The 55,030-nt window shown below is 45.2% G+C and carries 65 protein-coding genes and 1 riboswitch; of the genes, 58 read left to right on the top strand and 7 right to left on the bottom strand.

The window, feature by feature from the left end; translation table 11 throughout:
* The first annotated feature begins 220 nt into the window (after positions 1-220).
* The 38 genes from B5G11_RS14290 to ftsH all read left to right on the top strand — a co-directional run bounded on the left by B5G11_RS14290 (position 221) and on the right by ftsH (position 25,873).
* Positions 221-1,075 carry an Rpn family recombination-promoting nuclease/putative transposase gene (locus tag B5G11_RS14290; RefSeq protein WP_087254960.1) on the top strand — a complete coding sequence of 285 codons (855 nt, stop codon included), beginning with the start codon at positions 221-223 and terminating at the stop codon, positions 1,073-1,075.
* A gap of 324 nt (positions 1,076-1,399) precedes the next feature.
* On the top strand, positions 1,400-2,377 hold the full coding sequence (locus B5G11_RS14285) for a hypothetical protein (RefSeq protein ID WP_204229632.1): 978 nt from the start codon (positions 1,400-1,402) through the stop codon (positions 2,375-2,377).
* A 657-nt stretch (positions 2,378-3,034) separates the two neighbouring features.
* Complete coding sequence (gene rpsJ, locus B5G11_RS14280; protein ID WP_024731851.1) at positions 3,035-3,352, top strand: 30S ribosomal protein S10; 318 nt, start codon at positions 3,035-3,037, stop codon at positions 3,350-3,352.
* A gap of 74 nt (positions 3,353-3,426) precedes the next feature.
* Positions 3,427-4,107 (top strand): 50S ribosomal protein L3, encoded by a 681-nt coding sequence (rplC, locus tag B5G11_RS14275; protein ID WP_087168684.1) that lies wholly within the window; start codon positions 3,427-3,429, stop codon positions 4,105-4,107.
* Positions 4,108-4,136: 29 nt separating this feature from the next.
* The gene (rplD, locus tag B5G11_RS14270) at positions 4,137-4,757 is read left to right on the top strand and encodes a 50S ribosomal protein L4 (protein WP_087254956.1); all 621 of its coding nucleotides are present in this window, start codon (positions 4,137-4,139) and stop codon (positions 4,755-4,757) included.
* Complete coding sequence (rplW, locus tag B5G11_RS14265; protein ID WP_087168682.1) at positions 4,757-5,056, top strand: 50S ribosomal protein L23; 300 nt, start codon at positions 4,757-4,759, stop codon at positions 5,054-5,056. Before rplD ends, rplW begins: the two co-directional genes overlap by 1 nt.
* A gap of 67 nt (positions 5,057-5,123) precedes the next feature.
* Complete coding sequence (gene rplB, locus B5G11_RS14260; RefSeq protein WP_087168681.1) at positions 5,124-5,966, top strand: 50S ribosomal protein L2; 843 nt, start codon at positions 5,124-5,126, stop codon at positions 5,964-5,966.
* A gap of 25 nt (positions 5,967-5,991) precedes the next feature.
* Positions 5,992-6,273: a 30S ribosomal protein S19 gene (rpsS, locus tag B5G11_RS14255; RefSeq protein WP_024731856.1), complete on the top strand. Its 282-nt coding sequence runs from the start codon at positions 5,992-5,994 to the stop codon at positions 6,271-6,273.
* A gap of 30 nt (positions 6,274-6,303) precedes the next feature.
* Positions 6,304-6,690 (top strand): 50S ribosomal protein L22, encoded by a 387-nt coding sequence (rplV, locus tag B5G11_RS14250; RefSeq protein WP_048620766.1) that lies wholly within the window; start codon positions 6,304-6,306, stop codon positions 6,688-6,690.
* Between the two features lie 11 nt (positions 6,691-6,701).
* On the top strand, positions 6,702-7,358 hold the full coding sequence (gene rpsC / locus B5G11_RS14245) for a 30S ribosomal protein S3 (protein WP_087168680.1): 657 nt from the start codon (positions 6,702-6,704) through the stop codon (positions 7,356-7,358).
* Positions 7,358-7,795, top strand: coding sequence for a 50S ribosomal protein L16 (gene rplP, locus B5G11_RS14240; protein ID WP_087168679.1), 438 nt, complete (start codon positions 7,358-7,360; stop codon positions 7,793-7,795). Before rpsC ends, rplP begins: the two co-directional genes overlap by 1 nt.
* On the top strand, positions 7,785-7,991 hold the full coding sequence (rpmC, locus tag B5G11_RS14235; RefSeq protein ID WP_087168678.1) for a 50S ribosomal protein L29: 207 nt from the start codon (positions 7,785-7,787) through the stop codon (positions 7,989-7,991). Before rplP ends, rpmC begins: the two co-directional genes overlap by 11 nt.
* Positions 7,992-8,004: 13 nt before the next feature.
* Positions 8,005-8,259 (top strand): 30S ribosomal protein S17, encoded by a 255-nt coding sequence (gene rpsQ, locus B5G11_RS14230; RefSeq protein WP_087168721.1) that lies wholly within the window; start codon positions 8,005-8,007, stop codon positions 8,257-8,259.
* 36 nt (positions 8,260-8,295) lie between these two features.
* Positions 8,296-8,664, top strand: a complete 369-nt coding sequence (gene rplN / locus B5G11_RS14225; RefSeq protein ID WP_087168677.1) for a 50S ribosomal protein L14 — start codon at positions 8,296-8,298, stop codon at positions 8,662-8,664.
* 14 nt (positions 8,665-8,678) lie between these two features.
* The gene (gene rplX / locus B5G11_RS14220; protein WP_087168676.1) at positions 8,679-8,990 is read left to right on the top strand and encodes a 50S ribosomal protein L24; all 312 of its coding nucleotides are present in this window, start codon (positions 8,679-8,681) and stop codon (positions 8,988-8,990) included.
* Between the two features lie 23 nt (positions 8,991-9,013).
* A complete protein-coding gene (rplE, locus tag B5G11_RS14215; RefSeq protein ID WP_087168675.1) occupies positions 9,014-9,553 on the top strand; it encodes a 50S ribosomal protein L5 in 540 nt (179 codons plus the stop codon).
* A 15-nt stretch (positions 9,554-9,568) separates the two neighbouring features.
* Positions 9,569-9,754, top strand: coding sequence for a type Z 30S ribosomal protein S14 (locus tag B5G11_RS14210; RefSeq protein WP_024731865.1), 186 nt, complete (start codon positions 9,569-9,571; stop codon positions 9,752-9,754).
* Positions 9,755-9,897: 143 nt separating this feature from the next.
* Positions 9,898-10,299 carry a 30S ribosomal protein S8 gene (gene rpsH, locus B5G11_RS14205; RefSeq protein WP_087168674.1) on the top strand — a complete coding sequence of 134 codons (402 nt, stop codon included), beginning with the start codon at positions 9,898-9,900 and terminating at the stop codon, positions 10,297-10,299.
* Between the two features lie 207 nt (positions 10,300-10,506).
* Complete coding sequence (rplF, locus tag B5G11_RS14200; RefSeq protein WP_087168673.1) at positions 10,507-11,049, top strand: 50S ribosomal protein L6; 543 nt, start codon at positions 10,507-10,509, stop codon at positions 11,047-11,049.
* A gap of 17 nt (positions 11,050-11,066) precedes the next feature.
* A complete protein-coding gene (rplR, locus tag B5G11_RS14195) occupies positions 11,067-11,435 on the top strand; it encodes a 50S ribosomal protein L18 (RefSeq protein WP_087168672.1) in 369 nt (122 codons plus the stop codon).
* Positions 11,436-11,456: 21 nt separating this feature from the next.
* A complete protein-coding gene (gene rpsE / locus B5G11_RS14190) occupies positions 11,457-11,966 on the top strand; it encodes a 30S ribosomal protein S5 (protein WP_087168671.1) in 510 nt (169 codons plus the stop codon).
* Positions 11,967-11,980: 14 nt separating this feature from the next.
* Positions 11,981-12,163, top strand: coding sequence for a 50S ribosomal protein L30 (rpmD, locus tag B5G11_RS14185; protein WP_024731870.1), 183 nt, complete (start codon positions 11,981-11,983; stop codon positions 12,161-12,163).
* Between the two features lie 22 nt (positions 12,164-12,185).
* Complete coding sequence (gene rplO / locus B5G11_RS14180) at positions 12,186-12,626, top strand: 50S ribosomal protein L15 (RefSeq protein ID WP_087168670.1); 441 nt, start codon at positions 12,186-12,188, stop codon at positions 12,624-12,626.
* Positions 12,627-13,943, top strand: a complete 1,317-nt coding sequence (gene secY / locus B5G11_RS14175; protein ID WP_087254954.1) for a preprotein translocase subunit SecY — start codon at positions 12,627-12,629, stop codon at positions 13,941-13,943.
* Between the two features lie 70 nt (positions 13,944-14,013).
* The gene (locus tag B5G11_RS14170; RefSeq protein ID WP_087168668.1) at positions 14,014-14,658 is read left to right on the top strand and encodes an adenylate kinase; all 645 of its coding nucleotides are present in this window, start codon (positions 14,014-14,016) and stop codon (positions 14,656-14,658) included.
* Positions 14,659-14,660: 2 nt separating this feature from the next.
* Positions 14,661-15,437, top strand: coding sequence for a type I methionyl aminopeptidase (map, locus tag B5G11_RS14165; protein ID WP_087254951.1), 777 nt, complete (start codon positions 14,661-14,663; stop codon positions 15,435-15,437).
* Positions 15,438-15,686 (top strand): KOW domain-containing RNA-binding protein, encoded by a 249-nt coding sequence (locus B5G11_RS14160; protein WP_087168666.1) that lies wholly within the window; start codon positions 15,438-15,440, stop codon positions 15,684-15,686.
* A gap of 25 nt (positions 15,687-15,711) precedes the next feature.
* Positions 15,712-15,930 carry a translation initiation factor IF-1 gene (gene infA / locus B5G11_RS14155; RefSeq protein WP_004607275.1) on the top strand — a complete coding sequence of 73 codons (219 nt, stop codon included), beginning with the start codon at positions 15,712-15,714 and terminating at the stop codon, positions 15,928-15,930.
* A 115-nt stretch (positions 15,931-16,045) separates the two neighbouring features.
* Entirely contained in the window at positions 16,046-16,159 is a 114-nt protein-coding gene (rpmJ, locus tag B5G11_RS14150) for a 50S ribosomal protein L36 (protein WP_003022746.1), read from the top strand.
* A gap of 274 nt (positions 16,160-16,433) precedes the next feature.
* Complete coding sequence (rpsM, locus tag B5G11_RS14145; RefSeq protein WP_087168665.1) at positions 16,434-16,802, top strand: 30S ribosomal protein S13; 369 nt, start codon at positions 16,434-16,436, stop codon at positions 16,800-16,802.
* Between the two features lie 32 nt (positions 16,803-16,834).
* Positions 16,835-17,230, top strand: coding sequence for a 30S ribosomal protein S11 (rpsK, locus tag B5G11_RS14140; protein ID WP_024731877.1), 396 nt, complete (start codon positions 16,835-16,837; stop codon positions 17,228-17,230).
* Positions 17,231-17,246: 16 nt separating this feature from the next.
* Positions 17,247-17,840 carry a 30S ribosomal protein S4 gene (rpsD, locus tag B5G11_RS14135; protein ID WP_087168664.1) on the top strand — a complete coding sequence of 198 codons (594 nt, stop codon included), beginning with the start codon at positions 17,247-17,249 and terminating at the stop codon, positions 17,838-17,840.
* A 39-nt stretch (positions 17,841-17,879) separates the two neighbouring features.
* Positions 17,880-18,839 carry a DNA-directed RNA polymerase subunit alpha gene (locus tag B5G11_RS14130; RefSeq protein WP_087168663.1) on the top strand — a complete coding sequence of 320 codons (960 nt, stop codon included), beginning with the start codon at positions 17,880-17,882 and terminating at the stop codon, positions 18,837-18,839.
* A gap of 105 nt (positions 18,840-18,944) precedes the next feature.
* On the top strand, positions 18,945-19,472 hold the full coding sequence (locus B5G11_RS14125; protein WP_087168662.1) for a bL17 family ribosomal protein: 528 nt from the start codon (positions 18,945-18,947) through the stop codon (positions 19,470-19,472).
* A 250-nt stretch (positions 19,473-19,722) separates the two neighbouring features.
* Positions 19,723-22,335, top strand: coding sequence for a bifunctional acetaldehyde-CoA/alcohol dehydrogenase (gene adhE, locus B5G11_RS14120; RefSeq protein ID WP_087254948.1), 2,613 nt, complete (start codon positions 19,723-19,725; stop codon positions 22,333-22,335).
* A 192-nt stretch (positions 22,336-22,527) separates the two neighbouring features.
* Positions 22,528-23,280, top strand: a complete 753-nt coding sequence (locus B5G11_RS14115; RefSeq protein ID WP_087168660.1) for an aminoglycoside phosphotransferase family protein — start codon at positions 22,528-22,530, stop codon at positions 23,278-23,280.
* Positions 23,281-23,411: 131 nt separating this feature from the next.
* Positions 23,412-23,921 (top strand): GNAT family N-acetyltransferase, encoded by a 510-nt coding sequence (locus B5G11_RS14110; RefSeq protein ID WP_158099298.1) that lies wholly within the window; start codon positions 23,412-23,414, stop codon positions 23,919-23,921.
* A gap of 107 nt (positions 23,922-24,028) precedes the next feature.
* Positions 24,029-25,873, top strand: a complete 1,845-nt coding sequence (gene ftsH, locus B5G11_RS14105) for an ATP-dependent zinc metalloprotease FtsH (protein WP_087254942.1) — start codon at positions 24,029-24,031, stop codon at positions 25,871-25,873.
* 125 nt (positions 25,874-25,998) lie between these two features.
* Here ftsH and B5G11_RS14100 read toward each other — a convergent pair whose 3' ends face one another.
* A complete protein-coding gene (locus tag B5G11_RS14100) occupies positions 25,999-27,255 on the bottom strand; it encodes a cell wall hydrolase (protein WP_242959071.1) in 1,257 nt (418 codons plus the stop codon).
* 128 nt (positions 27,256-27,383) lie between these two features.
* Here B5G11_RS14100 and B5G11_RS14095 point away from each other — a divergent pair, with 128 nt between their 5' ends.
* The 9 genes from B5G11_RS14095 (at position 27,384) to B5G11_RS14055 (ending at position 37,251) form a co-directional block, all read left to right on the top strand.
* Positions 27,384-27,965, top strand: a complete 582-nt coding sequence (locus B5G11_RS14095) for a hypothetical protein (RefSeq protein ID WP_087168656.1) — start codon at positions 27,384-27,386, stop codon at positions 27,963-27,965.
* On the top strand, positions 27,952-28,782 hold the full coding sequence (locus B5G11_RS14090; RefSeq protein WP_087254937.1) for a Cof-type HAD-IIB family hydrolase: 831 nt from the start codon (positions 27,952-27,954) through the stop codon (positions 28,780-28,782). Before B5G11_RS14095 ends, B5G11_RS14090 begins: the two co-directional genes overlap by 14 nt.
* Before the next feature lie 14 nt (positions 28,783-28,796).
* Positions 28,797-29,609: an undecaprenyl-diphosphate phosphatase gene (locus B5G11_RS14085; protein WP_087254934.1), complete on the top strand. Its 813-nt coding sequence runs from the start codon at positions 28,797-28,799 to the stop codon at positions 29,607-29,609.
* A 98-nt stretch (positions 29,610-29,707) separates the two neighbouring features.
* The gene (locus tag B5G11_RS14080) at positions 29,708-30,541 is read left to right on the top strand and encodes an AraC family transcriptional regulator (RefSeq protein ID WP_087168653.1); all 834 of its coding nucleotides are present in this window, start codon (positions 29,708-29,710) and stop codon (positions 30,539-30,541) included.
* 78 nt (positions 30,542-30,619) lie between these two features.
* Positions 30,620-32,113: an L-fucose/L-arabinose isomerase family protein gene (locus tag B5G11_RS14075; RefSeq protein WP_242959070.1), complete on the top strand. Its 1,494-nt coding sequence runs from the start codon at positions 30,620-30,622 to the stop codon at positions 32,111-32,113.
* An 85-nt stretch (positions 32,114-32,198) separates the two neighbouring features.
* The gene (xylB, locus tag B5G11_RS14070; RefSeq protein ID WP_087254931.1) at positions 32,199-33,671 is read left to right on the top strand and encodes a xylulokinase; all 1,473 of its coding nucleotides are present in this window, start codon (positions 32,199-32,201) and stop codon (positions 33,669-33,671) included.
* A gap of 106 nt (positions 33,672-33,777) precedes the next feature.
* A complete protein-coding gene (locus B5G11_RS14065) occupies positions 33,778-34,194 on the top strand; it encodes a DUF3783 domain-containing protein (protein ID WP_207753134.1) in 417 nt (138 codons plus the stop codon).
* Positions 34,191-35,996, top strand: a complete 1,806-nt coding sequence (gene mutY, locus B5G11_RS14060; RefSeq protein WP_087254928.1) for an A/G-specific adenine glycosylase — start codon at positions 34,191-34,193, stop codon at positions 35,994-35,996. Before B5G11_RS14065 ends, mutY begins: the two co-directional genes overlap by 4 nt.
* 103 nt (positions 35,997-36,099) lie before the next feature.
* Positions 36,100-37,251 (top strand): double-cubane-cluster-containing anaerobic reductase, encoded by a 1,152-nt coding sequence (locus tag B5G11_RS14055; RefSeq protein ID WP_087168649.1) that lies wholly within the window; start codon positions 36,100-36,102, stop codon positions 37,249-37,251.
* Between the two features lie 96 nt (positions 37,252-37,347).
* Here the strand turns inward: B5G11_RS14055 and B5G11_RS14050 are convergent, their stop codons facing one another.
* The 6 genes from B5G11_RS14050 to B5G11_RS14025 all read right to left on the bottom strand — a co-directional run bounded on the left by B5G11_RS14050 (position 37,348) and on the right by B5G11_RS14025 (position 45,068).
* The gene (locus B5G11_RS14050; RefSeq protein WP_087254925.1) at positions 37,348-38,046 is read right to left on the bottom strand and encodes a phosphatase PAP2 family protein; all 699 of its coding nucleotides are present in this window, start codon (positions 38,044-38,046) and stop codon (positions 37,348-37,350) included.
* A gap of 46 nt (positions 38,047-38,092) precedes the next feature.
* A complete protein-coding gene (locus B5G11_RS14045) occupies positions 38,093-39,430 on the bottom strand; it encodes a DUF5067 domain-containing protein (RefSeq protein WP_087254922.1) in 1,338 nt (445 codons plus the stop codon).
* A gap of 120 nt (positions 39,431-39,550) precedes the next feature.
* A complete protein-coding gene (locus B5G11_RS14040) occupies positions 39,551-40,468 on the bottom strand; it encodes a diacylglycerol kinase family protein (RefSeq protein WP_087254919.1) in 918 nt (305 codons plus the stop codon).
* A gap of 92 nt (positions 40,469-40,560) precedes the next feature.
* Entirely contained in the window at positions 40,561-42,300 is a 1,740-nt protein-coding gene (locus tag B5G11_RS14035; protein WP_087254916.1) for a [FeFe] hydrogenase, group A, read from the bottom strand.
* Positions 42,294-44,126, bottom strand: coding sequence for an NAD(P)-binding protein (locus tag B5G11_RS14030; protein ID WP_087254914.1), 1,833 nt, complete (start codon positions 44,124-44,126; stop codon positions 42,294-42,296). Before B5G11_RS14030 ends, B5G11_RS14035 begins: the two co-directional genes overlap by 7 nt.
* 333 nt (positions 44,127-44,459) lie before the next feature.
* On the bottom strand, positions 44,460-45,068 hold the full coding sequence (locus B5G11_RS14025) for a TetR/AcrR family transcriptional regulator (RefSeq protein ID WP_087168643.1): 609 nt from the start codon (positions 45,066-45,068) through the stop codon (positions 44,460-44,462).
* A gap of 149 nt (positions 45,069-45,217) precedes the next feature.
* On the opposite strand from B5G11_RS14025, the gene B5G11_RS14020 reads away from it, so the two are divergent.
* The 11 genes from B5G11_RS14020 (at position 45,218) to ispD (ending at position 54,861) form a co-directional block, all read left to right on the top strand.
* On the top strand, positions 45,218-47,377 hold the full coding sequence (locus tag B5G11_RS14020; RefSeq protein ID WP_087254912.1) for a Tex family protein: 2,160 nt from the start codon (positions 45,218-45,220) through the stop codon (positions 47,375-47,377).
* A gap of 83 nt (positions 47,378-47,460) precedes the next feature.
* A riboswitch (FMN riboswitch) is annotated at positions 47,461-47,580 on the top strand.
* Between the two features lie 162 nt (positions 47,581-47,742).
* A complete protein-coding gene (locus B5G11_RS14015; RefSeq protein WP_087254909.1) occupies positions 47,743-48,378 on the top strand; it encodes an ECF transporter S component in 636 nt (211 codons plus the stop codon).
* Positions 48,379-48,529: 151 nt separating this feature from the next.
* Positions 48,530-49,078, top strand: a complete 549-nt coding sequence (locus B5G11_RS14010) for a YcxB family protein (RefSeq protein ID WP_158099297.1) — start codon at positions 48,530-48,532, stop codon at positions 49,076-49,078.
* A 12-nt stretch (positions 49,079-49,090) separates the two neighbouring features.
* Positions 49,091-49,522 (top strand): tRNA (adenosine(37)-N6)-threonylcarbamoyltransferase complex ATPase subunit type 1 TsaE, encoded by a 432-nt coding sequence (gene tsaE, locus B5G11_RS14005; protein WP_087168639.1) that lies wholly within the window; start codon positions 49,091-49,093, stop codon positions 49,520-49,522.
* Between the two features lie 2 nt (positions 49,523-49,524).
* Positions 49,525-50,610, top strand: a complete 1,086-nt coding sequence (gene trpS / locus B5G11_RS14000) for a tryptophan--tRNA ligase (RefSeq protein ID WP_087254903.1) — start codon at positions 49,525-49,527, stop codon at positions 50,608-50,610.
* A 13-nt stretch (positions 50,611-50,623) separates the two neighbouring features.
* Entirely contained in the window at positions 50,624-51,343 is a 720-nt protein-coding gene (gene tsaB / locus B5G11_RS13995; RefSeq protein ID WP_087254900.1) for a tRNA (adenosine(37)-N6)-threonylcarbamoyltransferase complex dimerization subunit type 1 TsaB, read from the top strand.
* Positions 51,330-51,803 (top strand): ribosomal protein S18-alanine N-acetyltransferase, encoded by a 474-nt coding sequence (rimI, locus tag B5G11_RS13990; RefSeq protein ID WP_158099296.1) that lies wholly within the window; start codon positions 51,330-51,332, stop codon positions 51,801-51,803. Before tsaB ends, rimI begins: the two co-directional genes overlap by 14 nt.
* Before the next feature lie 56 nt (positions 51,804-51,859).
* Positions 51,860-52,084 (top strand): hypothetical protein, encoded by a 225-nt coding sequence (locus tag B5G11_RS13985; RefSeq protein ID WP_343215518.1) that lies wholly within the window; start codon positions 51,860-51,862, stop codon positions 52,082-52,084.
* Between the two features lie 103 nt (positions 52,085-52,187).
* Positions 52,188-53,099: a ribonuclease Z gene (locus B5G11_RS13980; RefSeq protein ID WP_087168634.1), complete on the top strand. Its 912-nt coding sequence runs from the start codon at positions 52,188-52,190 to the stop codon at positions 53,097-53,099.
* 13 nt (positions 53,100-53,112) lie between these two features.
* Positions 53,113-54,141 carry a tRNA (adenosine(37)-N6)-threonylcarbamoyltransferase complex transferase subunit TsaD gene (gene tsaD / locus B5G11_RS13975; RefSeq protein ID WP_087254894.1) on the top strand — a complete coding sequence of 343 codons (1,029 nt, stop codon included), beginning with the start codon at positions 53,113-53,115 and terminating at the stop codon, positions 54,139-54,141.
* A 15-nt stretch (positions 54,142-54,156) separates the two neighbouring features.
* The gene (ispD, locus tag B5G11_RS13970) at positions 54,157-54,861 is read left to right on the top strand and encodes a 2-C-methyl-D-erythritol 4-phosphate cytidylyltransferase (RefSeq protein WP_087168632.1); all 705 of its coding nucleotides are present in this window, start codon (positions 54,157-54,159) and stop codon (positions 54,859-54,861) included.
* The last annotated feature ends 169 nt before the right edge of the window (positions 54,862-55,030 follow it).

The raw sequence follows: 55,030 nt of genomic DNA, 5'->3' as shown, positions 1-55,030 counted from the left end.
AGCGACTGTCAACCAAGACCAGTGTAAGACAAACTGCAACAGGAATGGAAGTAGAAATAAGCGTAAGACTAAAATCCACTTTAGCCCATTTAAAGTGGAAATAAACTTTTCAGTTCAGTAATTTATTCTTTACCGCTGAGCAGGGAGATTGCGGGTGGAATTCTTCCTGCTTTCGTCGTATAATAAAGGCATAGGATTCCTCTGCGCATGGAGGATTCATATGAAAAAAAGAAAAACACTACAGGAACTGACAATCAAGGATAACTTTCTCTTTGGCGCCGTTATGGTAAACGAAGAAAATTGTAAGGAATTTCTGGAAATGGTGCTGGAAATTGAGATCGACCAGGTTAAGGTCAGTAAGGAAAAGAGCATCGTTTACCATCCGGAATATAAGGGCGTCCGCCTGGATGTTTATGCCAGAGATGAGGAGCATACACACTACAATATTGAGATGCAGGCAGAGAAAAAGCCGGCTTTAGGAAAAAGGAGCCGCTATTATCAGAGCCAGATGGATATGGAACTTCTGATGAGCGGGGAGGACTACACGGAACTTCCCAATACCTATGTGATCTTTTTGTGCGATTTCGATCCTTTTGGAGCGGGAAAATACCGCTATACCTTTCAGTCGGTCTGTCAGGAAACAGAGGAAGCATCGTTGGAAGACGGACGGAAGATTTTATTTCTGAATACCCGCGGGAAGAATGACGCAGAAGTTCCGGGCAAACTGGTAACATTTCTGAGATTTGTCAGAGCAGGACTAAAGGAGAGCCAACAGGATTTTGGAGATCCCTATGTCCAGAAGCTTCAGGAGTTTATTTCGTATGTGAAGCAGAGCCGGGAAATGGAGGAAAGATTCATGGTGCTGGAAGAAATGCTGAGAGATGAAAGAAGCCGGGGAAGAGTCGAAGGTAAAGCTGAATTTGTCTTAAAGGTGCTTTCGGCGTACGGAAAAGTCCCGGAATCACTCAATGAAAGAATTACTAAGGAAACTAATTCGGGAATGCTGGATCAATGGTTCCAAATAGCTCTGGAATGCGGTTCCGTTGAGGAATTTGAGCAGAAAATCAAAGAGTAAGATGCATCGGTCTATTTAAATTATTATAAAAGCTGATTATAGGATACAGATATGACAGAAACGGATGTTTTGTTGTATCTGTATTACTGTCTATGGTACACATCAATCGCTGTCATTTCGACAGAATTTCAATGAAAAGCAGAGGAATTCTATTATCAAATGTGTTTTTTCTTTTTGGCTTGATCTTAGAAGCGGATAACTACTGTTCTTTAAGAGGAGAAGAATGGGATATGAAAAACCCGAAACGGGATCAGACAGAGCAGTTTCGGGTTTACTTTTTTGATAGTAGTTTTATGAAAAAAACTGGGCGTAATAAATCAAATCGTGAATGATACATGCCACACAGATGAAAAGGACAATTCCTTTAAAGTATGGGCGGGATTTTACTGTTTTAATAATATAGATCAAAAGAAGAAACAGATCGTTCTGTTTGATGAAAGACAGGAGGCGGAGCATATGAAAACAGTCAATACTGTTCCGGAGATTCTTTCTACATTTCCGGATTCTCATTTTGACAAGCAAAGATGGCGGGACTATGCAGGAGCAATCCATCCGGAACTTCCTAAACTCTGTGAAGAAGATACGGCAAAGTATGAGTTTGAAAAGGATGTCCTCCCGGTAATTGAGACAGTACTGGGGGAACCAGAGCGGATCCGGAATCTTGGCAGCAGGTTTGAGCATGTTGTGGCGGAGCTTCAGGAGCGCCTTCCGGTCCTGTTTGACAAGGAATGTGAAGTGACGGTTGTTTTATATCTGGGACTTTGCAATGCGGCGGGATGGGTGACGTTCCTTGGAGGGAAGAAAGTCGTTCTGCTGGGCGTGGAAAAGGTTCTGGAACTGAACTGGGACAGCGAGGAGAAGCTGAAGGCACTTTTGTACCATGAGATCGGACATATCTGGCATGAGATATACGGGAACCTGGAGTTCCCGGCGCATACACAGAGCAGGCAGTCGATGCTCCAGCTCTGGCAGGAGGGAATTGCCATGGTATGCGAGCAGATCTTAAGCAAAGATGAGAGGTATTACCATCAGGATGAGAATGAATGGCTTGCATGGTGTCAGGAGCAGGAGCTGATGATCAAGGAGGAATACGGGAGACGCCTGGAGCAGGAGGAAAGTACGCAGGATTTCTTTGGAGACTGGTGCGATTTCTGCGGCTATTCGGATGTAGGCTATTATCTGGGATGCCGGTTCGTGAGATGGATGATGAAAGAGAATGATCTCCGGGAGATCGCAGCGATGGGGGCAGCGGAACTGTTGGAAAAGTACACCCGGTTTGCGGGGAAAGAGTTACCTGCATAATATAGAAGAAAATGAAAAGGCGGATACGTGATCGCATCCGCCCTTTCATTTTGGTATGTCATTGAGAGGTTTTCCTGATTACATTGTAGTTTCTACATATACAAAACTGGGGAATCTCTTAAATAGAGGATGTATATAAGAATTGGAGACGTCGCTGATACTTTGGGGGAATATCAGGGACACTACAATGTAATCGTTTAGTACTTTAATGTACTAACACGCTATCACTATACCATGAACAAAAGGAAACTGTCAAGAGTTTAACGGAAAAAAGTAAAAAAAAGTATTGTTGCTGTTCGCGCCGAACCGCCGCCCGCATGCGCGCTCGTCGCACAGACGCGCTTCAGTTCCGGGCTGCGTGTATCAAAAAAAATACAAAAAAATGTAAAAAGGGCTTGCAAATTTATATTGTTTCATATATACTGAAAAAGCTGTGACATGATAGCGATGAAACGTGAGGTTGCTGCCTGGAAATGGCAGGTTTTTCCGCGGAGCGAATGTCAAGTTAGGAAACTGGCGACAAGTCACTGTACGAATCAATAACATCCATTGAAACATGGTAACAACGTGTGAGTCGATGTGGACACGCACGGGAGAGTGTACAGTCACCGCTTGTCGTACTGAGTTTGAAAGTACGAAAAGGAGGCGACTTTTTTTATGGCAAGTCAAGTAATGAGAATCACACTGAAGGCATATGATCATCAGCTGGTTGATGCATCTGCCAAGAAAATTATCGAAACTGTAAAGAAAAATGGAGCAAAGGTGAGCGGACCGGTACCGCTTCCGACAAAGAAGGAAGTAGTTACAATCCTGAGAGCTGTTCACAAATACAAAGATTCCAGAGAGCAGTTCGAGCAGAGAACTCATAAAAGACTGATTGATATCATCACACCAACACAGAAGACAGTTGATGCATTATCCAGACTGGAAATGCCGGCAGGTGTGTACATCGATATCAAAATGAAACAAAAATAAGAAAGCAGTATTCCTAAAATTTAGGATGAACGGATGCATGTCCGTTCCGCTGTAAATCACAGGAGGTAAACATAATGAAGAAAGCTATTTTAGCAACAAAAGTCGGAATGACTCAAATCTTCAACGAAGATGGAGTATTAACTCCGGTAACTGTTCTTCAGGCTGGTCCTTGTGTTGTAACACAGATCAAGACAGTTGAGAACGATGGTTACAAAGCTGTTCAGGTTGGATTCGTTGACAAGAAAGAAAAGATTGTCAATGTAGACAAGAGCGGCAAGAAAGAAATTGTCCACAGAAATGGTGTGACAAAAGCTGAGAAAGGACACTTCGACAAAGCTGGAGTATCCGGAAAGAGATTCGTAAAAGAATTCAAATTTGACAATGCAGAAGAATATGCACTTGCACAGGAAATCAAAGCTGATATCTTCGCGGTAGGAGATAAGGTAGATGCAACAGCAATCTCCAAAGGTAAAGGATTCCAGGGTGCAATCAAGAGACATAATCAGCACAGAGGACCTATGACACATGGTTCCAAATTCCATCGTCACGCAGGTTCCAACGGTGCGGCTTCCGATCCGAGCAAGGTATTCAAAGGAAAGAAAATGCCGGGACACATGGGAAGCAAGAAGATCACAATTCAGAATCTTGAAGTAGTAAGAGTTGATGCAGAAAACAATCTGCTCTTAGTAAAAGGTTCCGTACCAGGACCTAAAAAATCTTTAGTAACAATCAAAGAAACAGTAAAGAGTATTTAGGTTTTTGAGAGGAAAGGAGGAACATAGTAATGGCAAACGTAGCTGTTTACAATATCGAAGGTAAAGAAGTTGGTACGATTGACTTAAATGATGCTATTTTCGGTGTTGAAGTTAACGAACACCTTGTGCACATGGCAGTTGTACAGCAGCTTGCAAATAAACGTCAGGGAACACAGAAAGCAAAGACTCGTTCTGAAGTATCCGGCGGCGGAAGAAAACCGTGGAGACAGAAAGGAACAGGTCATGCAAGACAGGGATCAACAAGAGCTCCGCAGTGGACAGGCGGTGGAGTGGTATTTGCTCCGACACCGAGAGACTACTCTTTCAAATTAAACAAGAAAGAAAAGAGAGCAGCTCTGAAATCCGCTCTGACATCCAGAGTAGAAGAGAACAAGTTCATCGTAGTAGATGAAATGAATTTCGATGAAATCAAAACAAAGAAATTCCAGAACGTATTAAACAACTTAAATGTATCCAAAGCATTAGTAGTATTAGAAGACAGCAACACAAACGCTGAGCTTTCTGCAAGAAACATCGCAGATGTGAAAACTGCTCGTACTAATACGATCAATGTGTATGATATCCTGAAATACAATACAGTGATTGCTACAAAAGCAGCTGTAGAGGCGATCGAGGAGGTGTACGCATAATGGCAAACATTCAGTATTATGACGTAATCCTGAAACCGGTGATTACAGAAAAAAGCATGGGGCTTATGGCTGACAAGAAATACACATTCCTTGTTCATCCGGAAGCTAACAAGACTCAGATCAAAGAAGCAGTTGAAAAAATGTTCGCTGGAACAAAAGTAAAGAGTGTTAATACAATGAACCAGGACGGAAAGACAAAACGCCGTGGCATGACATACGGAAAAACTGCTAAGACGAAGAAAGCGATCGTAGCTCTTACAGAAGAAAGCGCAGAGATCGAAATCTTCCAGGGACTCTAGGATATAGAGAAAATAAACGGTGCAAATCCGTGAAACCAATAATTAGATAACGAAAGGAGATACAGTAATGGGAATTAAAACATACAGCCCATATACACCTTCCAGAAGACAGATGACCGGATCTGATTTTGCTGAGATCACAAAGACAACTCCAGAGAAATCTCTGCTTGCATCCAAGAGCAAAACAGCTGGTCGTAACGCTCAGGGTAAAATTACAGTAAGACACCGCGGAGGCGGAGCTAAGAGAAAATACAGAATTATCGATTTTAAGAGAAATAAAGATGGAATTCCGGCAAAGGTAATCGGTATCGAGTACGATCCGAACAGAACAGCCAACATCGCTCTGATCTGCTACGCAGACGGCGAAAAAGCTTATATCCTTGCACCGCAAGGACTGACAGACGGAATGACAGTTATGAATGGACCGGAAGCGGAAGTAAGAGTAGGAAACTGCCTGCCGCTCTCTGAAATCCCGGTTGGTACACAGATTCACAACATTGAGCTTTATCCAGGAAGAGGCGGACAGCTCGTTCGTTCCGCTGGTAACAGCGCTCAGTTAATGGCTAAAGAAGGAAAATACGCTACACTTCGTCTTCCTTCAGGCGAAATGAGAATGGTACCGCTTGTATGCCGTGCATCAGTTGGTGTTGTTGGAAACGGCGAACACAACCTGATCAACATCGGTAAAGCAGGACGTAAACGCCATATGGGCATCAGACCTACAGTTCGTGGTTCTGTTATGAACCCGAATGACCATCCGCACGGTGGTGGTGAAGGTAAGACTGGTATTGGACGTCCAGGCCCGTCTACACCTTGGGGCAAACCGGCACTTGGTCTTAAGACAAGAAAGAAAAACAAAGCGTCTAATAAGCTGATCGTAAGAAGACGTGACGGAAAAGCTATCAAATAAACAGTTTTGAAGGAGGTTAAACCTAATGGCTCGTTCACTTAAAAAAGGACCATTCGCAGATGCGAGTTTACTGAAAAAAGTAGAAGCTATGAACGAATCCGGAGACAAGTCTGTTATCAAGACATGGTCCCGCCGTTCTACAATTTTCCCGATGATGATCGGTCATACAATCGCCGTTCATGACGGAAGAAAACATGTCCCGGTATATATCACAGAAGATATGGTTGGACACAAACTTGGAGAGTTTGTTGCAACAAGAACATACAGAGGACATGGAAAAGACGAAAAGAAATCCAGAGTAAGATAATAAACGTGTATTCGAAAGGAGGGTTCATCCATGGCTAAGGGACATAGATCTCAGATTAAAAGAGAAAGAAATGCGAACAAAGACACAAGACCATCAGCTAAGTTATCCTACGCAAGAGTCTCTGTGCAGAAAGCATGCTTCGTATTAGATGCCATCAGAGGTAAGGATGTAACAACAGCACTTGGAATTTTAACATACAACCCAAGATATGCTTCCAGCTTGATTAAGAAATTATTAGAATCAGCAATCGCAAACGCTGAAAACAATAACGGTATGTCACCAGAAAACCTTTACATCGCAGAATGCTATGCGAACAAAGGACCTACAATGAAACGTATCAGACCAAGAGCACAGGGTAGAGCTTACAGAATCGAAAAGAGAATGAGCCACATTACACTTGTGTTAGATGAAAGATAAGGAGGGCAATCATGGGACAGAAGGTTAATCCACACGGATTGAGAGTCGGTATCATCAAAGACTGGGATTCCAGATGGTATGCAGAAAAAGACTTCGGCGACAATCTGGTTGAAGACCACAAAATCAGAAAATTTCTTAAAAATAAATTATACAGTGCCGGAATCGCAAAGATCGAGATCGAAAGAGCATCTGACCGTGTAAAAATCATCGTTTACACAGCAAAACCGGGTGTGGTAATCGGTAAAGGCGGTTCTGAAATCGAGAAAGTGAAAGCAGAACTTCAGAAGATGACAGACAAGAAAGTTATCGTTGACATCAAAGAAGTAAAGAAACCGGACAGAGACGCTCAGCTCGTTGCTGAAAACATCGCACTTCAGCTTGAAAACCGTATTTCTTTCAGACGTGCTATGAAGTCCTGCATGAGCAGAACAATGAAGGCAGGAGCGCTTGGTGTGAAAACATCCGTTTCCGGACGTCTTGGCGGAGCTGATATGGCTCGTACAGAGTTCTACAGCGAAGGAACAATTCCGCTTCAGACACTTCGTGCAGACATTGACTATGGATTCGCTGAGGCAGACACAACTTACGGAAAAGTAGGTGTGAAAGTCTGGGTATACAAAGGCGAAGTTCTTCCAACAAAGGCTAATCAGGAAGGGAGCGATAAATAATGTTAATGCCAAAAAGAGTAAAACGTCGTAAACAGTTCCGTGGCTCCATGAGAGGTAAGGCTTTACGCGGAAATAAGATTACTAACGGTGAATATGGTCTTGTGGCAATGGAACCTTGCTGGATCCGTTCCAACCAGATCGAAGCTGCCCGTGTTGCTATGACTCGTTATATCAAACGTGGTGGTAAAGTCTGGATCAAGATTTTCCCAGATAAACCTGTAACTACGAAACCAGCTGAAACGCGTATGGGTTCCGGAAAAGGTACTCTTGAATACTGGGTAGCAGTTGTAAAACCAGGACGTGTTATGTTCGAACTTTCCGGAGTACCGGAAGAAGTTGCACGTGAAGCGCTGCGTCTTGCAATGCACAAATTACCTTGTAAATGTAAAATCGTTTCTCGCGCAGACTTAGAAGGCGGTGATAACAGTGAAAATTAATGCATTTGTAGAAGATTTAAGAAAAAAATCAGTTTCAGAATTGAATGAAGAATTAGTAGCTGCTAAAAAGGAACTCTTCAACCTGAGATTCCAGAACGCAACGAATCAGCTTGAAAATACAAGCAGGATCAAAGAAGTAAGAAAGAATATTGCCAGAATCCAGACAGTGATGACTGAGATGGCAAAGGCTGAGTAAGGAGGGAATGAACGTGGAAAGAAACCTGAGAAAAACAAGAGTTGGTAAGGTTGTCAGCGACAAAATGGACAAAACAATCGTAGTTGCAGTTGAAGACCATGTGAAACACCCGCTTTACAACAAAATCGTGAAGAGAACTTACAAATTAAAAGCACATGACGAAAACAACGAATGCAACATTGGAGATAAAGTAAAAGTTATGGAAACAAGACCGCTGTCCAAGGACAAGAGATGGAGACTTGTGGAAATAATGGAAAAAGTGAAATAATTTCACGATGGAGCAGAATATAAGGAGGTTACCTGCATGATTCAGCAAGAAAGCAGATTAAAAGTAGCAGATAACACAGGTGCTAAAGAATTACTTTGTATCCGTGTTATGGGCGGTTCTACAAGAAGATATGCAAATATCGGAGATGTGATCGTTGCTTCTGTTAAAGACGCAACACCAGGCGGCGTTGTTAAAAAAGGTGACGTTGTAAAGGCTGTCGTTGTTCGTACAGTAAAAGGCGCACGTCGTAAAGATGGTTCCTACATCAAATTCGATGAAAATGCTGCTGTTATTATCAGAGACGACAAGAACCCAAGAGGAACTCGTATTTTTGGACCAGTTGCGAGAGAACTTCGTGAGAAACAGTTCATGAAGATCGTATCTCTGGCTCCGGAAGTATTATAAGGAGGTACCTGAGAATGTCAACTATGAAAATTAAAAAAGGCGACACTGTTAAAGTTATCGCTGGAAAAGATAAAGACAAAGAAGGCAAAGTAATTTCCGTTGACAGAAAGAACGGAAGAGTTCTGGTAGAGGGTGTCAACATGCTGACAAAGCACACAAAACCAAGTGCTTCTAATCAGGAAGGCGGCATCATCCATCAGGAAGGACCTATTGATGCATCTAACGTAATGTACGTTCACAAGGGAAAAGCTACAAGAGTAGGTTTCAAGATGGACGGAGACAAGAAAGTACGTTACGCTAAATCAACAGGCGAAGTGATTGATTAATTCGAGAAAGGAGGTCCAGCGCTTTGAGTAGATTAAAAGAACAGTATCAGAACGAGATCGTAGACGCTCTGATCAAGAAATTTGGATATAAAAACATTATGGAAGTACCGAAGCTCGACAAAGTTGTTATCAACATGGGCGTAGGTGAAGCTAAAGAAAACCACAAACTTCTGGAATCTGCTATTGCTGACATGGAGACAATCACAGGTCAGAAAGCAGTTACAACAAAGGCTAAAAAGTCCGTGGCTAACTTCAAAATCAGAGAGGGTATGCCGATCGGATGTAAAGTTACATTAAGAGGTGAAAAAATGTACGAGTTCGTTGATCGTCTGATCAACCTTGCACTTCCTCGTGTACGTGACTTCAGAGGTGTAAATCCGAACGCATTTGACGGAAGAGGAAATTATGCCCTTGGAATCAAAGAACAGCTGATTTTCCCGGAAATCGAATACGATAAGGTTGACAAAGTTCGCGGTATGGACGTAATCTTCGTAACAACTGCAAAGACAGACGAAGAAGCTCGTGAATTACTGAAACAGTTCAACATGCCATTCGCAAAGTAGTAAAGGAGGAAAATCATGGCAAAGACAGCAATGAAAATCAAACAGCAGCGCAAACAGAAATTCTCCACAAGAGAATACAATCGCTGTAAAATCTGCGGCCGTCCGCATGCATATTTAAGAAAATATGGTATTTGCCGTATCTGCTTCCGTGAATTAGCTTACAAAGGAGAAATTCCGGGAGTAAAGAAAGCAAGCTGGTAGGCCCGTTAACTGCTTTACGCTCATCCCTGACCGGGATGTGCGGGGCGAAAGGCTGCTCTCCGGCATGTTCCGGAGAACTCCTTGAAAAAGGATATCCGCAGTCAGGAAACAAAATGAACCATTCCATAAGGAGGAAATTGAAAATGACTATGAGTGATCCAATCGCAGATATGCTTACAAGAATTCGTAACGCAAACACTGCAAAACATGATACAGTAGATGTACCGGCTTCCAAAATGAAAGTCGCTATCGCAGACATCCTTGTAAACGAAGGATATATTACAAAATATGATCTGATTGATGAAGGAAGCTTCAAAACAATCAGAATTACATTAAAATACGGCGCTGATAAGAACGAAAAAGTTATTACAGGATTAAAGAGAATCTCTAAACCGGGTCTTCGTGTATACGCAGGCAAGGAAGAGCTCCCGAAAGTACTTGGTGGACTTGGAACAGCAATCATCTCCACAAACCAGGGTGTAGTAACAGACAAAGAAGCAAGAAAACTCGGTGTTGGCGGAGAAGTACTCTGCTTCGTATGGTAAGCACTGAACACTTGGCGAGCACAAGCGCAAGCGCAGTGCGAGGTTAGTGTGAAGGCTGCTCCCAAGCGTTAGCGAAAACGAGCCGCAGGCGAAGTTTTAGCTTAGGCGCACGGAGCGAGGCATGTATATAGGGATATGATCCCCATGAAACTGAAAACAGAGCGGATCAGGTCCGTTCCGAAAATTTAAGTGTAGGAGGTATACGTTATGTCACGTATCGGAAGACTTCCGGTTGCAATCCCGGAAGGAGTAACTGTAGAAATTGCAGAGAACAATAAAGTGACTGTAACAGGTCCAAAAGGAACTCTCGTAAGAGAACTTCCAGTTGAAATGGAAATCAAAAAAGAAGACAATACAATCGTGGTTACAAGACCGAACGACTTAAAGAAAATGAAATCTTTACATGGTCTTACAAGAACGCTGATCAACAACATGGTGATCGGTGTAACTGAAGGATACCAGAAAGTTCTTGAAGTAAACGGTGTTGGTTACAGAGCGGCAAAAGCCGGAAAGAAACTTACATTAAGCCTTGGATACTCTCATCCGGTAGAGATGGAAGATCCGGAAGGAATTGAAACTGTACTTGAAGGACAGAACAAAATCATTGTTAAAGGTATCAGCAAAGAAAAAGTTGGCCAATACGCAGCTGAAATCAGAGACAAGAGAAGACCGGAACCTTACAAGGGCAAAGGTATCAAGTATGCTGATGAAGTTATCAGACGTAAAGTTGGTAAAACTGGTAAGAAATAAGTAAGGAGAGTGTGAAAATGGTTAGCAAAAAATCAAGAAGCGAAGTTCGTTTAAACAAGCATAGAAAGTTACGCAACCGTTTCAGCGGTACAGCTGAAAGACCACGTCTTGCTGTATTCAGAAGCAACAATCATATGTATGCTCAGATCATCGATGATACAGTTGGAAACACTCTGGTATCAGCTTCCACTCTTCAGAAGGACGTGAAAGCAGAACTGGAAAAAACCAACAATGTAGAAGCAGCAGCATATCTTGGAACGGTTATTGCTAAGAAAGCTCTGGAAAAGGGAATCAAGGAAGTTGTCTTTGACAGAGGCGGCTTTATATATCAGGGAAAAGTCAAAGCATTAGCAGACGCAGCTAGAGAAGCTGGACTGGAATTCTAGAAGTTGAGGAGGAAAACACAGATGAGACGTAATCACATTGATGCTAGTCAGTTAGAGTTAAATGAAAAAGTAGTATCAATTAAACGTGTAACCAAAGTTGTTAAAGGTGGCCGTCACTTCAGATTCACAGCTTTAGTAGTTGTCGGCGATGGAAAAGGCCATGTTGGTGCAGGTTTAGGTAAAGCGGCAGAAATTCCGGAAGCAATCCGCAAAGGAAAAGAAGACGCAATGAAAAACATCATCACAGTTGCACTGAATGATGAAGAAAGTATCACTCATGATATGTATGGAAAATTCGGAAGCGCAACAGTACTTCTGAAAAACGCTCCGGAAGGTACCGGAGTTATTGCCGGCGGTCCGGCCCGTGCCGTGATCGAGATGGCAGGAATCAAGAATATCCGTACAAAATCTTTAGGTTCCAACAACAAACAGAACGTAGTACTCGCTACTCTGAACGGCCTGAAGAATGTAAAGACACCGGAGGACGTTGCAAGACTTCGCGGCAAATCTATTGAAGAGATCGTAGGCTAAGGAGGACGGTTAACATGGCAAATTTGAAAATCACATTAGTGAAATCAACAATCGGTGCCATTCCGAAGCATAAAAAAACAGTTGAAGCATTAGGTTTAAAGAAGATGCACAAAACAGTTGTACTTCCGGACAATGCTGCAACAAGAGGTATGGTACAGCAGGTAAGACATTTAGTAAAAGTGGAAGAAGAAGCTTAATATCAGATAAGGAGGTGTCATAATGGACTTATCAAATTTAAGACCAGCTGATGGTTCAAAACACAGCGATAATTTCAGAAGAGGCCGTGGACACGGATCTGGAAATGGTAAGACAGCCGGAAAAGGACACAAAGGTCAGAAAGCACGTTCCGGAGCAACAAGACCGGGATTTGAAGGTGGACAGATGCCATTATACAGACGTATTCCGAAGAGAGGTTTCACAAACAGAAACACAAAGGAAATCGTTGGTATCAATGTAAGCGCATTAGAAGCATTTGAAAATGATGCAGTTGTTTCAGTAGCAGCTTTAATCGAAAAAGGAATCATTAAGAACCCGAAAGACGGCGTTAAGATTCTTGGAAATGGAGAGTTAACCAAAAAGCTTACAGTTCAGGCTAATGCTTTCAGCGAAGGCGCAAAAGCTAAAATTGAGGCTCTTGGTGGAAAAGCAGAGGTGATCTAATTGCTTCAGACAGTCCGTAGGGCATTTCAGGTTGAAGAGATCAGACAGAGACTGTTCTTCACATTTTTGATGCTGATTGTTGTAAGACTCGGATCCGAACTCCCGACACCGGGGGTGGATCCGACATACATCCAGAACTTTTTTGCGAGCCAGACCGGAGATGCATTTAACTTTTTTGATGCATTTACCGGAGGTTCCTTTACCCAGATGTCCGTTTTTGCGTTGAGCATTACGCCGTACATCACTTCCTCAATTATCGTTCAGCTTCTTACAATTGCGATTCCGAAGCTGGAAGAGCTCCAGAAAGAAGGAGAAGAAGGAAGAAAGAAGATGACGGCGATTACGCGTTATCTTACAGTTGCGCTCGCATTAATCGAGTCTGCTGCAATGGCAATCGGATTTGGACGTCAGGGTCTTCTTGTAGAGTTTAATTTTGTGAATGCAGCTGTTGTCATCATGACACTGACAGCCGGTTCTACTTTGTTGATGTGGATTGGTGAACGTATTACAGAAAAAGGTGTTGGAAACGGTATTTCCATCGTACTTCTGATCAACATTCTCTCCAGAATTCCACAGGACTTCGTGACGTTATACAGTCAGTTTATGAGCGGTAAAAGTCTTGCTAATGCAGCTCTCGCGGCTGTTATTATCCTGTTGATTCTGCTTGTAGTGATTGTTTTTGTTATCATTCTGCAGGATGCGGTTCGGAAGATTCCGGTACAGTATTCTCAGAAGGTTGTCGGAAGAAAAACAATAGGCGGGCAGTCTACCAATATTCCACTGAAGGTTAACACAGCAGGAGTAATCCCGGTTATCTTCGCATCTTCTCTGATGCAGTTCCCTATTGTTATCGCTTCTTTCCTTGGAAAAGGAGACGGGGACGGTATCGGAAGTGAAATACTGAGAGGCCTGAATTCAAACAACTGGTGTGATCCATCAAATCTTCAGTATTCATGGGGATTAATCGTATATATCCTCCTGACAGTATTTTTTGCATATTTCTATACGAGTATTACATTCAATCCGATGGAAATTGCAAACAATATGAAAAAAAGCGGAGGTTTTATCCTTGGTATCAGACCAGGAAAACCGACGGTCGAATATTTGACAAAGATCCTGAATTATATCATTTTCATCGGAGCGTGCGGTCTTGTAATTGTACAGATTATTCCGTTCTTCTTCAACGGAGTATTCGGTGCAAATGTTTCTTTCGGAGGAACATCCATGATTATTATCGTAGGTGTCGTTCTGGAAACAATCAAGAAAGTCGAATCCATGATGCTTGTTCGTAATTACAAAGGATTTTTAAATACCTGATGATTTTAGCTCGCGGAAAATTTTTTCGCGAGTTAAAGTTCTATAAAGAGATAATATGGAGGTACGCAGTATGAAAGTAATTATGTTAGGTGCACCGGGGGCAGGTAAAGGAACCCAGGCAAAGAAGATCGCAGCAAAATACCAGATTCCTCACATTTCCACGGGAGACATTTTCCGGGCAAATATTAAAGAGGGAACAGAACTTGGAAAAAAAGCAAAAGAATACATGGATCAGGGACTTCTTGTGCCGGACGAACTGACAGTAGATCTTGTAATTGACCGTGTAAAGCAGGATGACTGCAAAAACGGATATGTACTCGACGGATTTCCGCGTACAATTCCGCAGGCAGAGGCTCTTGACAAGGCACTTGCCGCACTTGGTGAAAAAATGGATTATGCAATTGATGTAGATGTTCCGGATGAGAATATTGTAAACCGTATGGGCGGAAGAAGAGCGTGTGTCGGATGTGGAGCTACATACCATATTGTCTATGCTGCGCCGAAACAGGAGAATATCTGCGATGTTTGCGGTAAAGAGCTGATTTTGAGAGATGACGACAAACCGGAAACAGTTCAGAAGCGCCTGAACGTATACCATGAGCAGACACAGCCGCTGATTGACTACTACAACAATGCAGGTATTCTGCGTGAAGTAGACGGAACAGTCGACATTGACGACGTATTCGCAGCAATTGTAAAAATTCTTGGAGAATAAAAATGTCCGTGAAAATCAAATCAGCCCGCGAGATAGAGTTGATGACGGAAGCCGGAAGAATTCTTGGAGAAGTTCACAGGGAACTTGGAAAGGGAATCCGGCCGGGGATGTCAACCGCTGATATTGATCATCTGGGGGAGGAGATCATCCGAAGTTACGGATGCACTCCCTCCTTCCTCGGTTATAATGGATATCCGGCTTCGATCTGTGTATCTGTCAATGAGGAAGTCGTACATGGAATTCCGGACCGGCACAGAATCATAAGAGAAGGAGATATCGTTTCTCTGGATGCAGGGGTTATTTACAAAGGCTATCATTCTGATGCTGCCAGGACGCATATACTGGGAGATGCGGGAGAAGAAGTCAGAAAACTCGTGGAAGTGACGAGGCAAAGTTTCTTTGAAGGTATGAAATATGCAAAAGAGGGTTATCATTTATATGATATTTCCCGCGCAATCGGAACATATGCCGGATATTTCGGGTATGGAGTTGTCAGGGAACTTTGCGGCCACGGGATCGGAACGAAGCTGCATGAAGATCCCCAGATTCCAAACTTCGCAATGCCGCGCAGAGGACTGAGGCTGAAGGCAGGAATGACCCTTGCGGTTGAACCGATGATTAATCTTGGGACAGCGGATGTCAAATGGATGAGGGATGGCTGGACTGTGGTGACAAAAGACAGGAAACCTTCCGCACACTATGAAAATACCATTCTGATTACAGAGGGAGAACCGAAAATTTTGACATTGTCGGAGGAAGAGGGCAAAGAGGAGACTTAGATGTTAAGTTATGAACCGGGAATGCTTGTGAGATCACTTGCAGGGCATGACAAAGGAAAGCTTTATATTATAATAGAAGAAAGAGATCAGATGCTTCTGCTTTCGGACGGGGAGATCCGGACTATGGCAAGACCGAAAGCAAAGAAAGTCATGCATGTCCAGCTGATCAAAGAAAAGCTGGAGGAGAAGGAAATGACGGATATTTCCATCCGTTCATTCATAAAAAAATATCAGAAAGAACACATGTAAAAGGGATTCAAAAAGGAGGAACAGCATGTCAAAGGCTGACGTAATCGAAATTGAAGGAACTGTTGTTGAGAAACTGCCAAACGCAATGTTCCAGGTAGAACTGGAAAACGGACATCAGGTGCTTGCACACATTAGTGGAAAGCTCCGCATGAATTTTATCAAAATCTTACCGGGGGACAAAGTAACTCTGGAGCTTTCACCGTATGATTTATCTAAAGGAAGAATTATCTGGAGAGATAAATAAAAAAAGTATTGACTTTTGAAGAGAGAAAAACTATAATATTAGATGCCGTTCGTGGGCGAAGTCCGCACAAACGGCAGCAACAGTAGGTTTACAAGGTATGAAAGGAGGATTTGACATGAAGGTTAGATCATCAGTAAAACCGATTTGCGAAAAATGCAAAGTTATCAAGAGAAAAGGCAGTATCAGAATTATCTGCGAAAATCCGAAGCACAAACAGCGTCAGGGCTAATCAGGCTGACAAAGCAGTGATTTGGAACATGAATTAGGCGGCTGATAGTGTGACACGCCAGGCGGTGTGTAGCGCTATTTTAAATATACAAGGCACCGCAGGATGGGCCATTGTATATTGCTTCTAATACCGGCAGTCATGAACCCAAAGGTTGCCGGAAAGGGCATATTTAACATACCGGATATGCCTGGGCACATCAGTATTCCGTCAAATACGGTATGCCCCAGTTAAAGACAATATGAAACAAAACATGTAAAAATGGAGGAAAACAAGTATGGCTCGTATTGCAGGTGTTGACTTACCAAGAGACAAACGTGTAGAAATCGGTCTGACTTACATCTACGGAATCGGAAGAGTAAGTTCCAACCGTATCTTAACAGAAGCAGGAGTAAATCCTGACACAAGATGCAGAGATCTGACAGACGAAGAAGTTAAGAGAATCAGCTCTGTTATCGATGAAACTCAGGTTGTTGAAGGTGATCTTAGAAGAGAGATCGCTATGAACATCAAGAGATTACAGGAAATCGGATGCTACAGAGGAATCCGTCATAGAAAAGGACTTCCGGTTCGTGGACAGAAGACAAAGACAAATGCCAGAACAAGAAAAGGTCCGAAGAGAACAGTAGCAAATAAGAAGAAATAGTACACAATATTCAAGAAAGTAGGTTAGTTTAAATGGCAAAGAAAGTTGCAAAGAAAGTAACAAAAAAACGTGTCAAGAAAAACGTTGAACATGGACAGGCACATATTCAGTCATCTTTCAATAACACAATCGTTACTCTGACAGATGCACAGGGAAATGCTTTATCATGGGCAAGTGCCGGCGGTCTGGGATTTAGAGGTTCAAGGAAATCTACTCCATATGCAGCACAGATGGCAGCTGAGACAGCAGCTAAGGCAGCATTAGTACATGGTCTGAAATCAGTAGACGTTATGGTAAAGGGACCAGGTTCAGGAAGAGAAGCAGCAATCCGTGCGCTTCAGGCATGCGGAATTGATGTAACAAGCATCAAAGATGTAACTCCGGTACCACACAATGGTTGCCGCCCACCAAAACGTAGAAGAGTCTAATTAGGAGGAAAAGAGCATGGCAGTAAATAGAGTTCCGGTTCTGAAAAGATGCCGTTCCCTCGGAATGGATCCGATTTATTTAGGAATTGATAAAAAGTCCAAAAGACAGTTAAAAAGATCTAATAGAAAAATGAGCGAGTATGCACTTCAGTTACGTGAAAAGCAGAAAGCAAAATTCATCTACGGCGTATTAGAAAAACCGTTCCGTAACTACTACAAGAGAGCAAAACAGATGAACGGTATGACAGGTACAAACCTGATGATCCTTCTTGAAACACGTCTTGACAACATCATCTTCCGTATGGGATTTGCCAGAACAAGACGCGAAGCAAGACAGATCGTTGATCACAAGCACGTACTCGTAAACGGCAAGCAGGTGAACATTCCGTCCTACCTTGTAAAGGCCGGCGATGTAATCGAAATCAAAGAGAAATGCAAAGGTTCTCAGAGATATAAAGATATCCTTGAGGTAACAGCAGGACGTCTTGTACCGGCATGGTTAGATGTAGATGCAGAAAGCTTAAAAGGAACAGTAAAGGAACTTCCGACACGCGATGAGATCGATGTACCGGTTGATGAAATGCTGATCGTCGAATTATATTCTAAATAATAACCCGTAAAACGTGCTGATAGCAGGAGGGAACTTATAGTGTTTGATTTTAATAAACCGAATATCGAAATCACAGAAATGTCAGAAGATAAAAGATACGGCAGATTTGTTGTGGAGCCGCTGGAAAGAGGCTACGGAACAACACTCGGAAACAGTCTGAGAAGAATTATGCTGTCCTCTCTGCCTGGAGCTGCAATTAGCCAGGTAAAGATCGATGGTGTACTTCATGAATTCAGTTCCATTCCGGGAGTGAAGGAAGACGTTACTGAGATTATCATGAATCTGAAGACATTGGCGATTAAAAACACTTCAGAAACAGACGAACCAAAAACAGCTTATATCGAATTTGAAGGAGAAGGCGTTGTAACAGGCGCTGATATTCAGGTGGATTCTGATATTGAAATCATGAATCCGGATGTTGTCATTGCTACGCTGAACGGTGGAGCAGACAGCAAGCTTTACATGGAGCTGACCATCACAAAAGGAAGAGGTTATGTAAGCTCGGATAAGAACAAGAAGGAAGATCTTCCGATCGGCGTGATCCCGATTGATTCTATCTACACTCCTGTAGAGCGTGTAAATCTGACTGTACAGAATACTCGTGTCGGACAGATTACAGACTATGATAAGCTGACGCTGGATGTATATACAAACGGTACCCTGCTTCCGGATGAGGCAGTCAGCCTTGCGGCAAAAGTGTTAAACGAACATCTGAAGCTCTTTATTGATCTCTCCGAAGTGGCTCAGGCTGCTGAAGTGATGATCGAAAAAGAAGATGATGAGAAAGAAAAAGTTCTTGAGATGAGTATCGATGAGCTGGAACTTTCTGTTCGTTCTTACAACTGCCTGAAGAGAGCTGGAATCAATACCGTAGAAGAGCTGACAAACAGAACTCCTGAGGATATGATGAAAGTACGTAATCTGGGACGTAAGTCTTTAGAAGAAGTGTTAGCAAAATTGAAAGAACTCGGCCTCGAACTCAGCCAGGGAGAGGAATAGAGAATAAGATAATTTCCTGCCGGTAAGCCCGATGTGCGCGGCAGGGCATTTGACTAGTAAGCCCGAAGATGCATAATCAGATGTAAATAATGGAGGAAAAGAACAATGGCAAAGTATAGAAAGCTTGGAAGAAGAAGTGATTTAAGAAAGGCTCTGTTAAGAAATCAGGTTACAGCTCTTTTAAATCATGGAAGAATCAGAACAACAGAAGCGAAAGCGAAAGAAATCCGCAAAATCGCTGAAGGTCTGATTGCAATGGCTGTAAAAGAAAAAGATAACTTCGAAGAAGTAACTGTAACAGCAAAAGTTGCACGTAAAGATGCTGACGGAAAGCGCGTGAAAGAAGTTGTAGACGGAAAGAAAGTAACCGTTTACGATGAAGTTGAGAAGAAGATCAAAAAAGATCTTCCATCCAGACTGCATGCACGCCGCCAGATGCTGAAAGTTCTCGTTCCGGTTAAAGAAGTTGTAGACGGAAAGAAGAAAGCTCCGAAGGAAGTAGATCTTGTTGAAAAATTATTCACAGAGATCGCTCCGAAATACGAAGGACGTAACGGTGGTTACACAAGAATCGTAAAGATTGGACAGCGTAAAGGTGACGCTGCGATGGAAGTATTCATCGAGTTAGTTTAATATTGAGAACATAAACGGTTTTCCTTTTATGGAAAGCCGTTTTTTATGTTTTAGAAATGAGTTACAGTCATAAAGTAATCGGAAAAATGACGAAGACAATCATAAAATCAGGCATTCGTTTATGCAAAAAGTAGAAAGAGTTTTCTTCGTTAAAAAATTATCAAAAATGAATTGACAAATAATTAACGATGAACTATACTAAGCACAGTGAAACGATAAAAACGTTTTAGAGTTTAGGAGGAAGATAAGCATGGCGACAAAGAAAAAAGAAGCACCAGCAATTATTGACAATGTGGAAGCTCTTATTGAAAAAATCAAAGCAATGAAAGAAGCTCAGAAGGTATTTGCTACTTTTACACAGGAACAGGTCGATAAGATCTTTTTTGAAGCAGCAATGGCAGCTAACAAGGCTCGTATCCCGCTGGCAAAGATGGCAGTGGAAGAAACCGGAATGGGCGTTGTCGAAGATAAGATTATTAAAAATCACTATGCGGCTGAATATATTTACAATGCATATAAAAATACAAAGACATGCGGTGTGATCGAAGAAGACACAGCATACGGAATCAAAAAGATTGCAGAGCCAATCGGTCTGATTGCCGCTGTTATTCCTACGACAAACCCGACATCTACAGCAATCTTCAAGACACTGATTGCGTTAAAGACAAGAAATGCAATCATTATCAGCCCGCATCCACGTGCAAAAGCATGTACGATTGCGGCAGCCAAAGTTGTGCTTGACGCAGCTGTCAAAGCAGGTGCTCCGGAAGGCATTATCGGATGGATCGATGTTCCGTCTCTGGAACTGACAAATGAAGTCATGAGAGATGCTGATATTATCCTCGCTACAGGCGGCCCTGGAATGGTAAAAGCTGCATACTCCTCCGGAAAACCGGCACTTGGAGTAGGTGCAGGAAATACACCGGCAATTATTGATGAGACAGCAGACATCAAACTTGCTGTAAACTCCATCATTCATTCTAAAACGTTTGATAACGGTATGATCTGTGCTTCTGAACAGTCCGTAACTGTTCTGGAGAGTGTATACGAAGAAGTAAAGAAAGAATTCGCTTATCGCGGATGCTACTTCTTAAAGAAGGATGAGATCGAAAAAGTAAGAAAAACGATCATTATCAACGGTGCCCTGAATGCGAAGATCGTAGGACAGAGCGCATACACAATTGCAAAACTTGCAGGAGTAGACGTTCCTGAAAATACAAAGATCCTGATCGGTGAAGTAGAATCCGTAGATATCTCTGAAGAATTTGCTCATGAGAAACTTTCTCCGGTACTTGCAATGTATAAAGCGAAGACATTTGACGAGGCTATCGCAAAGGCAGAGCAGCTTGTTGCAGACGGTGGATATGGACATACTTCTTCCCTGTACATCAATACAGCAGAGAAAGAAAAAATGGCTAAACATGCTGCAGCAATGAAGACCTGCCGTATCCTGATCAACACACCTTCTTCCCAGGGTGGTATCGGTGATTTATACAACTTCAAACTTGCTCCGTCTCTGACACTTGGATGTGGATCCTGGGGAGGCAACTCCGTATCCGAAAACGTAGGAGTGAAACATCTGATCAACATTAAGACAGTTGCCGAGAGGAGAGAGAATATGCTTTGGTTCAGAACACCTGAAAAAGTTTACTTTAAAAAAGGATGTATGCCGGTGGCTCTCGACGAGCTCGGAACAGAGATGCACAAGAAGAAAGCATTTATCGTTACTGATACATTCTTATACAAAAATGGTTATGTAAAACCGATCGAAGAGAAACTCGATGAGATGGGAATTCAGCATACATGCTTCTACGAAGTGGCACCGGACCCGACTTTACAGTGCGCACTCAAAGGTACAGACCAGATGAGAGCATTCGAGCCGGATACAATCATCGCTCTCGGCGGCGGATCCGCAATGGACGCAGCAAAGATCATGTGGGTAATGTATGAACATCCGGAAGCAAACTTTGAAGACATGGCTATGGACTTCATGGATATCCGGAAGAGAGTTTACAAATTCCCTAAGATGGGAGAGAAAGCTTACTTTGTAGCAATCCCGACTTCTTCAGGTACAGGTTCCGAGGTGACACCGTTCGCGATCATCACAGACGCTGACACAGGTGTAAAATGGCCTCTGGCTGACTACGAATTACTTCCAAACATGGCGATCGTTGATGTTGACAACATGATGACACAGCCGAAAGGACTGACAAGTGCATCCGGTATCGACGTTATGACACATGCGATCGAGGCATATGTATCCATCATGGCTACAGAATATACAGATGGTCTTGCATTAAAGGCAATCAAGACAGTATTTGACTACTTACCGGCAGCTTACGAAAAGGGAGCAGCAGACCCGATTGCGAGAGAGAAGATGGCAAACGCTTCCTGTATGGCAGGTATGGCATTCGCCAACGCATTCCTTGGACTGAACCACTCCATGGCTCACAAACTTGGTGCGTTCCACCACATTCCGCACGGTGTGGCAAATGCGCTGCTTCTGACAAACGTAATCCGCTACAATGCTGCAGAAGTACCGGTTAAGATGGGAACATTCTCACAGTACCAGTATCCGCACGCTCAGGCAAGATATGCTGAGGCAGCAAGATTTGCAGGAATCTGCGGCAAGGATGATGCTGAGACAGTAGAATTATTCTGTGAAAAACTGGAAGAATTAAAGAAAGCAATCGGAATTCCGAAAACGATCAAAGAATGGGGAATCAAGGAAGAAGACTTCCTCGCTACACTGGACGAAATGGTAGAACAGGCATTCAATGACCAGTGTACAGGAGCAAACCCGAGATACCCGCTGATGAGCGAAATCAAAGAGCTTTACCTGAAATCCTACTACGGCAACTAAATGATATTCGTACTTCATATGCAAGGTGTGGCAGGAATTGCGCACCTTGCATATTTTGTAAAAAAATCGTATAAAATGTGCAGTCAATATATAAAATAACGAAAAGTTTGTTAAAAAATTTACCAATATAAGAATGTTATGGTATAATAAGGATAAATCGAAGATCAGTTTTGACAGACAGGAGGTAATCTTATGAAACTGGAAAATGTAATCGTAGAACGCCCATACAAAAAAGTATACCGTTGCGACGAGGGGATCGCGAAAGTTTTTGAACCATCTCATCCAAAGGAAGATGTATTTAATGAAGCGCTCAATCAGGCAAGAGTCGAGGCGACAGGGTTAAATATTCCAAAGGTAAAAAGTGTAAATGAAATTGATGGAAAATGGGCACTTGTCATTGATTATAAAGAGGGAAAGACACTCGAAGAGCTGATGCAGGAAAATCCGGATAAGATGGACGAGTACATGGAGCAGTTTGTGGATCTTCAGCTTGAGATTCACAGCAAGACAGCACCGCTTTTAGGAAAACTCAAAGACAAACTGAACCGCCAGATCAACAGTCTGAAAGATGTGGTGGATGCTACGACCAGATATGAACTCCTGACAAGACTGGACAGCATGCCAAAGCATCACAAAGTATGCCATGGTGATTTCAATCCAAGCAACGTGATCGTAGGAGAAGACGGATCCCTCTATGTGGTTGACTGGGCTCATGCCACACAGGGAAACGCAAGTGCGGATGCAGCCATGACCTACCTTCTGTTTGCACTGAAGGATCAGAAGCTCGCTGACAAATACATGGATCTGTTCTGCAGGAAGAGCGATACGGCAAAACAGTACGTACAGCAGTGGCTTCCGATCGTTGCGGCAGCACAGCTTACAAAGAAACATACGATGGAACAAGATTTCCTTATGAAATGGATCGATATCTTCGATTATCAGTAAATGATTATGAATTTACACACGCCGGACCTTGCGGGTCCGGCGTATTTATTTCGGCCGGGACCTTTAGAAAGACTGGTTTTATCCGGAGGAAAAACGTGATAAAATGGAAAGACATAAAAGGGGGACGAAATATGGTAATCAGAGAAACAAAAAAGGAGGATCTGAAACAGGTCATGGAAATTATCAGGATGGCCCAGAAGCTTTTTAAAGAGAGCGGGATCAATCAGTGGCAGGATGGCTATCCAAACAAAGAAGTCCTTCTGGGAGATATCCGGAAGAGACAGAGCTACGTGGCAGAAGAAGAGGGGAGACTGATCGGTACAGCGGTGCTTTCTCCTGAAAGAGAGAGTACATATGAAAAGATAGAGAAAGGAGAATGGCTGACGGGACCGGATGCGGACTATGTCGTCATTCACAGAATCGCTACACACAGCGATTACAAAAGGCGCGGAACAGCCGGCAGTTTTTTGAAAAAAGCCGAGGATCTGGGCAGAGAACATGGAGCCGGGAGTATTCGGATTGATACGCATCCGGACAACCGGATCATGCAGAACTGGTTGAAAAAGAACGGTTTTTCCTACTGTGGATGGATCTGGCTTGTAACCGGAGATCTGCGCTATGCCTATGAAAAGTTGTTATAAAGTGGTAAGAAAGTATATACTTTTTTTAGAAAAGCTTTAGATTTCTTCCATGGTTTCTACACAGACGCCATGCTATACTAAAACAAGAAAATGAAGGGAGATACGCAATGAAAGAAGTTAAATCACCTAGAAAACCTTTTATCATATATGCGCTCGTGGTTGCGGTAGTCATCCTTCTGCTGAACGGGCTGTTGTTCCCGAACATACTGGAGCAGAGGACGGAAGAAGTCGATTACGGCACATTTATGACGATGACAGAAAATAAAGAGATTGGACTTGTGGAGGTTCAGGATACAGAAATCGTTTTTACGGACAAGAATCAGGAACATGTCTACAAGACCGGTGTGATGAATGATCCCGGACTGGTGGAGCGTCTTCATGATGCGGGAGCGAAATTCTCCCAGAATATCGAAGAGCAGATGCCGGTATGGATGAGCCTGCTGCTTTCCTACGTTATTCCGATTGCCATCTTTCTGTTTATCGGGAACTGGCTTTCGAAAAAAATGGCAAGCAAGATGGGCGGGCCGAATTCCATGGCGTTCGGAATGGGAAAGAGCAATGCCAAGATTTATGTTCAGTCCGACTCCGGAATTCACTTTTCGGATGTGGCAGGTGAGGAGGAGGCCAAGGAGCTTTTAAGTGAGATCGTTGATTTCCTTCATAATCCGGCAAGATACAGAGAGATCGGTGCTTCCATGCCGAAAGGAGCCCTTCTCGTAGGCCCTCCTGGTACCGGTAAGACGCTGCTTGCCAAGGCAGTAGCCGGAGAGGCAAATGTTCCGTTCTTCTCCATTTCCGGATCGGAGTTCGTAGAGATGTTTGTCGGAATGGGCGCTGCCAAAGTGCGTGACCTCTTCAAACAGGCGAACGAGAAGGCGCCGTGTATCGTCTTCATTGATGAGATCGATACCATCGGTAAAAAGAGGGACGGACAGATTGGCGGCAATGACGAACGGGAACAGACGCTGAACCAGCTTCTGACAGAGATGGATGGTTTTGACGGTTCCAAAGGTGTTGTGATTCTGGCGGCAACGAACCGTCCGGATTCTCTGGACCCGGCGCTGTTAAGACCGGGGCGTTTTGACCGGAGGATTCCGGTTGAGCTTCCGGATATGCAGGGAAGAGCGGATATTCTGAGAGTCCATGCAAAGAAGATCAAGATCGCTGATAATGTGGACTTTAACGAGATTGCCAAGATGACAGCAGGTGCTTCCGGTGCGGAGCTTGCCAATATTGTCAATGAGGCTGCTTTAAAGGCGGTAAGAGAGCACAGGAAATTTGCGACCCAGGCCGACATGGAAGCGAGCGTGGAAGTAGTTATCGCAGGATATGAGAAGAAGACCCGTGTGCTGTCCAACAAGGAGAAGTTGCAGGTGGCATACCACGAGGTAGGACATGCCCTGGTGGCCGCGTTGCAGACCCATTCCGCGCCGGTTCAGAAGATCACGATTATTCCAAGGACAAGCGGCGCGCTTGGATATACGATGCAGGTGGATGAGAAAGAGCATTTCCTGATGTCAAAAGAGGAACTGGAAAATAAAATCGCAACCTTCACAGGAGGACGTGCGGCGGAAGAGCTGATTTTCCACTCCAGCTCCACAGGAGCGTCCAATGATATTGAACAGGCGACAAAGCTTGCAAGAGCAATGATTACTCAGTATGGTATGTCAGATGAGTTTGATATGGTGGCTCTTCAGCATATCAGCAACCAGTATCTGGGTGGAGACGCATCCCTTGCCTGCTCCGATGAGACAGCATCCTACATTGATAAAAAGGTAGTTGAACTTGTACGGACACAGCATGAGAAAGCAAGAAGAATTCTGGAGGAGAATATCATGAAGCTTCATGATATTGCAAAATATCTCTATGAACACGAAACCATCACCGGCGATGAGTTTATGGAAATACTGAATCGCAGACCGGAACAGGCAGGAGGTCCGGTGCAGGAATAAAGAAAAAAAGAAACGCTATGCAGAAATCGGGAGAGATCCTGATCTGCATAGCGTTTTCATATGCAAATTATTAAAAATCCGCCGGCGTAATGCCGGGTCAGCAAGGATGTGTTGTCAGAAACTTATTAGAAAAATACATTTCCTCCTACGACAGTTCCACTGTGACCGGTAGATGCGGCGCGGAACTGATAACATCCGCTGACAGATGCAAGCCGTTTGCCGTTGAGGGCATCTCTTGCTACCTGATAACAGATGGAGCTTGGTCCCCGGTTCAGAACTTTACTGAGACTTCCGTTCCAGGTCGGGGAAAACTGTCCGCTCTGATAAATGACGCCTTTTAATGTATTAGGATATCTTGGACTCTCTACACGGTTCATAATGACGGTAGCAACAGCGAGAAGCCCGTCGTATCCGCCTCCGCCTGCCTCGCATTCCAGAATTGCCGCAAACAGAACGAGGTCGCTTGTTTCGGCAGGAGCAGAAGGCTTCTGGGTAGTTGAATTATCGGCCGGCGGCTTCTGATTTCCTGAATTAGACGTATTGTTATTATTGTTATTGCTGCTGTTATTTGAGCTGCCGGAGGAATTTCCGCCGGAAGGCTTCTGGGTATCCGCAGGTTTCTGAGCAGATGCCTCCTGCTTATTGTCAGAAGATGATTCGCTTTTGCCGGAGTCTTTGTCAGAAGAAGTATCTGATTCGAGTTCGCTCGTACCGGCTGCATTGTAAGAGTCTGTTGTCGTTTCCAGTGCTTTTTTTGCAGCTTCTTCAGCGGCCTTTGCAGCAGCAAGTGCCTGGGAAGAAGCAGTAAGCTGTCCGTTGGTTGATTCAATCCGGGAATTCAATTCAGCCTGCTTGGATGTCATCTGCTGTTTCATGGCATCCAGTTCTTCTTTTTGTTTCTTCAGATTTTTCTCTTTTTGATCGATATCCTGACGCAGATCCTGCAGCTGCTTGAGCATTTTACGGTCGTATTCCGTAACGCTTGATACAAAGTCCACACGGTTCAGAAATTCGCCCATGCTGTCTGAAGTAAGAAGAATTTCGAGAAAAGAAACATTCCCGCTTTCATATATGTACTGAATACGTTTCTTCATCGACTGATACTGCAGATCTTCATTCACCTGTGCGGCAGCCAGATCAAGCTCTGTCTGCTCGGCTTCTTTATTCGTGCTTTCAATCTTCGCGGCAAGGGAGGTGATTTCCCCGCTGATAGAAGAAAGCTGCTCATTCAAATCCTGTAATTCGGACTGGAGATCCTGTGTTTCCTTTTCCAGATCAGCTACGGAATCCTCTGCATATACAAGAACAGGGGAAGCCATCAGAACGGCGGCACAGGTAAAAGCAGTACATGCACGCAGTAAAGGTTTAAGTTTTGCTTTCATCATACCGAATCCTTTCGTAAAATTAAATACAGATAGAGTATACTATAAATTGCGGAATTAATCAAATTTTGATAGAATATAAATAATTATGTAGGCCAAGAGTCATTTATGAAGAAAGGATAACGAAAATGGGAAGCAGGACAAAAGAAGCAGAGTTTGAAGAATACAGGCTCCGGATTTATCCATGGGTGCGGGAAATCCCGGGGGATGCGGCCGGATGGGAGAAAGAGGGCTGTTCGCCGGAAGACACCCCGCTTCTGTCTTTTGTGGACGGTCTGATGACGGTATTTGTAATACAGAAAGAAGAAGAGGTTTTTGAAATTTTGAAAGATTCGATGCTCCCGGAAGGGATGACACCGGAAGAGATTTACCGGACTGCCTGCGAGAATCTGGCAAGGGATGTGGAGTTTGTCTTTTCCAATACCCTGTTTGGAGGATTCGGCGTGATTGCGGACGGAGTACACGAGGCAAGTGCGCTGTGTCTGCGTCACGTCTGGGAAGTCTGTACGGAAAAGCTGCAGGACGATGTGGTGATCATGGCACCTTCCAGGGATCTGCTTTTATTTGCGCCAAAGTCGGATAGAAAGACCGTGCAGTCCATGATTCAGTTTGGGGAGCAGGGATGGCTGCAGAGTGAGCACAGGCTGACAAAGCGGCTGTATCAATATTCCAGAGAAAGAAAGGAACTGACAGGTTATGAGAGAGATTAAGATGATCGGGCTGGATCTGGACGGTACGCTGCTCAACAGTGAGAAAAAGGTGACGAAATATTCAGAAGAAGTACTCAAAGAGGCGATCCGTCAGGGAGTAACGGTCCTTGTGGCAACCGGACGGCCACTGTCAGGAGTGCCGGAGTTTATGAGAGAGTTTCCGGGGATGCGGTATATTCTGACTGCAAACGGAGCCAGAATCTATGACAGAAAAGATGGAGAGAAGCTTCTTTTTTCGCATCTTTTGTCCAACGAAGATGCATCCAGAGTGTTGGACATATTTGAAGAATACGACACACTGAGAGATGTCTATTATGACGGAGTCGGGTACGCGAATCGTGCCGCGATTGAACAGGTGGAAAAATATTATCCCGAGCCGGGCATGCGTGAGTACATCAGGAAGACGAGAAAACGGGTGGACAATGTCAGGGACAAGATGAAGGAGTTTTCCTTTGGAATGGATAAGATCCAGGCTGTGTTTGCAGATCTGGATGAGAGAAAAGAGGCAATGAGACGGCTGAAAGAGACGACAAATCTTGCTGTTACCGGAGCTTTGGCCAATAATGTCGAAGTCAATGCGGCAGGTGTCAATAAAGGAAACGGGCTTCTGGAGCTTGGAAAGCTTCTTGGAATTACAAAAGATGAGATTATGGCCTGCGGGGACGGACTCAATGACCTGGTGATGCTTCAGACAGTGGGATTCGGCGTTGCCATGGCAAACGGCCATGAGGAAGTCAAAAAGCATGCGGATTATATTACGCTTACCAACGAAGAGAACGGCGTGGCAAAGGCAATAGAGAAGTTTGTACTGAGGTAGGGGAGGTTCAGAGATTGGACATTATTATTTCGATTATACTTGGAATCATACAGGGAATTACCGAGTGGCTGCCGATCAGCAGTACCGGACATTTGCTTCTGGCAGAAGAGTTTCTGCATATGAGTGTCAGCAATGAATTTGTAAATATGTTTAAAGTGGTGATTCAGCTTGCGTCGGTGATTGCAGTCATTGTTTTGTATTTTCACAAACTGAATCCGTTTTCATCACGGAAGACGCCGAAACAGCGGTGGAACACGATAGAGCTTTGGATGAAGGTGGCGGTTGCGTGCATTCCGTCAGCAGTCGGACTGTTCATCGATGACATTGTGGATGAAAAGCTGTCCAACTATGTTGTGATTTCCCTGATGCTTATCATTTACGGTGTACTTTTTATCGTTATTGAAAAGTGGAACGAACACAGGAAACCGGGAGTGACAAAGCTGAAAGAGCTCACCTACTGGACCGCATTTGGAATCGGATGCTTCCAGGTACTTGCGATGGTTCCGGGTACGTCACGTTCCGGTGCGACAATCGTGGGAGCCCTTTTGATTGGTGTGGCAAGACCGGTGGCAGCGGAGTTTACCTTCTTTCTTGCGATTCCGACCATGGTAGCGGCAAGCGGACTGAAACTGATCAAATTCGGATTCAATTATACGGGACATGAGATTGCGGTTCTGCTGACAGGATGTGTCGTATCGTTCCTTGTTTCAGTCTTTGCGATCAAATTCCTCATGGGATACATTAAGAAGCACGACTTTACCGTGTTCGGATACTACCGGATTATTCTGGGTGTCGTTGTGCTGGGATATTTCCTGATTTTTACTTAAAATCATAATGCGAGACGGAGAAAGTGGATTTGATGCGCCGGGCATGGAATCCACTTTCGCAGTTTTGACAGAATACAAAAACAGAAAGGAGAAACAGGATGGGATATGAGCATGAACTGATTATTCCAAATGAAGGCTTTCCGTTTAAACTGTTCCGGTTTGAAGGGAAAGACGGACATTATGTGCGGGAGAAACACTGGCACCGCTCCATCGAGATTTTTGCAGTGTTTGAAGGGACGCTGACCTTTTTTATCAATGAGGAGAAGTATCCGCTGAAACCGGGAGAATTTATTCTTCTGAATTCCAATGAGATTCATTCAGTTGTATCACCCCTTCCAAATCATACGATTGTTCTGCAGATTCCCATGAATGTATTTCGGAATTATTATGCTCAGGATGGAATGATTCTTTTTACACACAGTCCGAGAAGGCAGGATCAGAAGATTATGGAGCTGATGGAGAGCATGTACCGGGACATTCAGATAAAAGAGACCGGATACGAGTGGAAGGTGCAGAGCGATTTTTTCATGCTGATTTATCTGCTGGTCACAAAGTACCGGAAACAGGAGATTCTTCCGGAGGAGATCCGGCATTACCGGAAGCTGAACCGGCTTTCCATGATTACCGGATATATCCGGGATAATTATACAAAAGATCTGTCCCTGGAGACGGTGGCAGAGATTTTCGGCTACTCGCCGTCCTACCTTTCCCGCATGTTCCAGAAATATGCCAGGACAAATTATAAGACTTTCCTCCAGGATGTCCGGGTAGAGTACGGTTTTCAGGAACTTGCCAACACGGATCACACCATCGGGGAGATCGCCATGAATCACGGCTTCCCGAATCAGAAGGCATTTACAAGGGAATTCAGGAAGAAGTACGGGATTCTTCCGAGCGAATACCGAAAAAGACAAAAAAGTGCCATGGATTAGCTAAATTATTGGTGGATAAGGACAAAAAAGAACTGCTATAATCATTTTAACAGAGCCGAAATTCAGGAGGAAGAAAAGATGAGTCTGGAAATGAATATGCCAAAAGTAAAATTAGGAATCGTTGCGGTGAGCAGAGACTGCTTTCCGGAGAGCCTTTCCGTGACAAGAAGGGAAAACCTTGTAAAAGCCTACTCGGCAAAATATGATGCGGAAGATATTTATGAATGCCCGGTGTGCATCGTGGAAAGTGAAATCCATATGGTACAGGCACTGGAGGATATTAAAAAAGCAGGATGCAATGCGCTTTGCGTATACCTTGGAAACTTTGGACCGGAAATCTCCGAGACCCTTCTTGCAAAACATTTCGATGGACCGAAAATGTTCGTGGCGGCAGCAGAGGAAACAGGAGACGATCTCTGCCAGGGAAGAGGAGATGCATATTGCGGAATGCTGAATGCAAGCTATAACCTGGCACTTCGCAATATCAAAGCCTATATTCCGGAGTACCCGGTAGGCGATGCAGAGGACTGCGCGGATATGATCCACGAATTCCTGCCGATCGCAAGAGCTGTGATTGCCCTTCAGGATCTGAAGATCATCAGCTTTGGACCACGCCCGTTAAATTTCCTTGCATGTAACGCACCGATCAAACAGCTTTATAACCTCGGTGTGGAGATCAAGGAAAACTCCGAACTGGATCTGTTTGAAGCATTCAACAAACATGAGGGAGACGAACGGATTCCGGCCATTGTAAAAGAAATGGAAGAAGAACTCGGAGCAGGCAACAAGAAACCGGAAATCCTCACCAGACTTGCACAGTATGAACTGACATTAAAAGACTGGATCCGGGATCACAAAGGATACAGAAAATACGTGACCATCGCAGGAAAATGCTGGCCGGCATTCCAGACACAGTTCGGTTTTGTGCCATGCTACGTCAACAGCCGTCTGACCGCACAGGGCATCCCGGTATCATGTGAAGTTGATATTTACGGAGCACTCAGCGAATTCATCGGAACCGTCGTAAGCCAGGATGCCGTAACGCTGCTTGACATCAACAACACCGTACCAAAAGATCTGTACGAAGCAGACATCAAAGGAAAATACGACTATACACTGAAAGATACATTCATGGGATTCCACTGCGGCAACACCGCATCCGGAAAACTCACCTCCTGCGAGATGAAATATCAGATGATTATGGCAAGAACCCTTCCGGAAGAGGTGACACAGGGAACACTCGAAGGAGACATCGTACCTGGAGACATTACATTCTACCGCCTCCAGAGCACCGCAGACAACAAACTGCGCGCATACATTGCTCAGGGAGAAGTTCTTCCGGTGGCAACCAGATCCTTCGGATCCATTGGAATCTTCGCAATTCCGGAAATGGGAAGATTCTACCGCCACGTTCTCATCGAAGGCAACTACCCGCACCACGGCGCAGTCGCATTCGGACACTACGGAAAAGAACTGTACGAAGTATTCAAATACATCGGTGTCGACGTTGACGAAATAGGCTACAACCAGCCAAAAGGCGTAAGATACAGAACAGAAAACCCATTCGCTTAAACATTTTTGTTCAACGGGGACGTGTTCCGATGCACCGGAACACGTCCCCAATGAAAATAGAAAGAGAAAAAGGAGGGCAGAGCCTATGTTATATCTTGGTGTGGATCTTGGAACATCGGCGGTGAAGCTTTTGCTGATGGACGGACAGGGAGAGATCCGGAAGATTGTTTCCAGAGAATACCCGATTTCCTTTCCGCATCCGGGCTGGTCGGAGCAGAATCCAGAAGACTGGTACGAGAAGAGTATTGAGGGAATCCGGGAGCTGACTAAAGATGTGGACAGGTCGGAAGTGGCAGGGATCAGTTTTGGCGGACAGATGCATGGTCTGGTCGTGCTGGATGAGAAGGATGAGGTAATCCGTCCGGCGATCCTCTGGAATGACGGCCGTTCGACAAAGGAGACGGATTATTTAAATGAAGTGATCGGACGGGAAAAGCTGTCTGCATATACGGCCAACATTGCGTTTACGGGATTTACAGCGCCTAAAATTCTCTGGATGAAAGAAAATGAGCCGGAGAAGTTTGCGCGGATCAGGAAAATCATGCTTCCGAAAGATTACCTTGCGTACCGGCTGTCCGGGACGTTTTGCAGCGACTATTCGGATGCGTCCGGTATGCTTCTGATGGATGTGAAGAACAAGTGCTGGTCCAAAGAGATGATGGAAATCTGCGGAATCAGCAGAGAGCAGCTGCCGGATCTTTATGAAAGCTATGAGGTGGTCGGCACTTTGAAAAAGGAGGAGGCTAAAAAACTCGGACTGCCGGAGAGCGTGAAAATCATTGCAGGAGCCGGGGATAATGCGGCTGCGGCTGTGGGAACCGGAACTGTCGGCGAGGGAATGTGCAATATTTCCCTCGGAACGAGCGGTACCATCTTTATTTCCAGCCGGAAGTTTCAGGTAGACCGGTATAATGCGCTTCACTCCTTTGCCCATGCGGATGGATACTATCATCTGATGGGCTGCATGCTCAGCGCAGCATCCTGTAATAAATGGTGGATGCAAGATATTCTTGGAACATCGGAGTTTACAAAAGAGCAGGAAAAGATCGTAAAGCTGGGAGAAAATCAGGTGTTCTATCTTCCGTATCTCATGGGAGAGCGTTCCCCGCACAATGACCCGATGGCACGGGCAACATTTACAGGGATGACGATGGACACGACGAGAGAAGAGATGACGCAGGCGGTACTGGAAGGTGTTGTATTCGGACTGCGGGATTCTCTGGAAGTGGCGAGAAATCTTGGAATTCAGATTGAACGGACGAAAATCTGCGGAGGCGGGGCAAAAAGCCTGCTCTGGAAAAAGATGGTAGCCAACATCATGAATCTGAAAGTGGATGTGATTGAAAGCGAGGAGGGGCCGGCGCTTGGAGGAGCAATTCTGGCGGCAGTCGGATGCGGTGAGTTTGAAAGTGTTGAGGAAGCGGCCGCGAAACTCGTAAAAGTGGTGGAAACCGTGGAGCCGGATGAGGATCTGACAGAGAAGTATGAGGAATGTTATCAGAAATTCCGGAAAATTTACCCTGCATTGAAACCGGTCTTTCGTAAGATTGTATCTTAAATGAAAAGGAGAGGCAGTCGTTTCTATAGATGGAAGCGGCTGCTTCTTGTTTCTTTTTCCGATTCGTGTTACTGTAAGAGGGACAGAAAAAAAGAAGGAGATCATAATGAGAGAATCGATTTTATTAATGAATTTCAAAGATAAAAAACAGCTGAAAGGGATTCAGATGACGGCCTTTCTGTTGAAATTGAAAATCCGGATGGTAGAAGAGAAGGATTTCCTTCAGCCGCTCGGATATCTGGCGGGAGTGGAAGGAATTGAACCGTCAGACGAAGTATTTCAGGGAGAAGCTCCGGAGCATGAGATTCTGGTGTTTGCCGGCGTGCCGGATGCGAAGCTTCAGAGGATGCTGGCTGAGATGCGTAAAAACGGTATCAAAAAGGTGGATCACAAGGCGATTCTGACACCGACGAATGTACACTGGAACACAATCGAACTGTATGAGGAGCTGGACAAGGAGCATCAGGCGATCAAGAAAGGACAGCAGGCTCACGAAGGCAGCAGTCCGGAGGAGAACGCATGAAATATACAGGGATAGAAAAGGCGGTCTTTCTTGAGAGGCCGAACCGGTTTATTGCCTATGTCAACGGCATCAGGGGACAGGAGGAAGTGACAGAGACAGTTCACGTCAAAAATACAGGACGGTGCCGGGAGCTGCTGCTTCCGAATGCGGAAGTGTACGTGCAGCATTCGGACAATCCGAACCGGAAGACGAAATGGGATCTGATCGCGGTGAAAAAGGACGGTCAGATCATCAACATGGACTCTCAGGTGCCGAACAAGGCAGCGGGAGAGTGGATCCGGGAAGGAAACCTTTTCGCGGATATGGTGCGGATCAAGCCGGAATATCAGTATGGAAATTCCAGAATTGATTTCTGCGTGGAGACCAGAGAGAAGAAGATCCTGATTGAAGTCAAAGGAGTCACCCTGAAAGAAGGAGAGACAGCGAAATTCCCGGATGCGCCAAGCGAACGGGCGGTGAAGCATTTGGAAGAACTGATGCGTGCTGTGGATGAAGGATGGGATGCTTATGTTTTTTTCGTGATTCAGATGAAAGGTGTGAAAGAGATCCTGCCGAATGTGGATACTCATCCGGAATTTGCACGGGCACTGTGGAAAGCGAGGGAAAAGGGCGTGCACCTGATTGCAAGGGACTGCATTGTCACAGAAGATGAGATCCGGATCGATCAGGAGATCCCGGTCCGGTTCCCGGAGGAGATGGAAGAAGAGAAACCGCAGGAGCGTCTAAAACATCTGCCGGAGCCGTTGACTGCATGGTTTCGGAAGGAGCAGCGGGATCTGCCGTGGAGAAAGGATGCGACAGCCTACCATGTGTGGGTATCTGAAATCATGCTGCAGCAGACGAGGGTAGAGGCAGTAAAGCCGTTTTATGCCCGTTTCCTTGACGCATTGCCGACCATACAGGATCTGGCGGACGCGCCGGAGGAGAAGCTTCTGAAACTGTGGGAAGGACTTGGGTATTACAACCGTGTGCGTAATATGCAGAAAGCGGCCAGACAGATTGTGGAGCTCTATGAAGGGGAAATGCCGGCAGATTATGACCAGATTCTTTCTCTTTCCGGAATCGGCAGCTATACGGCAGGAGCCATCAGTTCCATCGCATATGGAATTCCAAAGCCTGCGGTAGACGGAAATGTCCTCCGTGTCCTGACCAGGATTCTGGCGGATGGAGAGGATATTATGAAAGCCTCCGTCAAAAAGCGGATGGAAGGAATGCTGGAAGAAATTATTCCCGCAGATGCGGCAAGCGATTTTAACCAGGGCCTGATTGAGCTGGGTGCCATCGTCTGTGTTCCGAACGGGGAGCCGAAATGCAGTAAATGTCCGGTAGAGGAGTTCTGTCTGGCGCATCAGAGAGGAGCAGAGCTTTCCTACCCGGTTAAGAAAAAGGCGAAAGCAAGAAGGATTGAGGAGAAAACCGTCTTTATACTAAAAGACGGGGAGAACATTGCTCTTCATAAACGTCCGTCATCCGGCCTGCTGGCAGGACTCTATGAGTTCCCGAATGTAAAAGGAAAACTGACTCAGGAGGAAGCAATCCATCATATTGCGGAGCTTGGACTTTCACCGCTTCGGATTCAAAACATTGGAGAGGCAAAACATATTTTCAGCCATGTGGAGTGGCACATGACCGGATATGCGGTGAGAGTGGACGAGCTGGAGAAAATATCCGCAAAGAATCTGGTTTTTGCGCATCCGGAAGAAATTCAGAAAGAATACCCTGTTCCGGCAGCATTTGAAGCCTATACAGATCAGATCGGCATTCTGATCGGGCAGGAAAAATATGAGCAGGAAAACCTATAGAAAAACATAATAAAACTATAGATACATGACAAATATCAATTAGCCCCATCCTGTCAGAAAATGTTACCATATAAGGTAGATAGGCGAAGACAGGAGGAAAAAAATGGAACTGATTAAAGAATTACCAGATGTATTTGAAGAATTTGCTGAACAGAGACAACAGTCATTTCTGGGCATTAAGGAGTTAAAAGACAAGGGCGTGCCGATTGTAGGCACATTCTGTACATATTTTCCACAGGAAATCGCGATGGCAATGGGAGCAGCTACAGTGAGTCTTTGCTCCACATCCGACGAGACGATTCCGGCGGCTGAGAAGGATCTGCCAAAGAACCTGTGCCCGCTGATCAAATCCAGCTACGGCTTTGCGGCAACAAAGAAGTGCCCGTTTTTCTATTTTTCCGATCTGGTTGTAGGAGAGACAACTTGTGACGGGAAAAAGAAGATGTACGAATACTTAAGCCAGTTCAAGGATGTCTTCACAATGGAGCTTCCGAACCGACAGACAGAGGACGGACTTCAGCTCTGGAAAAATGAAATCATCCGCTTCAAAGAATATCTGGAGCAGAAGTTTGAAGTGACAATCACGGAAGAGCAGATCAGAGATGCTGTCAGAGTGCAGAATGAAGGAAGAGTGGCACTGAAGCGTCTGTATGAGCTGATGAAACTGGACCCGGCTCCGATGAAAGGACAGGATCTGTTTAAAGTGTTATACGGAAGTACATTCAAACCGGACAGATCCAAGATTCCGGCAGAAGTGAATGCGATCGCTGACAAGATCGAAAAGGAATACGCAGAAGGAAAGATGGAAGAAAAGAAGCCTCGTATTCTTGTGACAGGATGCCCGATCGGCGGAGCGACAGAGAAAGTAATCAAAGCCATCGAGGACAACGGCGGAATCGTTGTTACTTTTGAAAACTGTTCCGGAGCAAAATCCATTGACAAGCTTGTGGATGAAGATACAGACGATATCTATCAGGCAATCGCTGAGAGATATTTAAGCATCGGATGCTCTGTCATGACACCGAACCCGAACCGTCTGGAACTCCTTGGAAGACTGATGGACGAGTATCAGGTAGACGGAGTGGTAGAGATGATTCTTCAGGCATGCCATACATACAATGTAGAGAGTCTTGGAATCCGCAGATTCGTAAATGAGGAAAAAGGAAAACCGTACATCAGCGTTGAGACAGACTATTCTCAGGCAGACATCGGACAGCTCAACACGCGTATCGCTGCATTTATTGAAATGCTTTAAAACAGGAATCGGAAAGAGAACGCATATAAAGTATCCCCTTCAGGATCCGTGCCTTACCGCATGGACTCCAAAGGGGATATTTTTATTTCGGGTTTATTAATCACCCATGGCTTTTTTAACAGAATGCTTTGTGACTTTCGGGCGGAATACCTTTCTGGATTCTCTGACGTATACGACCGGATAAAGCAGAGTTGCCATGCAGCCTGCCAGTGTCACATCGATTACGGAATGCTGCTTTAAAAACATCGTGGCAAGGATGATGGATATTCCGAGAATCAGAGATCCGTAATGGATCACCTTGCGGCTCGAAAGTGTTTTGTTGTGTGAGATGGCAATGCAGACACCGATAGAGTTAAATACGTGAATACTTGGAAGAACATTTGTCGGAGTGTCTGCCTTGTACAGCGTTTTGACCATATCCACAAAAATATTGTCCCGCTCGAATTGAACCGGGCGAAGATCAAGACCGTTTGGATAGAGGGTCGAAATAATTAAAAATATGGTCATTCCGGTAAAAAGGAAAGCGGCCATTTTGTAAAATCCGGATACATCGTGAAAGAAGAACCAGAGAAAAGTGACCGCAATAAACGCAAACCACAAAAGATACGGGACGATAAAATACTCTATAAAAGGAATATAGTCATCGACCGCTGCGTGAATCACGTGAAAATCGGAATTTGCTGTTACGTGTTGCTCAAGATAGTAAAACCAGGGTAAATAAAGAAAAATATACAAAAATACCCAGGCATGTTTATATCGGTAAATCAAAGCTTTGCATTTACTTCTTGAAAACATTCGGATTTCTCCTTTTAACGAAAATGATGAAAGTAAGTGAACCGGATTAATCCAGATTCAATGTTGTCTCAGCTATATTACTGTTTGAACCGAAAGTTTCATAAAGCTGAAGAGTCACATCGGACTGATCAAGAAGAATAAAGGAGGTGCACACACGCACGCTGTCGCCCTGACTGACTTCTGCGCTTTCATTTTCTGACAGTGGTTCATCCGAGACAATCGTAGGATCCAGAGTGGTATCATCCTGCAGTGCCTTGAAAGTAACGGCAACAGATGGAACCAGGGTTTCGGAACCTTTATTTGTAATTGTGTAATAAACCATAAGAGCCTGTTCGCCCTCATAATCTGTTCCGATATCAGATTTTTCAAATGAGACGGTAAAATCATCCGTGGTCAGACGAAGATTTTTACCGGAACTTGCCGAACTCTGCGGAACCACATACTGAGCCACATAGTAGGCACCGGCTGCAACCGCAACTGCAACGATGAAAACAAGTACCCGGAGGGCAACATGGATCTCTTTGGCACAGCCAAGTGCAAAGAGCAGAAATGCTCCAAACAAAGCAGACACAAAGAGCAGAATCTGTACAGTCATGACAGAACCCGGGATAAAGAATCCTCCTACGGCTCCTCCAAGATAAAAAATACAAGGTACAATAAATGCCGGCACACTGTTCCTGCGGTGAGTAATTAATACCACAAGACCACCGATCAGGAAGCAGACTGCAAGTACCATACCGGCAATTCCTGTCAGTCCCGGCGTATGTATAAAGGTAGTAAAGATACCTGAATCATAAGCCTGGTAAGCAAGAAAAGCGGCGCATAGGATCGATACAATTCCAATCAGAACACGGAAACCACCGAAAACCGGAATTACATCATCAGCTTCCGAGTCATCAGAAGTTTCGTCTTTTATATTCAGCATGGCCTCATAATTGGCCTTCATTTCTTTTTCACGCTCATTCCTTACCTCTTCCGGAGGGATGTTGGAATAGGTCTGTCCTTCCGGTTCTGCCGTTTCTGTTTCAGAAGATTCTTCCTGAACAGATTCTTCCGAAACAGTTTCTTCTTCCGGTTCTTCCGGAGATGTTTCTGTTTGATCGGCTTCTGCCTGAACCGGCTCTTCCTGAACATTTTCTTCTGGAGTCATGCTTGTCTGAGCTTCTTCTGCCTGAATTTCTTCTGTCTGGTTAGTTTCTGTCTGAGTTGTTTCATCTGGCTCTTCCGGCTTTACCGGTGCAGGTTTTTTCCTGCGGACAGGTCTGGCAGACTGAAACCGGTCCAGAGTTTCCTGGCTGAATTTCTTTTTGCAGGAATCACATAAAAAATAGCCAGGAGTTTTTTTGCTTTCCCGCAGTTCATTACCACATTTCGGACATTTCATAGCGTTTCTCCCCTTTTCATTTGTATGTCCATCATCTGATGACAGTCACTATATTATACCATCAGTAAATCTTAGTATACCACAATTCTGTGAAAAGAGATTGAATATTTTATAAATATTTTAAGATACGATCACTTTTAAAGGACAGGCCTCGATAGAAGCTGTAAAACATCGTTGTAAAAAAACAGGTTCGCCGTCTGTATGTACGGGAAGGGCACTGGCTGTATGGATGGAAACTTTTTTGCAGCGGAATAAATGGACACCGTGAAATTTTGTATGTTTCCCGAAAAGCGCGAATGGAAGAGTAAGAAGAAGAGCCGGAGCCTTCAGGCCGGATACGACCAGAACATCAAGTTGTCCGTCGTCCGGCCGGGCATCAGGACAAAAATAAAATCCGCCGCCTTCACAAGGGTGGTTCATCACTGCAGCAAACCATCCTTTTGGAAAGGACACCTCTTTTTCATCATCAAGGACGATATGGAAAGGGCAGGTGGATGTAAGTAAAAGCCGGTGAAGCGCAATGACGGCATAGGTAAATTTCCCGAGATGAATCCGGTTCAGTATCCGCTTCCACTTTGAAACAACCGCTTCGTGGCAGATTGCGGCATCGAAACCTATGCCGGCACTGACTGCAAAACGCCGGTGTTTCCCTTCGTATGACATGGTTCCAACGTCCATGTGTACGGTCCGTCCTGGATTCAGGATAATTTCCAGAGCGCGCAGAGGATCATTTGGGATACCAAAGCTGCGGGCAAAATCGTTGCTGGAGCCGGTTGGGATATAACCGAGTGTAACCCGCTCCGGAAAGCAGATCCCGTTAATGACTTCATTCAAAGTGCCGTCTCCGCCGAGAACCACAAGAACACGGGAAGATCCGTCGGAGGTAAGCTTCCGGACATATGTGGTGGCTTGCCTTTGATATTTTGTGAAAAAGGCGGTATAACAGATTTGGCGCTGTTCTAGCTGAGCCTCAACGGTGTGCCAGATTGTGAGTCCTTTTCCAGAGCGGGAGTGCGGATTGATGATAAAAGTGTACATAATTCCTCCTGAAATTTTCTGAAATAAAAACCGCCTTCGGAGAATGGCAGAAACAGCCGGATCTCCGAAGGCAGAAATAAAATCAGTGCATATTATCTGTCAGAACGAGGCATCGCCCATGCCTGATGATCAGTATGTAACAGCTGGTGGGCACGGTGAGACAGCGGCTGTCCCATAAAGTCCGCATACAGCTTCTGTACATCAGGATTTTCGTGGGAAAAACGAAGTGGTGCATTCTTGTCCAGGAAGTAGAGGCTCTGTCCTCTTTCGTGGGCAAGTTCTTCGCCATCGTGGATGATCTGTCCGCCTCCGCCTACACAGCCGCCAGGGCATGCCATGACTTCCACGAAATCATAATGGACTTCTCCGCGTTTGATCTGCTGCAGCAGACGTCTTGTATTTCCAAGTCCGCTTACAACAGCAGCTTTCACAACGGCATCGCCAATCTGGATTTCGGCTGATTTCACGCCTTTTCCGTCATTGCGTACAGCCTTAAATGCGTCCGGATCCGCATTTCTTCCGGTTACAAGATAGTAAGCGGAACGAAGAGCAGCTTCCATAACACCGCCTGTTACACCAAAGATAACGCCGGCGCCTGTATATTCTTTCATCAGTCTGTCAAATTCCCGATTCTCAAGAGAATGCGGCGGAATGTGGGCAGAACGGATCATGCGCGTCAGCTCACGTGTGGTCAGAACCACATCGGTATCATGGCCGGCGTATTCTTCATAGAAAAGCTCCATATTGCGCTCTCCTTTTTTCGCGACGCAAGGCATGATGGAAATTGTAAAAATACGATCCGGACTTACATTGATGGAATCTGCAAAGTAAGTCTTCATCACTGCGCCAAACATCTGCTGAGGAGATTTGGCTGTGGAAAGCTGAGGCACCAGATGCGGGAACTGGGATTTGATGAAACGGATCCATCCAGGACAGCAGGATGTAAACATCGGACGTAATTTCGTCTCTCCTTTAGTAAAACGTTCCAGAAATTCATTTCCCTCTTCCATGATCGTAAGATCGGCGGAGAAGCTGGTGTCAAACACATAGTCAACTCCGATCTTGTGAAGAGCATCAGCGATTTTGTTGACTGTAGCATCTTCACGTGAAAGACCAAGAGCCTCGCCCCATGCAGTACGGACAGCCGGAGCGATCTGTGCTACTGTGATTGTGTTTTTATCTGCAATTGCATCCCAGACTTTTTCTGTATCGTCGCGCTCGCGCAGAGCACCAACCGGACAATGAGTAATACACTGTCCGCAGAGGGAACAGTCTGCTTCTTCAATCTTACGGCCGCCTGATACATTGACTGTAGAGCGGGAGCCGGTTCCTTCCAGATCCCAGATGTGCAGGCTCTGAACCTTGTCACAGATCTGGATACAGCGCATACATTTGATACATTTTGCGGAATCCCGAATCAGCGGGAAATCCTTGTTCCATGGCTGGCGTTCGATACGCTCGCCGAATGGAAGCTCCAGAATATTCAGGTCGTTGGCAATCTTCTGAAGAGAACAGTTGCCGCTGCGGACACAGGTCGCGCATTTGCAGTCATGCTGGGAAAGAATGAGCTGCACGGTATTACGGCGGTCCGCACGTACCTTCGGGCTGTTTGTATAAAGAACCATGCCTTCCTGAACAGTGTTGTTACAGGAGGTGATCAGGCGGTCCTTACCTTCCATTTCTACTACGCAGACACGGCAGGCAGCGATTTCGTTGATATCTTTCAGATAACAGAGTTTCGGAATGATGATTCCGTTTTGAGCTGCCGCATCCATAATCGTGGTACCTTCCGGTACACAGATTTCTTTATTGTCGATTTTAAGATTTACCATACTTTCTCGCGGCCTCCTTTAAATATTCCAAAACCAAAGTGGTCGCAGCGCAGGCAGCGGTTTGCCTCCTGCTGTGCTTCCTGACAGGTCATGCATTGTTCTACACCGTCAAAGTCGTGGATACGCTCACAGGCTTCCCGCTCAGGAAGCTCAACACGTCCGCACGGTACACGGTCATCCAGATTCGGCTCCGGAATCTCGACATCACAAGTGATTTCGTGATGGTATCCCAGATATTCATCAATATTTGCGGCAACAACCTTTGCGGCCGCGATCGCGCGGATTACGGTAGCAGGACCGGTAGCGCAGTCTCCGCCGGCAAAAACTCCAGGAAGATTGCTGAATCCGCCGAATTTTTCAGCCATGATTTTTCCTCTTTCTACAGGAAGCCCGGCTTTTTCAAAATGTTCTGTTTCAATGTTCTGCCCAATGGCAACGATCAGGGTTGTACATGGAACAAACTCATCCGGAAGTCCGGACGGTTTGACACTTGCGCGTCCTCCTTTGATCTGGCTGATCATCTGCGGTGTCACATAGATACCGCGGATATGTCCGTTTTCATCCGTCTCGATGCGGGAAGGAGCGCGTAATGTGCGGATTTCCACGCCTTCTGCAATGGCACCTTCAATTTCGGCCGGAAGCGCAGTCATGTCTGCGGTACGGCGGCGGTACAGGATGCTGACTTTTTTCGCACCAAGTCTGACAGCAGAACGAACAGCGTCCATGGACACATTTCCGCCTCCGACAATGGCAACTTCCTGTCCGGTAAGATCCGGGTTAATACCTTTTCCTACATCACGGAGGAAACGGACTGCGGACATTACGCCCTCGGCGTCCTCGCCTTCGATGCCGAGTTTTTTATCTGTGCTGGCTCCGATAGTGATCAGGACTGCATCGTAGGAAGCGCGCAGTTCCTGTACGGTGATGTCCTGCCCGATACGGAGACCGTATTTTACTTTGACGCCGGTATCAAGAATTGCCTGAATGTCTTCGTTGAGACGGTCTTTCGGAAGACGGTAGTTTGGAATACCATAACGGAGCATACCGCCAAGTTCCGGAAGCATCTCATATACAGTTACCTGATGTCCCATAAGCTGCAGATAGTATGCGGCACTTAATCCTCCAGGGCCGCCTCCGATGACTGCGACAGTCTTTCCGGTGGAAGGAGCGCATTCCGGCGGAGGTACCTTTCCGGCATAGTCCGCAGCCATCCGCTTCAAACCGCGGATATTGACAGCATCATCGACCATATTACGGCGGCATCTTGCCTCACACGGATGTTCGCAGATAAATCCGCACGTGGTCGGGAACGGATTGTCTTTCCGGATCAGCCGGATAGCATCGGCGTAGCGTCCTTCGCGTACGAGAGCGATATAGCCCGGGATGTCAACGTGGGCAGGACAAAGTGCAACACATGGAACAGGCTGGTTGTAGGTACATGTACAACGTCCGTTCCGGATATGCTCTTCATAGTCTTCACGATAACCGATCAAGCCTTTATAAACCATATTGGCAGCTTCATATCCGATGGCACAGTCCGCGGTCTCCATAATTGAACGGGCGGTACGCTCCATCAGGTCAAGGGTTTCCATTGTAGCCTTTCCATTCAGAACATCTGTGATCAGATGTTTCAACTGTAAAAGACCAATGCGGCATGGCACACATTTGCCGCATGTCTGAGCATGGCACAGTTCGAGGAACGCCCTCGAGATATCTACAGGGCAGAGTCCCGGCGGGCTTGCTTCAATCCGCCGCTCTAAATCTTTGTATAATCCCTCAACGACCAGCTGCGCTTTGCTCGGGGTAGGGAGTTCTAGTCTGCTCATATCTTTTCACCTCACAATTTCATTTTACGAATCACGTATACTTCTATTTTACAACATGTCAGAAAAATACACAATAGAAGTTAAAAAATATACAATGAAATTGGGAAGAATGTACAAAACATAGAAAATGCCTATAAATGAAGAAATATATCAGGATAACCGATTTGATTTTGCAGGGGGCCGGGGATATAATAAAAGCATCAAAGGTAAACAGTTACCAAAGTAAGAATTACAAATTCCCTTCTAAAATGAAAAGACCTTTCAGAAACGCTTATCTGAAAGGTTTTTGCCATTTCTAAACTGTTTTGTTCCCTGACGGGAAGCGAAACCACACTATTTCAGAACACTGTCCAGATATTTCCCGAGTGAACGCTCCATATTTCCGTCAAAGTCTGTATTTCCGTCCCGCAGACACCATTCAAAGACATTTCCGATGACAATCATCCGGATATCGGTGGAGATCTCATCCAGGGACAGGCTGGCAGATACAGTGCCGGCTTCCAGTGCACGAGCCAGGTAATCCGTTACTGTTACGATCGGATAAGGCCGCTTTGTGCGGATGGCCGGATTTAGAGCCTGGTTTTTTGGCGTGTAATAGTTGGATATAAAAGCGACACCGAGCTCTTTGCAGTAGCTGACATAATTAAGATAGACAAGAATGATTGCCCTTTTTGCCTCGGCGGCATTTTCCGGGAGTTCCAGACAGTCCGGATCGATCGTAGGCTGTTCTTCTATATAATAGGAAAGCAGGTCATCTTTTGTTTTAAAGTGATGATAAAAGCTTCCGTTGGATACGCCTGCTTCTTCACAGATGTTTTTGATGGAGAGTGCATCGTACCCTTTCCTCTGAAGAATACTCTTCGCGGCGGAAAAGATCCGGTTTTTCGTTTCAAGAGATTTTTGCTGCTGCTTTGACAGAGTCTGTCCGTTCGTTTCTTTCATAATCAGTGCCCTCCTTATCATCCAAAATATAACATAGGAAGAGTCAGATTTCAAGAAAAACAGAGCAAACTCTGTTTTTATGAAGTTGCGCAGAAAAAGACCTTCCGCTATAATGACAGGGAAGTACTTTTTTGGAAAGGAATCAAAAAATGGATATTATTCAGAAGATTACGGAAGAACTGAATGTAAAAAAATGGCAGGTCGAAGCGGCAGTCGGACTGATTGATGAAGGAAACACGATCCCGTTTATTGCAAGATACAGAAAAGAAGCAACCGGAACACTGGATGACGAGCAGCTCAGAAAACTCCATGAGAGACTTACTTATCTTCGGAATCTGGAGGAGAAGAAAGCGCAGGTGCTCTCAAGCATCGAGGAGCAGGGAAAGCTTACCGAAGAACTGAAAGCTCAGATTCAGGAGGCACAGACCCAGGTGGCGGTGGACGATCTGTACCGCCCGTACCGTCCGAAAAGAAGAACGAGGGCGACAATCGCAAAAGAAAAAGGACTGGAGCCGCTTGCGGCGCTTCTCCTTTTACAGAAGTTGAAAGAGCCGGCGATTGAGGCGGCCAAAGCCTATGTATCGGAGGAAAAGAATGTTGCCTCCCCTGAAGAGGCACTTGCCGGCGCACAGGACATTCTGGCTGAGATGATCTCCGATGAGGCAAAATACCGGACGAGAATCCGGAAGATGACGTTCCAGAAAGGAAAGATTGTTTCAGAGGCAAAGGATGAAAAGCAGGAATCGGTCTATGAGATGTACTATGAGTTTGAGGAAGCAGCATCCAGGATTGCCGGTCATAGAATTCTGGCTCTGAACCGGGGAGAAAAAGAAAAAATTCTGACGGTCAGAATGGAAGCGCCGGAAGAAGAAATCCTCCGCTATCTGGAAAAACAGATTATTCATGGGGATAATCCATATACAGAACCTGTATTAAAAGAGGCGGTCAAGGACAGCTACAGTCGTCTGATTGCGCCGGCCATTGAGAGGGAAATCCGCAATGAACTTACGGAAAAGGCGGAGGACGGGGCCATTGCTGTGTTCGGGAAAAATCTGACACAGCTTCTTATGCAGCCTCCGATTACAGGACGGGTTGTGCTTGGCTGGGATCCGGCATTCCGGACCGGATGTAAACTTGCGGTTGTGGATCCGACCGGAAAAGTGATCGGAACGACAGTGATTTATCCGACAGCGCCGACTACCCCTGCCAAAATCAAGGCATCCAAGGACCTGCTCAAAAAGATTATTCCGAAGTATCATATCAGCCTGATTTCTCTTGGAAACGGAACAGCATCCAGAGAATCGGAACAGTTTATTGTGGAACTGTTAAAAGAAATCCCGGAAGAGCACGTACAGTATGTGATTGTAAATGAGGCGGGAGCATCAGTGTACTCCGCAAGCAAGCTGGCATCGGAAGAATTTCCGAATTTTGATGTGGGACAGAGAAGTGCCGCGTCAATTGCAAGAAGGCTTCAGGATCCGCTTGCAGAACTTGTAAAGATTGATCCAAAATCCATCGGGGTCGGCCAGTACCAGCATGATATGAACCAGAAAAAGCTGACGGAAGCGCTGAATGGCGTGGTGGAAGACTGTGTCAACAAGGTCGGTGTAGATTTGAATACGGCATCTGCTCCGCTTTTATCCTATATTTCCGGTATCTCAAACACAATCGCAAAAAATATTGTGGCTTACAGAGAAGAAAACGGAAGATTTACAAACAGAAAGCAGCTTTTAAAGGTGCCGAAACTTGGACCGAAGGCATATGAGCAGTGTGCGGGATTTATGCGGATCGAAGGCGGGGATAATCCGTTTGACAGGACAAGCGTCCATCCGGAATCCTACGAAGCGGCAGAAAAACTTCTGAAAAAGCAGGGATTCACAACAGAGGATTTAAAAGCAGGAAATCTTGCAGCCCTTCCGGCCACCATCCGCGACTACCGGAAACTGGCAGAAGAGCTTGGAATCGGTGAGATCACTCTGCATGATATTGTAAAAGAGCTGGAAAAGCCGGCCAGAGATCCAAGAGAAGAGATGCCGAAACCGATTCTCAGGACCGACGTTCTGGAAATGAAAGACTTAAAAGAAGGGATGGTTCTGAAAGGAACGGTTCGCAATGTCATTGACTTCGGGGTGTTTGTGGATATCGGCGTTCATCAGGATGGTCTGGTACATATTTCCGAAATCACCGACAAAAAGTTTATCAAACATCCGTTGGAAGCGGTCAGTGTGGGTGATATCGTGGATGTTAAAGTACTGAGTGTGGACCTCAAGAAAAAACGGATTCAGCTTACTATGAAAGGAATCCGGTAAAGAATGCTGCTTACCCTGAATGTAAAAGACAAAAAGGTATTGAATTTTCCAAAAGACTGTTCTATACTAAATGTTAACAGGAAAAAATTCTTCGGGGTCGGGTGAAAGTCCCAACCGGCGGTGAAAGTCCGCGACCTGCCATTGGCAGCTGATCCGGTGCAATTCCGGAACCGACAGTACAGTCTGGATGAGAGAAGAAATGTACGAAGCGTCAGATATTTGTATCTGAAGCAGAGCATCAAACCCCGGAACATATGGTTCCGGGGATTTTTTTGTACATTCCCATTTCCATAAGGGAAACTTTATGGCAGGAAGAGTTTCTTTTCTGAATTGAGTCTATTATTCAAAAAAAGGAGAGAAGAAACATGGAAAACACGCAGAAAAACACACAAATAAGAAGAAGAAGCAGTACGAAAGTCAGATCGATGGCCCAGGTCGGCATGCTTGCAGCGGTAGCTACCGTCCTGATGCTTTTTGAATTTCCGCTTCCTTTTGTACCGAGCTTTTACAAACTGGATATCAGTGAAATTCCGGTCCTTCTTGGAACATTTGCGATGGGTCCTGTGGCGGGAGTTATGACAGAATGTATCAAGATTCTTCTGAATTTCGTGATTAATGGGACTGAAACAGGCGGTGTGGGAGAGATCGCAAACTTCCTGATCGGATGCAGCCTCTGTGTGCCGGCCGGGCTGATTTACCAGAAAATGCATACGAAAAAGGGAGCGATGATCGGACTTGCCGCAGGTACTGTATTTATGGCGCTGATCGGATGCGTGCTCAATGCTTATATCCTGCTTCCGACCTATGCTGCAGCATTTGGAATGCCGCTTGATACGATTGTTCAGATGGGGCATGCATTGAATCCGGCAATTGACGGAGTTGCAACTTTTGTGATCCTTGCAGTGGCACCATTTAATCTGATCAAGGGTATTTTGGTATCGGCAATTCTGCTTTTGATCTATAAGAAAGTCAGTCCGGTCCTCCATAGAGTAAATGAGTAAAAATGACAGAAAATTACTAAACCGAAACCTCTGCTGTGCGCAGAGGTTTTTCTGATCCTGGAAAAATCAGGAGATTCTTCGCAAACTTGCTGTTGTAACCGCGGACAGGATGCGTTATAATTTCAATATTCGGAAATATGGAGGAATACAGATGAAACCAAGTTTTGAAGTGAAAATGACACAGGAAGCACTTTTTGAATTTCTTATGTTTCATACATATCACGGGATCAAGGGAATTTTATACCTCGTAGTGGGAGTTGCCTGCTGGATCGGTGCGATTATAAGTTTTGCGATGGGCAGGGTTTCATGGGGGCTGGGGCTTGTGTTTATTTTTGCAACTCTTTTGTTTGTTGTACCATCGATCTTAAAGTTCAGTGCAGCCAGTCAGTTAAAGAAAAGTAAAATCTACAGCACGCCGATCCGCTATACGCTGGAAAAAGACGGGCTCAGAGTAGAGCGTGCCGGAAAAAATAAAATCACTCCGTGGAAAGATATGTACCGCGTTATGATGACACCGAATCTGGTGGCGATTTATCAGACACCGTATGCGGCATTTATTTTCCCGAACAGTGATATCGGACCGCAGATGGATCCTCTGAAGAAGACATTGCGGACATTGTTCCCGGAGGAGCTGATTGAGGATAATTCCGGTAAGATCCTTCCGTTTCTGTTTTCAAGAAAGAAGAAAAAGAAAAAATAGGGAGGAGACACTATGGTAAGAGAGACATATTCAGAGCAGGAGACGTTTGAGCTCGGAAAAGAAATCGGCGAATCGGCCCAAAGCGGAGATGTCTTTACTCTGGAAGGGGATCTTGGCGTCGGCAAGACGATTTTTACAAAAGGGCTTGCGTACGGACTTGGAGTACGTGAGGATGTTGTAAGTCCGACCTTTACGATCGTGCAGGAATACGAAGACGGGCGTCTTCCGTTCTATCATTTTGACGTGTACCGGATTGGAGACGTGGAAGAGATGGATGAAATCGGATATGAAGATTACATTCACGGTGAAGGCGTATGTCTGATTGAGTGGGCGAATCTGATTGAGGAGATTCTACCGGAAACAAGAATCCGGATCGTGATTGAAAAAGATCTGGAAAAAGGATTTGATTACAGAAAAATTTCTATCAATAAACTGGAGGGATAATAATGTCAAAGATTATATTAACAGGGGACAGACCGACTGGAAAGCTTCATGTCGGACATTACGTCGGTTCTCTGAAAGGGAGAGTAGAGCTTCAGAATTCGGGAAAATATGATGAAGTGTTTATCATGATTGCGGATGCTCAGGCTCTGACAGACAATGCGGACAATCCGGAGAAGGTGCGCCAGAATATTATTGAGGTTGCGCTTGATTACCTTTCCTGCGGACTGGATCCGGAAAAAGCAACGCTTCTGATTCAGTCACAGATTCCGGAGCTTTGTGAGCTTTCCTTTTATTATATGAATCTGGTAACCGTATCAAGGCTCCAGAGAAATCCAACGGTAAAATCCGAAATTCAGATGAGAAACTTTGAGGCGAGCATTCCGGTCGGATTTTTCACCTATCCGATCAGCCAGGCAGCGGATATCACCGCATTTAAGGCAACGACCGTTCCGGTCGGTGAAGACCAGCTGCCAATGCTGGAGCAGACAAAGGAGATCGTGCGGAAGTTTAATTCCGTTTACGGAGAGACGCTGGTAGAGCCGGAAGTTCTGCTCCCATCCAATCAGGCATGTCTGAGACTTCCGGGTACAGACGGAAAGGCAAAGATGAGCAAGTCTTTGCATAACTGTATTTATCTTTCCGACAGTGCGGACGATGTGAAAAAGAAGATTATGAATATGTTTACCGATCCGAACCACCTGAAGGTTTCTGACCCTGGAAAAGTGGAAGGAAATCCGGTATTTATCTATCTGGATGCATTCTGTAAAGATCGTCATTTTGAAGAATTCCTTCCGGAATATGCAAATCTGGATGAACTCAAAGCCCACTATACACGCGGTGGCCTTGGCGATGTGAAGGTAAAACGCTTCCTCAATGAAGTGATCCAGGAGGAACTGGAGCCGATTAGAAAACGGAGAAAAGAATACGAAAAAGACATTCCGGCAATCTACGAGATCCTGAAAAAGGGAAGCGAGAAAGCGGAAGAAGTAGCGGCAAAGACACTCTCTGAAGTGAAGGCTGCCATGAAGATCAATTATTTCGATGATGCCGAGCTGATCAGAGAGCAGGCAGAGCGATTCCAGAAATAGAAGGGGCGTTATTATGCGGATACTGGCACTGGACAGTTCGGGCCTGACAGCAAGCGTGGCTGTTGTGGAAGACGAACAGATCCTGTTTGAATATACGATGAATTATAAAAAGACACACTCCCAGACATTGCTGCCGATGCTTGATGAGGCGGTCCGGATGACCGGACTTTCTCTCGGGTCGGTGGATGCGATTGCTGTTGCAGGAGGGCCGGGGTCTTTTACCGGACTTCGGATCGGTTCTGCGACTGCGAAAGGACTGGGACTTGCACTTGATAAGCCGCTCATCCATGTGCCGACGGTCGATGCCATGGCATACCGAATGTTCGGATGCAGCGGGCTGATCTGTCCGATCATGGATGCAAGAAGAAATCAGGTGTACACAGGAATCTACCGGTTTGAAGAGAAGTTTGAAACAGTAAAAGAGCAGTTGGCGGAGGACATTACCGTCCTTGCCGGAATGCTCAATGAGCTTGGAGAACGCGTTGTATTTCTCGGGGACGGAGTGCCTGTATACCGGGAGAAAATTGAGGAGACAGTAAAAGTGCCGTATGTTTTTGCACCGCCTCATATGTGCAGGCAGAGTGCGGCGGCAGTCGGCGCGCTTGGACTGGTTTATGCGAAAGAGGGAAAGACAGAGCATGCGCGGGATCACAAACCGGACTATCTCAGGATGTCCCAGGCGGAGAGGGAGAGACTGGAACGAGAAAAGGAACAACAACATGATTGCCCGTAAGGCCAATGAAGAAGATGCAGCCCGGATTGCAGAGATAGAACGGGCTGTTTTTTCTGATGCGTGGAGTGAAGATGCAGTCCGGGAGACGATGTGCCAGAAAACGGCGGAAATCTACGTGGCAGAGGATAGGAAAACAATTGTCGGGTACATTGTGATTTATACAGTGCTTGATGAAAGTGAAGTTGTTCGGATTGCCGTTGACGCCGGATTCAGGGAAAGAGGAACAGGAGGCTTTCTTCTTGATACCGTAATTTCAGAAGGTGCATTGAAAGGAACTGCCGTATGGCATCTTGAAGTCCGGAAAAGTAATATGGCAGCACGCGCCCTCTATCAAAAGAAGGGGTTCCGGGATGTCGGAATCCGAAAAGGATTTTACGATAATCCGAAAGAGGATGCGGTTCTGATGACAAGAAGTCTGGAAACCGTTTCCGGTGTACAGGAAGAACGGGACAGACTATAATAAAGGCGTAACAAAAGCGAAACGAAAGTGGAGGGATTTGTATGCGCCGCTATACGATGAAAGAAAGAAGAGAAACAGAAACGATTTTCTGCAACGGGTGTGGAAAAGAAATCAAGATAAAGGATGGCGTAATACGGGAAGGGCTTATTTCTGTAGAAAAAAGATGGGGATATTTTTCTAATAAGGACAACGAGGTGCACCGTTTTGATCTTTGCGAGGAATGCTATGACAGGATGGTTTCGCAGTTTGTGATTCCGGTGGAGAAGGAAAATGAAGTCTGACCAGACAGTCCCCTCCCGGTATGCAGCTGTTCTTTACTGAGAATAAAAGACTTGCTCTTTTTGTGGAAGAAAAGTCAATGCTAGGACAGTTAGGAGAGAAAAAATGCTGGATGTTTGTTTGTTGGGAACCGGCGGCATGATGCCGCTCCCATATCGCTGGCTGACGTCACTGATGATGCGCTATAATGGAAGCAGTATTCTGATCGACTGCGGAGAGGGAACACAGATAGCGATCAAAGAAAAAGGATGGAGTTTTAAGCCGATTGATGTGATCTGCTTTACTCATTTTCATGGAGATCACATCAGCGGGCTTCCCGGACTTCTGCTTACCATGGGGAATGCGGACAGGCAGGAGCCCCTCACCTTGATCGGGCCGAAAGGGCTGGAACGGGTAGTGAATGCACTGCGCATTATTGCACCGGAACTACCTTTTGAGCTGCGTTTTATGGAAATCACAGAGGCGCAGCAGACGTTTGAGATGGAAGGATATCGGATCCGCGCTTTCCGGGTAAACCATAACGTGACCTGTTACGGATATACGATCGAGATTGACCGGGCCGGCAGATTTGATGTAGAACGTGCCGCGAGTCACGAGATTCCTCAAAAATTCTGGCGTTTTCTCCAAAAAGGGGAGACCATCGAAGACGGAGACCGGATTTACACACCGGACATGGTGCTTGGACCACCGAGGAAAGGGATCAAACTTACATATTGTACCGATACACGGCCGACAAAATCGATCCGTGAGAATGCCGAAGGTTCGGATTTATTTATCTGTGAGGGAATGTACGGTGAGCCGGAGAAGGCGAAAAAGGCAGTGGAATATAAGCATATGACCTTTTACGAGGCGGCGAAACTCGCCAGGGAGGCAGAGGTAAAGGAGATGTGGCTGACACATTACAGCCCGTCGTTGACAAGACCGGAAGAATACATGGACGAAGTACGGAAGATTTTTCCTTACGCAAAGGCGGGAAAAGACCGGATGAGCGTAGATCTGGATTTCCCGGAATCGTAATGGAGGTAGGAAGATGAGCGAAGAAAAAGATATTACAATACTTGCAATAGAAAGCTCCTGTGATGAAACGGCAGCGGCAGTTGTGCGAAATGGGAGAGAAGTGCTTTCTAATATTATTTCCTCTCAGATTGATCTGCACAAGCTGTATGGAGGAGTTGTGCCGGAAATTGCTTCCAGAAAACATATAGAGAAAATTAACCAGGTAATCGAAGAGGCACTTTCTGAAGCAAAGTGTACCCTGAATGATATTGACGCGGTAGCGGTGACATACGGACCGGGACTTGTCGGAGCACTGCTTGTGGGAGTGGCTGAAGCGAAGGCGATTGCCTACGCCAGAAACCTTCCTCTGATCGGAGTGCACCATATTGAAGGGCATATCTCAGCAAACTATATTGAGAATAAAGAATTGGAACCACCGTTTCTGTGTCTGGTGGTATCCGGAGGGCATACACATCTTGTATGTGTGGAAGACTATGGAAAATATAAAATTCTCGGAAAAACGAAGGATGATGCGGCAGGGGAAGCGTTTGACAAAGTAGCCCGTGCCATTGATCTTGGCTATCCGGGAGGCCCGAAAATCGACAAGCTGGCAAAAGAGGGAGATCCGAATGCTATTGAATTTCCAAGAGCGCATGTCGGAGACTCGGTATACGACTTCAGTTTCAGCGGAGTAAAATCTGCAGTGCTTAATTATATCAATGGGTGTAAAATGAAACAGATTGAATATAACCGGGCAGATATTGCGGCATCCTTCCAGAAAGCGGTGACCGATGTGCTGGTAGACCATGCCATGATCGGAGTCGAAAACTATGGATTGAAGAAACTGGCGATTGCAGGCGGTGTCGCATCCAATTCTGCTCTGCGCGCAGCTATGGGGCAGGCATGTCAGGAAAGAGGAATCGAATTTTACCATCCTTCTCCGATTCTCTGCACGGATAATGCGGCTATGATCGGAGCAGCGGGATACTATGATTATAAAAACGGAATCCGAAGCGGATGGGATCTCAACGCAGTGCCGAATCTGAAACTGGGAGAGCGTTAGAAAGCAGGAGGAGCCATGAAAGCAAAAGGGATTGCGGTCGTGCTTGCGGCAGGACAGGGAAAGAGAATGGGCGGAACCATTCAAAAGCAGTATATGGATTTGTGCGGGAAACCGGTACTTTATTATACATTGAAGGCGTTTGAAGAATCAGAAGTGATCGATCAGATCATACTTGTATCAGGAAAAGAAGAAAAAGACCAGGTAAGAGAATCAATTGTAGACTTTTATGGATTTCAGAAAGTGACACAGATTACAGAAGGCGGAAAAGAACGGTATGATTCTGTCTGGAATGCGCTTCAGATAGTTGACAAGATGGAAGATAAGGAAGAGAGCTATGTATTTATCCATGACGGAGCCAGACCTCTTGTAGACGATTCTATATTAAAACGTACCTATGAAGAGGTGAGACGAAGCGGGGCATGTGTAGCGGGAATGCCGGTAAAAGACACGATCAAAATTGTTAATGAGAATCTGGAAACAGAAGAAACACCTGACAGAAAAAAGATGTGGATGATACAGACACCACAGGTTTTCAAGGCGCCGCTGATTATAGAAGCATATCGGAAGATGATGGCTGTCCCGCACAGTCATGTGACAGATGATGCCATGGCTGTGGAAATGGTGATGAAGCACCCTGTAAAGATGGTGGAAGGATCCTATAAAAATATTAAAATAACAACGCCGGAAGATCTGAAAATTGCGAAAGTGTTTTTAAAATAAAACGTGTTTGCGCCCTGAGAAGAAAGACATTTTCAGGCCGGAAAAGAAAGTGCTGAAGTGAAAAGTTTAATTCCACTTTGAAATTAGGAAATATGAAAGTAGCAATTACTCTTACAAAAGAAGAGAATTGCTACTTTTTTTATGCTATAAAGTAGAATTCAGTGTTACA

Origin of the sequence: Drancourtella sp. An57 (genome assembly GCF_002161525.1) — a bacterium.
GTDB lineage: Bacteria > Bacillota > Clostridia > Lachnospirales > Lachnospiraceae > Sellimonas > Sellimonas catena.
Note: the sequence above shows the minus strand (reverse complement) of the source record. Positions and strands in the feature narration are given on the sequence as shown.

Coding starts and splice junctions, on each gene's coding strand:
- B5G11_RS14290 (WP_087254960.1), top strand. CDS start 221: ATGAAAAAAAGAAAAACACTACAGGAACTGACAATCAAGGATAACTTT.
- rpsJ (WP_024731851.1), top strand. CDS start 3,035: ATGGCAAGTCAAGTAATGAGAATCACACTGAAGGCATATGATCATCAG.
- rplC (WP_087168684.1), top strand. CDS start 3,427: ATGAAGAAAGCTATTTTAGCAACAAAAGTCGGAATGACTCAAATCTTC.
- rplD (WP_087254956.1), top strand. CDS start 4,137: ATGGCAAACGTAGCTGTTTACAATATCGAAGGTAAAGAAGTTGGTACG.
- rplW (WP_087168682.1), top strand. CDS start 4,757: ATGGCAAACATTCAGTATTATGACGTAATCCTGAAACCGGTGATTACA.
- rplB (WP_087168681.1), top strand. CDS start 5,124: ATGGGAATTAAAACATACAGCCCATATACACCTTCCAGAAGACAGATG.
- rpsS (WP_024731856.1), top strand. CDS start 5,992: ATGGCTCGTTCACTTAAAAAAGGACCATTCGCAGATGCGAGTTTACTG.
- rplV (WP_048620766.1), top strand. CDS start 6,304: ATGGCTAAGGGACATAGATCTCAGATTAAAAGAGAAAGAAATGCGAAC.
- rpsC (WP_087168680.1), top strand. CDS start 6,702: ATGGGACAGAAGGTTAATCCACACGGATTGAGAGTCGGTATCATCAAA.
- rplP (WP_087168679.1), top strand. CDS start 7,358: ATGTTAATGCCAAAAAGAGTAAAACGTCGTAAACAGTTCCGTGGCTCC.
- rplN (WP_087168677.1), top strand. CDS start 8,296: ATGATTCAGCAAGAAAGCAGATTAAAAGTAGCAGATAACACAGGTGCT.
- rplX (WP_087168676.1), top strand. CDS start 8,679: ATGTCAACTATGAAAATTAAAAAAGGCGACACTGTTAAAGTTATCGCT.
- B5G11_RS14210 (WP_024731865.1), top strand. CDS start 9,569: ATGGCAAAGACAGCAATGAAAATCAAACAGCAGCGCAAACAGAAATTC.
- rpsH (WP_087168674.1), top strand. CDS start 9,898: ATGACTATGAGTGATCCAATCGCAGATATGCTTACAAGAATTCGTAAC.
- rplF (WP_087168673.1), top strand. CDS start 10,507: ATGTCACGTATCGGAAGACTTCCGGTTGCAATCCCGGAAGGAGTAACT.
- rplR (WP_087168672.1), top strand. CDS start 11,067: ATGGTTAGCAAAAAATCAAGAAGCGAAGTTCGTTTAAACAAGCATAGA.
- rpsE (WP_087168671.1), top strand. CDS start 11,457: ATGAGACGTAATCACATTGATGCTAGTCAGTTAGAGTTAAATGAAAAA.
- rpmD (WP_024731870.1), top strand. CDS start 11,981: ATGGCAAATTTGAAAATCACATTAGTGAAATCAACAATCGGTGCCATT.
- rplO (WP_087168670.1), top strand. CDS start 12,186: ATGGACTTATCAAATTTAAGACCAGCTGATGGTTCAAAACACAGCGAT.
- B5G11_RS14170 (WP_087168668.1), top strand. CDS start 14,014: ATGAAAGTAATTATGTTAGGTGCACCGGGGGCAGGTAAAGGAACCCAG.
- map (WP_087254951.1), top strand. CDS start 14,661: ATGTCCGTGAAAATCAAATCAGCCCGCGAGATAGAGTTGATGACGGAA.
- B5G11_RS14160 (WP_087168666.1), top strand. CDS start 15,438: ATGTTAAGTTATGAACCGGGAATGCTTGTGAGATCACTTGCAGGGCAT.
- infA (WP_004607275.1), top strand. CDS start 15,712: ATGTCAAAGGCTGACGTAATCGAAATTGAAGGAACTGTTGTTGAGAAA.
- rpmJ (WP_003022746.1), top strand. CDS start 16,046: ATGAAGGTTAGATCATCAGTAAAACCGATTTGCGAAAAATGCAAAGTT.
- rpsM (WP_087168665.1), top strand. CDS start 16,434: ATGGCTCGTATTGCAGGTGTTGACTTACCAAGAGACAAACGTGTAGAA.
- rpsK (WP_024731877.1), top strand. CDS start 16,835: ATGGCAAAGAAAGTTGCAAAGAAAGTAACAAAAAAACGTGTCAAGAAA.
- rpsD (WP_087168664.1), top strand. CDS start 17,247: ATGGCAGTAAATAGAGTTCCGGTTCTGAAAAGATGCCGTTCCCTCGGA.
- B5G11_RS14125 (WP_087168662.1), top strand. CDS start 18,945: ATGGCAAAGTATAGAAAGCTTGGAAGAAGAAGTGATTTAAGAAAGGCT.
- adhE (WP_087254948.1), top strand. CDS start 19,723: ATGGCGACAAAGAAAAAAGAAGCACCAGCAATTATTGACAATGTGGAA.
- B5G11_RS14115 (WP_087168660.1), top strand. CDS start 22,528: ATGAAACTGGAAAATGTAATCGTAGAACGCCCATACAAAAAAGTATAC.
- B5G11_RS14110 (WP_158099298.1), top strand. CDS start 23,412: ATGGTAATCAGAGAAACAAAAAAGGAGGATCTGAAACAGGTCATGGAA.
- ftsH (WP_087254942.1), top strand. CDS start 24,029: ATGAAAGAAGTTAAATCACCTAGAAAACCTTTTATCATATATGCGCTC.
- B5G11_RS14100 (WP_242959071.1), bottom strand. CDS start 27,255: ATGAAAGCAAAACTTAAACCTTTACTGCGTGCATGTACTGCTTTTACC.
- B5G11_RS14095 (WP_087168656.1), top strand. CDS start 27,384: ATGGGAAGCAGGACAAAAGAAGCAGAGTTTGAAGAATACAGGCTCCGG.
- B5G11_RS14090 (WP_087254937.1), top strand. CDS start 27,952: ATGAGAGAGATTAAGATGATCGGGCTGGATCTGGACGGTACGCTGCTC.
- B5G11_RS14080 (WP_087168653.1), top strand. CDS start 29,708: ATGGGATATGAGCATGAACTGATTATTCCAAATGAAGGCTTTCCGTTT.
- B5G11_RS14075 (WP_242959070.1), top strand. CDS start 30,620: ATGAGTCTGGAAATGAATATGCCAAAAGTAAAATTAGGAATCGTTGCG.
- xylB (WP_087254931.1), top strand. CDS start 32,199: ATGTTATATCTTGGTGTGGATCTTGGAACATCGGCGGTGAAGCTTTTG.
- B5G11_RS14065 (WP_207753134.1), top strand. CDS start 33,778: ATGAGAGAATCGATTTTATTAATGAATTTCAAAGATAAAAAACAGCTG.
- mutY (WP_087254928.1), top strand. CDS start 34,191: ATGAAATATACAGGGATAGAAAAGGCGGTCTTTCTTGAGAGGCCGAAC.
- B5G11_RS14055 (WP_087168649.1), top strand. CDS start 36,100: ATGGAACTGATTAAAGAATTACCAGATGTATTTGAAGAATTTGCTGAA.
- B5G11_RS14050 (WP_087254925.1), bottom strand. CDS start 38,046: ATGTTTTCAAGAAGTAAATGCAAAGCTTTGATTTACCGATATAAACAT.
- B5G11_RS14045 (WP_087254922.1), bottom strand. CDS start 39,430: ATGAAATGTCCGAAATGTGGTAATGAACTGCGGGAAAGCAAAAAAACT.
- B5G11_RS14040 (WP_087254919.1), bottom strand. CDS start 40,468: ATGTACACTTTTATCATCAATCCGCACTCCCGCTCTGGAAAAGGACTC.
- B5G11_RS14035 (WP_087254916.1), bottom strand. CDS start 42,300: ATGGTAAATCTTAAAATCGACAATAAAGAAATCTGTGTACCGGAAGGT.
- B5G11_RS14030 (WP_087254914.1), bottom strand. CDS start 44,126: ATGAGCAGACTAGAACTCCCTACCCCGAGCAAAGCGCAGCTGGTCGTT.
- B5G11_RS14025 (WP_087168643.1), bottom strand. CDS start 45,068: ATGAAAGAAACGAACGGACAGACTCTGTCAAAGCAGCAGCAAAAATCT.
- B5G11_RS14020 (WP_087254912.1), top strand. CDS start 45,218: ATGGATATTATTCAGAAGATTACGGAAGAACTGAATGTAAAAAAATGG.
- B5G11_RS14015 (WP_087254909.1), top strand. CDS start 47,743: ATGGAAAACACGCAGAAAAACACACAAATAAGAAGAAGAAGCAGTACG.
- B5G11_RS14010 (WP_158099297.1), top strand. CDS start 48,530: ATGAAACCAAGTTTTGAAGTGAAAATGACACAGGAAGCACTTTTTGAA.
- tsaE (WP_087168639.1), top strand. CDS start 49,091: ATGGTAAGAGAGACATATTCAGAGCAGGAGACGTTTGAGCTCGGAAAA.
- trpS (WP_087254903.1), top strand. CDS start 49,525: ATGTCAAAGATTATATTAACAGGGGACAGACCGACTGGAAAGCTTCAT.
- tsaB (WP_087254900.1), top strand. CDS start 50,624: ATGCGGATACTGGCACTGGACAGTTCGGGCCTGACAGCAAGCGTGGCT.
- rimI (WP_158099296.1), top strand. CDS start 51,330: ATGATTGCCCGTAAGGCCAATGAAGAAGATGCAGCCCGGATTGCAGAG.
- B5G11_RS13985 (WP_343215518.1), top strand. CDS start 51,860: ATGAAAGAAAGAAGAGAAACAGAAACGATTTTCTGCAACGGGTGTGGA.
- B5G11_RS13980 (WP_087168634.1), top strand. CDS start 52,188: ATGCTGGATGTTTGTTTGTTGGGAACCGGCGGCATGATGCCGCTCCCA.
- tsaD (WP_087254894.1), top strand. CDS start 53,113: ATGAGCGAAGAAAAAGATATTACAATACTTGCAATAGAAAGCTCCTGT.
- ispD (WP_087168632.1), top strand. CDS start 54,157: ATGAAAGCAAAAGGGATTGCGGTCGTGCTTGCGGCAGGACAGGGAAAG.